This is a genomic window from Sphingomonas sp. CFBP 13706 (assembly GCF_014842355.1).
Lineage (GTDB): Bacteria > Pseudomonadota > Alphaproteobacteria > Sphingomonadales > Sphingomonadaceae > Sphingomonas > Sphingomonas aerolata.
In genome coordinates this window covers 1-54927 of record NZ_JACYVM010000003.1, presented here as the reverse complement: position 1 = coordinate 54927, position 54927 = coordinate 1, and the positions used below count along the sequence as shown (strand labels likewise).

Below are 54927 nucleotides of genomic sequence, written 5' to 3'. Positions count from 1 at the left end.
CCCGCTTGGCCGGGATCCCCTGCGCGACAGCGTCGCCGTGATCGCGGGCGGCCTTGTTCATGTCGCTGGCGAACGCACCGGGGGCGATCGAGGTGACGTTGATCGAATCGGTCACGAGCCGCGCGGCCATGCGCTTGGTCAGATAGATCAGCGCCGATTTCGACGCGTGATAGCTGTAGGTTTCCCATGGATTGAGGCGCTGGCCGTCGATCGAGGTGATGTTGATGACCTTGGCCGGCCGGTCGCGCGAGCCCGAGGCCTTGAGTGCGGCGTGAAGCGCCTGGGTCAGGAAGAAGGGCGATTTGACGTTCAGGTCCATGACCTTGTCCCAGCCAACCTCCGAAAATTCCTCGAACGGGACGCCCCAGGCCGCGCCCGCATTGTTGACGAGGATGTCGAGCCGGCTCTCATGCTCGGCGAACTGCGCCGCGAGCGCCTTGCAGCCGGCGACGGTCGAGACGTCCTGCGGCAGCGCGATGCAGTTAGGGCCAAGTTCGGCCGCCGCGGCTTCGCAGACATCGGCCTTGCGCGACGAGATATAGACCTTCGCGCCCTGTGCTATGAAGCCCGCCGCGATCATCTTGCCGATGCCGCGGCTGCCGCCGGTGATCAGCGCGACGCGGCCGTCGAGACGGAACAGGGTGGTCGTATCCATGCGGCATCCTCCAGAGATTTTTGCGACTGGTATCGCCGCGCGGCCTGCGCCGCAAACCCGTTTTTCGAATCGGCGTGGTTTGACGAGGTGGTGCGCCGTACTGTCATCGCAAAGCCGGCGATCGTGCGCTCTTTTGTTCCGTGCGGGACAAGGATCCCTGCCTGCATGCGCTTGTCCGCGGCATCGACGGCAGAGCAGCGGGCAAGGGGGCAGCGTGGCCGGGCTAAAAAGGGGCTCGTCGGCGCGGCAACACGCTTCGTCGGATATGGTTCCGCGGCGACTTTCAATTAAATCGAACCTCCCGTAGCCAGACTGTGACGAACGGGTTTTGACCGGGGGGTCTCGATGAATTTCAAGGCGTTAGCAGCGCGTTTTGCGCTGGTGGTATCGTGCGGCCTGATGACGGCCACACCGGCAGCGGCCCAGTTCTGGCAGTGCGTGACGTTTGCCCGCTCGGTGTCGGGCATCGAGATCCGCGGCAATGCCAACACCTGGTGGAGCCAGGCCGAGGGCCGCTACGAGCGTGGCCATGCACCAAAGGCCGGTGCCGTCCTCGCTTTCTCGCCCACCTCGCGGATGCGCGTCGGCCATGTCGCGATGGTCTCGAAGGTCGTCAGCGACCGCGAAGTGCTCCTGACCCATGCCAATTGGTCGCGTCGCGGTGCGATTGAAACCAATGTCCGCGCGATCGACGTGTCCGACGCGGGTGACTGGAGCATGGTCAAGGTCTGGTACGGGCCGCAGGGCGATCTCGGCACCTCGGCCTATCCGACCAAGGGCTTCATCTATTCAGGCCATGCGCCGCGTGGCGACATGCTCGACGCCCCCGCGCAGCCGTCGCTTCAGATGGTCAGCGCGCCCAGCGCGACGCAGCGTGCCAACGCCGCCCAGCTCGCCACGGTGCAGCATGGCCCGACCGACCCCCGCGGCATCTTCACGCTCGTAAACGACCCGGGCTGAACCCGTTAAGCGATTACCGGGCCGCCATTGCCCGGAACGTCAGCGCATCGCCGTTCATGCAATAGCGCTTTCCCGTCGGCTTGGGGCCGTCGTCGAACACATGGCCGAGATGCCCGCCGCAGCGTCGGCAATGCACCTCGGTCCGCGCCATCCCGAGCGTCGAATCGACCCGGGTCCGCACGGCATTTGGCAAGGGCTGCCAGAAGCTCGGCCATCCCGTCCCGCTCTCGAACTTGGTCTTCGACGAAAAGGCGGGCAGCGCGCAGCCGGCACAGGAAAAGATCCCCGCGCGATGTTCGCCGTTGAGCGGGCTTGAATAGGGTCGCTCGGTTCCTTCCTTGCGCAGCACGTTATAGGCATCCGGCGACAGCTTCTTGCGCCACTGTGCATCGCTCAGCGTGACCTCGAAGCGTTCGGCGGCCTGGGCGGACTGCGACGAACAGCCCCAGAGGGCAAAGCCAGCGGCGCCGGCGCCGGCGAGCGTGAGGAACGTGCGGCGATCGGGCGGTGTGTGTGTCATGGTCATGATATAAGTACGAACCTTGCCGCGAACAGGATGCGCGCAGAGGCGGGCGATGAAAGTCAGTAGCGGCTGATCTCGACCGGGAGCGAACGATAGCCGTGGACGAAACAGGCGGCGACACGGGTCGGCGGGCCGACCATGTTGATCCGCATGCGGCGCTTCGCCATTTCCTCGAGCAGGATCGCGAGCTGCATCTCGGCGAGCCTTGCCCCGACGCAGCGGTGGATGCCGTGACCGAAGGCGAGATGGCGGCGCGCATTGGGACGGTCGACGCGGATCGCGTCGGCATCGTCGCCAAACACGCTTTCGTCGCGATTCGCCGAGAGATACCAAAGGGCGAGCTTGTCGCCGGCCTTGATCGACTGGCCCTGCAATTCAGTATCTTGCGTTGCGGTCCGCCGCATGTGCGCGAGCGGCGTCTGCCAGCGGAGAATCTCGCTCACCGCGTTGGGAATGAGCGCCGGATCCGCTTCGAGCATGGCGCGGGCGTCGGGAAATGCGTCGAGGCCATAGGCCAGCGCCGACATCGAGTTGCGGGTCGTGTCATTGCCTCCGACGATCAGGAGGATCAGGTTTCCGATGAATTCATGATGCTCCATATGCGCCATCGCATCCGAATGGATCATCATCGAGATCAGGTCGGGGGTCGGCGGCCGGTCGATCTTGGCGTTCCAGAGCGTCTGGAAATAGGCCCCGCAATCAAACATATGCGCGAGCCGCTGCTTGCGCGTCTCCTCGTTCTTGACGAGCTCGATGTCGCCCGCCCAGTCCGACCACAGCGTCAGCTTGCGCCGATCCTCCCAGGGGAAATCGAACAGGATTGCCAGCATCTGCGTCGTCAGCTCGATCGCGACGCGGTCGACCCAGTCGAACGGCGTGTTCCAGTCGAGCCCGTCGAGGATCTCCGCGGTACGCTGGCGGATGTCGGGCGCCATGCGGGTCATCTCGCTCGGCGTGAAGGCGGGGGCGACGGTGCGGCGCTGGCTGGTGTGGATCGGGCGATCGCGCGCGATGAACATTGGCATGCGAACGTCGCGATCGCGGTCAAAATCGGCGAGCGTGATGCCGCCGGCTTCGGAGGAGTAGAGGTCGGGCAGCGACTCGACCTCGACGATCCCCCGGTAGTTCGAGACCGACCAATAGGGGCCGTAATCCGAGCGGGCGACATGGTGGACCGGGGCATGCGCGCGAAGATGGCGGAAGGGCGCGTGCCAGACATCGTCGCGGTAGAGGTCCGCGCGACTGACATCGAGCGGGTCGATCGGGGGTTTTCCGGTTGCCGCCCCGTTGGTTACGCGCTCGCTGATCGGAGCCGTCGTGATTTCGCCTGCAAGCGTCGCCACCCATCACTCTCCTGTTTTCAGGCAGGAGACCAAGTACTGACAGCGATGTCAACAACCTGTGTCAGTGCGGTTTCGCGCGGCGCCAGAAGGGCCGCGCGCTGCCCGACTGGAGCACGCCGCGGCGGAACAGTCGTGCGCCAACGACGATGAAGATCGTCACCCACAGGGCCTGCCAGGCCAGCGCCGCGACGTGCGGCCAGAGCTCGGGGGAATTGGCCGCGTGCCCGGCCATCGCGAAGGGCGAGGAGAGCGGGAAGAGCTCGGCGAGCGTCGCGATCCAGCTGCCGGGGCGCGAGACCGCGGCGGAGGAGAGACCGAACATCGCGACCTGAAGGATCGTGATCGGCAGCGACAGCATCTGGATCTCGCGCATTGTCGAGGCCTGCGCGCCGACGCCGAGAAACACTGATCCCAGAAGCAGATAGGCCATGGTGAAATAGCCCGCGAACAGCAGCGCGAACATCGGTCCGCCGACCGCGGGACGGAGATCGCCGATCGCCGCCGCCGCGCCTGCAGGGAGCAATGTCGTGACCTGTCCGACGACGGTGCCCCAGAAGGCGACGAACAGCACCGCGACGCCGAACATGCCGATCAGCTTGCCGAAGAATACCGATTCGAGCGGGACCGCGGCGGCGAGCACCTCGATCACCTTGTTGTTGCGCTCCTCGGCCATCGTGCCGACGACCTGGCCAGAGAGGAACAGCGTCAGGAAGAAGATTCCGAACACCGCGAAGAACGCGGACTGATGCTGGCCGCCGACCGAGCCGCGCGACCGCGTGATCCGGGTCTTGGTCACGTCGATCGGGGGCAGCGTGCCGCCCGCCTGCTGCGCGGCAAGCGTCGTCTGCGCGAGCGTCGCGAGATAGCCCGCGGCGCGGTCGCCGCGTGGACCATAGAGGATCTGCGGTGCCGCGAGCGGGCCGTAAAGGACTGCGGCGGCGTCGATATCGTTGCGGTCGAAGGCGTTGCGCGCCTGTGCCGCCGGATCGGCAGCGGCCGGCTGCGTGGTCAGGTCGGGTGGTCCCTCGCCTGGCCGGAAGATGCCGCGCAGCTGCGTGTCGGCCTCGGCCATCATGCGCGACTCGGCGGCGGGGAGGATCGCGATGATCTGCGCCTTGTCCTGCGCGCCGTCGGTGACGCTGGCCGCGCCGAGCCCGCCGACCGCCCCGAATGCGCCCATGATCAGCGGCGCGAACAGGAAGAGCAGGAAGATCGGGGTGAAGACGGTCGCGGTGAAATCGCGGCGGGCGATGGTGAAGGTCTGGCGCAGCGTGCGGCGGAAGCGGGTCATGGCTGCGCCTCCTGCTGGCCGACGATTCGCACGAACGCCTCGTGCAGCCCGGGGCGTTCGATCGAGAGCCCGGAAATGCCGTATCCTGCGTCGATCAGCCGGATGAGCAGCGTCTCGATCCCGCCGCCCGGCAGTTCGAACCGCCAGCCGTCGCGATCGGGCAGCGCGTCGGGGGGCAGCACGCCGCGGATCGCGGGGTCGGGGCGGTGCGGGGTGTAATGCACGCGCTGGGGCAGGACGCCGCGCGCGTCGTCGACGGTGCCCTCGAACCGGCGCTTGCCGCCGGCGATGATCGCCAGCCGGTCGCACAGCCGTTCCGCGTGGCTCATGATATGCGTCGAGAACAGGATCGTCGCGCCGCGATCGCGCTCGACAAGGATAAGCTTTTCAAGACGTTCCTGGTTGACCGGATCGAGCCCGGAAAAGGGTTCGTCGAGCACGAGCAGATCGGGCTGATGGACGACCGAGCCGAGCAGCTGGACGAGCTGCGCCATGCCCTTCGACAATTTGCGGATCTTCTCGTCGACCGCATGGCCGAGCCCCGCCCCCTCCATCAGCGTGACCGCGCGCGCACGCCCGGTCTTCCAGTCGAGACCGCGCAGCGCGCCCATGAACGCGATCGCCTCGCGTGCCTTCATCGCGGGATAAAGTCCCCGTTCCTCCGGCAGATAGCCGACATGATCCGAAGCGTCGCGCGGGCTGTCGAAGCCAAGCAGGGTGCGGTGGCCTTCATCGGGCTCGATGATCCCGAGCAGCATGCGCAGCGTCGTGGTCTTGCCCGCGCCGTTGGGGCCGAGCACGCCGTAGATCGCGCCGGTTGGCACGGCGATGTCGACGCCGTCGACCACCCGCCGGTCGCCGAAGCGCTTGACCAGCCCGCTGGCCTTGACCGCCCATTCCTCGCCCACGCGTAAACTTCCTTCAAGCCGAGCGGCTGTGGTAGCGGGCGGACGTGCCCGACGACAAGCCATCCGACCTCGAAACGCGCGTGAAGGCCAAGGCGGCCGAACTGGGCTTTGCGGCGTGCGGGATCGCGCGCGCGGATGCGGCCCCGCTGGCGGGCGAACGGCTGCAGCAGTGGCTGGCCGAAGGGCGGCATGGCGACATGATCTGGATGGAGGAGCGGCGCGCGCAGCGGGCGAGCCCCGCCGGGCTGTGGCCCGCGGTGCGCAGCGTGATCGCGCTGGGCATGAGCTATGCGCCGAAGGACGATCCGCTGCGGCTGGCCGACGCGGGCGAGGTCGGCCGGATCTCGGTCTATGCGCAGGGCGCGGATTATCACGACGTCATCAAGCGGCAGCTGAAGGCGCTCGGCCGGTGGCTGGCGAGCGACGCGGTCGGTGTCGAGTATCCGTTCGATCTCAAGGTGTTCGTCGATACTGCCCCGGTGATGGAGAAGCCGCTCGCGGAGGCGGCGGGGCTGGGGTGGCAGGGCAAGCACACCAATCTGGTCAGCCGGACAGAGGGCAGCTGGCTGTTCCTCGGTGCGATCTACACCACGCTCGAGCTCAAGGGCGATGCCGCGGGTCGGGATCTGTGCGGCAGCTGTGACGCGTGCCAGCGCGCGTGCCCGACCGATGCGTTTCCGGCGCCCTACAGGCTCGATGCGCGGCGCTGCATCTCGTATCTGACGATCGAGCATGCGGGTGTGATTCCGCATGAATTTCGGGCGGGTATCGGCAACCGCATCTATGGCTGCGACGATTGCCTGGCGGTGTGCCCGTGGAACAAGTTCGCCGCCGCCGCGAACGCCAATCTCGCCTTTGCGCCGCGCGCCGAGCTGGTCGCGCCCGAGATTGCCGACCTGATCGCGCTCGACGATGCGGGGTTCCGCCAGGTCTTTGCCGGATCGCCGATCAAGCGGATCGGGCGCGACAAGATGGTGCGCAACGCGTTGATCGCGGCGGGGAATAGTGGCGATCCGGCCTTGTCGGAAGGCGTCGCGGCGTTGCTGGGCGACCCGGCGCCGGTGGTGCGCGGGACGGCGGTGTGGGCCTTGTCACGACTCGACGCGGTGCGATTCGCGGTCGAGAAGGCGGATCGTCGTGGCGGCGAAAATGACGACGGCGTCCGCGCGGAATGGGATCGGGCGAACTTAAGCTGACGCGGGCCAAGTGACGCGCGACAGGGGAAATTATTCACGAACGCCGGTGTAGGGGCGCGCATTCGAGACTTGCCTTGCGGGGGCAATGCGGACAGCGGTGGCGGTCCAAGGGGCGATGATTGCATATGTTGGCATTTTCCACTGCTACGATGGTCGCCGCGCTGGCGGTGCAGGCCGTCGACCCGCTGCCCGTCGCGCCGGTCCCGGTCGCGCCGTCAGCGGTGGTCGCGGACGAGCAGCGCATGCCCGAATCGCCCGTCGTGCCGGTATCGCCGCCCGTGGTGCCCGTAGCGCCGGTTGCAGCGCCCCAGACTGTCCCGGTTCCAGCGCCCGTGCCCGCCGAGCCGAATGCGCAGAAGGACATCGTCGTCGTCGGGCAGTCGCGTGATGCCGGGGATCCGCTCCGTGGGGTCAATGCCCAGGCGTTCGGGGCGACGCAGGCGGTCGACAGCGCGGTCGTCGGCCCGGTGGCGCGGGTCTACAAGCGCAAGGTGCCGAGCCCGATCCGCAAGGGTATTCACAATTTTCTCTATAACTTGCGCGAGCCGATCGTGTTCGTGAACTTCCTGCTGCAGTTCAAGCCGGGCAAGGCGGCGGAGACGGTCGGGCGGTTCGTGATCAATTCGACGGTCGGCGCGGCGGGGGTCATCGACGTCGCCAAGAAGCGGCCGTTCCGGCTGCCGCGCCGGTCGAACGGCTTTGCCAACACGCTGGGCTATCACGGCATCGGCAACGGGCCGTTCCTGTTCCTGCCGCTGGTCGGGCCGACGACGGTGCGCGACCTGATCGGCGGGACGCTCGACCGGTTGCTGCTGCCCACTGCGATCGGGTCGCCGTTCACCGATGCGAGCTACACGGTGCCGGCCGGGGTGCTCGGCGCGCTCGACCACCGCGCCGATTTCGACGAAACTCTCAAGTGTTTGCATGACGATGTGGGCGATCCCTATGCATCGTCGCGCGCCTTTTACCTCCACCGGCGACAGGCGGAGATCGATCATCTCCACCGCCGGCCGCCGGCGCCGCCGCCCGAATGCCAAGCGGCGCTGCCCGCGACGCGGATCCCGGTCGGCGCGGCGGGCGCGACCGAAACGGTGCCGCCGCCCGGGCCCTGAGCGGCTTACCGGCCGCCGTCGCGGCGGGTGAGCGCGGCGACGCAGCTCGCGCGGTCGATCGTGCTGCCGTCGAGCTCGCGCGCGTCGATATAGGTGACCTTGGGCTCGCCCGATCCGGCGGGGTAGAGATAGGCGTCGAGCACGCAAATTCCGCTCTGGAACTGGAGCTTGCGCGCCGCGCCCTCGCGGACATCGGCGTCGGGATCGCCGAACAGCCGGGTCAGCCCGGCGGCGGTCTGGCCGATCACGCGTTCGAGCCCGACGCTGGTATAGGGGATGGCGGGGCGACCGACCGGCGCGGTCGCGACGGGCGCGGCGCAGCCCGCGAGCGCGAGGCCGAGGGCCATCGCCAGGCCCGCACCGGGCCGCGAGATTTCGAAGCCTTTCAACGCGTTGACACGTGATCTCGTCATCAGCTGGTCCCCCGGGCGCGCACCGCCGCGCGCGTCCCGTGATAAAAATGCGTCGCCATCGCCGCGCCCAGCACGGGGGCGGCGATGTTGAGGATCGGAACCACGAACAGCGCGGTGTTCGCAAGACCCAGCATGAACCGCGACGCCCGCGTCGTCGCACGCCAGCCCCGCATCGCCGCGGCGTCCATGTGGCGCGCGGCGACCATGTCGCCCAGATCGCGCCCGAGCAGCCAGCCATTGACCACGAAAAACGCCGCCGCGGTCCCGACACCGGTGACGAGCAGGCCGATATAGACGGGCAACATCAACAGGTTGACGAGCAGGACGCGCAGCGCCGAGCGCAATCCCATGACGAGGCTGCGCGCGAACGGCACGGGCCGCGCGGTGGCGAGGCTCGCGGGATAATGGCGCGCCTCGACCGCGGCGACGACATCGTCGGCGAAGATCCCGACGACCGCGATGGCGACCGCGCGAAACAGGATCCAGACCGCGAGGATGGTCAGGAACAGCGCGACCGCGGCGGCGATCCCGGCCTGGTCGCTGCCCAGCCAGGCCGCGAAAATCGCCTTTGCGCCCAACCACATGAGCAGGCCGAGCGCGGCGAAGACGAGCAACGTCACCGCCATCGACTTGGCAAAGACGCGCAGCACCGGCGGATCGCCGAGCTGGCCGAGCGAGAGGAAAAAGCCGCGGATCATGCGGCAGCGATGGCCCGCCGCCTCCGGGCCGTCAATGTCGGGCGGCGACTCAGAGCGTGCGGATCAGGCGGACCGCGCGGGCGATCCAGACGGGGCGCTCGATCTGCTGGGGCGCGGCATCGTCGCCGACCGGAATAAGCGTGGGGCTGCCGTCGGTTAGCGCGACCAGACGGCCAAAGGCGAAGCGGCCGGCGGGGCGGGGGACGAGCACGTCGCGGTAGAGCGCGCTCTCGAAGTCGTCGGGGCCGAGCGTGGTGCACCAGAGCACGTCGCCCGTGCGGTAGTCGCCGACGCCGGCGGCCACCGTCACTGCGACCTGACCCGGCTCGACATGCGGCGGCGTGGCGAGGTTGGGGCGGGTAGGGGCTTGAATTCCGGTCGAATCCAGGATCGCGACGACGGGCAGATCGGCGCGTTCGGGCATCGTCACGAGATCGACCGCGGCGACGTCGAGCGCGGCGGCGATCCGGTTGAGCCAGCCGACCGACACGGTCCGCGTCCCCGTCTCGAGCCGGCCGATCGTCTGCGCGGTTGTCGGGGGATCACAACGCCTTGCGACGTCGTCGAGCGTCAGTCCCTTGGCGCGGCGGACGGCACGGATAGCAGTGATCATCGACAGGCTCCGTCGCTTCTACAAACCAGATAGGTTAGTTTCTCTTGCAATTTCTGGTCGAATATGGCAAGACAATCGGGACTCGGCAAATGGAAAGGGCGGCGCATGCAGGATCTGATCGAGGTCGCGATCGACGGGCGGGGCATGCGGCGGGATGCTGACAGGGAAGGTGACAGGGTGGTTGAGCGGGACTCTGGCCGGGAGGTGCATAGGGAAGGTGTCACCCGGGGCGGGCGGAGCGTGACGGTCAACCGGGCGGAGTCGCCGCTGACCTGGCTGCGGTCGCGCGGGCTGATCGATGCGCGGCAGTTTGCGGCGGGCGAGCGTTTGCGCGCGGCGTACGAGACCGCGTCGCTCGCGCCGAGCGTGACGATGCGCTGGACGCCGCGGGTCGATGGCGGCGGGCACGACGCGCTCGACCCGACCGCCGCGCAGATCGCGGCTAAGCGGCGGTTCGACGCGGCGATCGCGGCGGCGGGGCCGGGGTTGGCGGATATCCTGTGGCGGGTGGTGTGTGCGGGTGAGGGGCTGCCCGCGGCGGAACGCGCGCTGTCCTGGCCGGCGCGCGCCGGGCGGCTGGTGCTGACGCTCGCGCTCGACCGGCTCGCGACACATTATGAGGGCGGGGACGTTCGAGGGCGCGAGGGGGGCGGCGGCTCGCCTTTGCGCGGCGACGCGGGTAAGGGCGCGGCATGCGCTTCGATCTGATCAAATGTCATGGCTCCGGCAACGATTTCCCGCTGATCGACGCGCGTGCGCTGTCGCTGGGCGATGCGGATTGGGCGCGCGTCGCGCGGGCGCTGGCGGATCGCGCGGGGCCGGTCGGGGGCGACGGGCTGCTGCTGCTGACCGCGGGTGACGAGGACGGGCGGGCGTTCGGGATGCGGATGTTCAATTCGGACGGGAGCGAATCGGAGACGTGCCTCAACGGGCTGCGCTGTGTCGCGCGTGCGGGGTTCGCCGCGACCGGGCTGACGCGCGCGACCGCTCGGCTGAAGACGAGCGATGCGCTGGTCGTGCGCGATGCGGAGATTGCGCCGGGGGTGTTCACGGTGCGCGAGACCGCGGGGCCGGCGTCGCTCGACGTGGCGGCGTGGCCGATGCATGTCGATGCGGACCAGATCGTCGAGGCGCCGCTGGCCGGACTGCCCTCGACGCGCGCGTTCACCGCGGTGGCGATGCCCAACCCGCATCTGGTGGCGTTCGTCGAGGCGGTCGACGATGCCGAGCTGGTCCGCGTCGGCGAGGCCTGCGAGGCGGCGCCCGACTGGCTGCCCAACCGCGCCAATGTGAGCTTTGTCGAGGTGCGCGGGACCGACCTGTTCGTCCGCACGCATGAGCGCGGGGTCGGGCTGACCGACAGTTGCGGCAGCGCGATGGCGGCGTCGACCTTTGCCGCGTGCCTGACGGGGCGGATCGCGTACGACACGCCGACGACGGTGTTCAACCGCGGCGGGCTGGTCCGCGCCGAGGCGGGGGCGGACGGCATGGTGACGCTGTCGGGCAATGCGACGGTCGAATGGACCGGGTCGGTGACGGTCGATCTGGATCCGGAGGAAACGGGTGCGCGCGACCTGGTGATCGCGCGGCGGCATGACGAAGAGATTGCCGCCTGGGAAACATTGCGCACCGGAATGTAAAAAAGCGTGTGCATCGTTGCGGCCGGGGTGGCCGTATCTTCGCCGCGGCAGCCGGATCATCGGCGCCGATCAGGAGAGACTGTCATGACCCCCCTGTTTCGTACCACGATCATTGCCGCCGCTGTCGCCGTCAGCGGCACCGCGCTGGTCGCCGCGCAGACCAACCCGATGGTCGGCGGCGCCGCGATGTACCCGACCAAGACGATCGTCGAGAATGCGGTCAATTCGAAGGATCACACGACGCTGGTCGCCGCGGTCAAGGCCGCCGACCTGGTCGAGACGCTGTCGGGACCGGGGCCGTTCACGGTCTTCGCGCCGACCAATGCCGCGTTCGGCAAACTGCCCGCGGGGACGGTCGACACGCTGCTCAAGCCCGAGAACAAGGCGCAGCTGGCGGGCGTGCTGACCTATCACGTCGTGCCGGGGACGATCATGGCCGCCGACATCGCGGCCAAGGCCAAGGCGGATGGCGGGACGGCCAGCTACACCACCGTGCAGGGCGAGCCGCTGATGTTCATGAAGTCGGGCAGCGGCTGGGGCATCATGGACGGCAAGGGGCACAAGGGGCGGATCACGATCGCCGATGTGCGCCAGTCGAACGGGCTGATCCATGTGATCGATACGGTGATGCTGCCGTAACGCGCGCTGCGCTGGCGGGGTGACGGGGGTGGGTAGGGTGTCCCCCCCCTCGCCGTCATCCTGGGCTTGACCCAGGATCCAGGGTTACGGCGCGTGGCGCTGCTTGGCTCTGGATCCTGACTTTCGTCAGGATGACGGGTGGTCTCGAGCCTCACGTGCCCTCACCCTCCCACGCTTTGCGTGGGCCCCTCCCTCTCCCCCTGGGGGAGAGGGGTTTTGCGTCTTCGTCATCCCGGGCTTGACCCGGGACCCAGGGTCACGGGCGTGTCGCCGCTTGGCTCTGGGTCCTGACTTTCGTCAGGATGACGGGTTTTTTAGCTGATCAGGAGGCCGGCTAGGGCGGCGGACATGAGGTTCGCCAGGCTGCCGGCGGCGAGGGCGCGGAGGCCGAGTTTGGCGATCATCGGGCGCTGGTTGGGGGCGAGGCTGCCGGTCACCGCCATCTGGATCGCGATCGACGAGAAATTGGCGAAGCCGCACAGCGAGAAGGTGATCACCGCGATCGTCCGCGGGCTGAGCCCCGGTTGCGTGCCGAGCGAGATATAGGCGACGAATTCGTTCAGCACGATCTTCTGCCCGAACAGTCCGCCGGCGATCCCCGCCTCGCTCCACGGCACGTTCAGCAGGAACATGATCGGCGCGAAGACATAGCCGAGCAGCCCCTGGAAGCTCAGCCCCGGCAGCCCGATCATGTTGCCGAGCCCGCCGAGCAGGCCGTTGGCGAGCGCGACCAGCGCGACGAAGGCGAGCACCATCGCGCCGACCGCGACCGCGAGGCGGACGCCGGTCTGTGCGCCCTGCGCCGCGGCCATGATCAAATTGGCGGGCTTTTCCTCGTCATGCGTCGCCTGCGGCATGGGTTCGCCCGCGGAGGATTCGCCGGGCAGGTCGCCGAGCGCGAGTTCGCCCTCGGGCGGCGTGACGCGGTCGGGCATGATGATCTTCGCCATCAGGATCCCGCCGGGCGCGGCCATGAAGCTGGCGGCGAGCAGATAGTCGATGCGGATACCCATCGACGCATAGGCCGCGAGGATCGTGCCCGCGACGCCCGCCATCCCGCTGGTCATCACGGTGAAGAGCTGGGCGGGGGTGAGGCCTGCGAGATAGGGGCGGATGACGAGCGGTGATTCGCTCTGGCCGACGAAGATGTTCGCCGCCGCGCAGAGCGATTCGACCTTCGACACGCCGATCACCTTCTCGATGCCGCCGCCGACCCAGCGCACCACGAACTGCATGATGCCGAGATAATAGAGGATCGAGACGAGGCTGGCGAAGAAGATGATGACGGGGAGCGCGGCGATCGCGAAGCTCTGGCCGCCGATCTCGGGGGTCGCCATCTTGCCGAACAGGAATTCGGTGCCCTTTTGCGAATAGCCGAGCAGATTGGCGACGCCGCCCGACATGCTGCCGAGCACGACCTTGCCGAAGCTCGAATAGAGCACGAGGATCGCGATGCCCGCCTGGAGCGCGAAGGCGGCGCCGACGATCCGCAGCCGGATCGCGCGGCGGTCGCTCGACAGCAGCACCGCGATGCCGAGGATGACGGCGATGCCTGCAAGGCCGATGATCAGTCTTTCCATGGACGCCCTGCGTTTTGGTACGGTGACACACGCGGCCCCCCGGCTGCGCAAGCGGCCGACATGACACGGGTACGCCGTGCTCGCCAGTCATTTGACGCCTGCACGCTTTCATGGCGCGGTTTCAGAAGGGCTAGGCATTTGACGGCGCGCGGCATTTCGCTAGCGTCCGGCGCGATGACCACAGACCTTCCCGCGTTCCCGCGTTCGCTCTTCATTTTCTCCGTCCTCTATGGCGGCATGGTGTGCATCGCCGGCGTGCTGGGGGTGAAACAGGTCGCGCTCGGGCCGCTCGCGGTCGAGGCGGGGATTTTCGCGTTCCTGCTGCTGGTGGTGATCAGCAGCGCGATTTCGGAACTGCACGGGCAGAAGACCGCGACGTTCCTGGTGCGGCTGGGGTTCATTCCGCTGCTGGTGTCGGCGGCGCTGATCCAGCTGGTGCTCGCGCTGCCGCATGATCCGGGCATGTACCCGCCCGCGGTCGACGCGTTTCCGGTCGTCGTCGGGCAGGGCGCACGGATGATGATGGCGGGGCTGATCTCCTACGGGATCTCGCAGACGCTCAACGTGCTGATCTTCGCGCGGCTGGCGGGGCCGGTCGGCGGCGAGGGCCGGCTGGTGTGGCTGCGCGGGATGATCGCGAGCATCGTGTCGCAGGTGATCGACACGGTGCTGTTCATCACCATCTCGTTCCTCGGCGCGCGGCCGATCGTCGAGCTGATGGCGGGGCAGATGCTGACCAAGGTGGTGCTGTCGGTGGTGCTGGTGCCGTTCGCGATCACGTTCTTCGTGCGGCTGGGGCGGCGGCTGGACCGGGTTTGATTGCGTCCGTCATCCTGACGGACGTCAGGACCCAGGGTCGCGGACGGTGACGCTGCTTGGCTCTGGGTCCTGACGTTCGTCAGGATGACGGAAGGGTGGCAGCGCGGCTTTCGCTAACCCCTCGCACTGGCTAAGGGGGCGGGATGACCGATCATACGCCCGATCCCGCCCTGCTCGCCAAGGCCGAGACGCTGACCGAGGCGCTGCCCTATCTGCAGCGTTATGCCGGCAAGACCTTCGTCGTGAAATATGGCGGGCACGCGATGGGCGACCCCGAGCTGCAGCGCGATTTCGCCGAGGACATGGTGCTGTTGAAGGCGGTCGGGATCAACCCGGTCGTGGTGCATGGCGGGGGGCCGCAGATCGGCTCGATGCTCAAGCGGCTGGGGGTTGAATCGCGGTTCGTCGACGGGCTGCGCGTGACCGACAAGGAGACCGCGCAGATCGCCGAAATGGTGCTGGCGGGATCGATCAACAAGGAAATCGTCGGCTGGATCGGCCAGGCGGGCGGCCGCGCGGTCGGGATTTCGGGGAAGGACGCCGGCCTCGTCCTCGCGCAGAAGGTCGGGCACGGGCGCGAGCCCGACAAGCTCCAGGGGATCGAGCGGCATGTCGACCTGGGGTTCGTCGGCGAGCCGATCGCGGTCGACCGGACGATCCTCGACACGCTGATCGCCGCGGACATCATCCCGGTGATCGCGCCGATCGGGATCGGTGCGGACGGCCATACCTACAACATCAACGCCGACACGATGGCGGGCGCGATCGCCGCGGCGATGGGCGCGGCGCGGTTTTTCCTGCTGACCGACGTGGTCGGCGTGCTCGACAAGCAGGGCGAATTGCTGACCGATCTGGATCCCGCGAAGATCGCCGAGCTGCGCGCCGACGGGACGATCACGGGGGGGATGATCCCCAAGCTCGAGACCTGCGTCGCGGCGGTCGGATCGGGCGTCGACGCGGCGGTGATCATCGACGGGCGCGTGCCGCATGCGATGCTGCTGGAGATTTTCACGCGGCAGGGGGCGGGGACGCTGGTGAGTGCGAACGGGCGGGCGCGGTAGGGGGTTCTTCTCCCGTCATCCCGGGCTTGATCCGGGATCCAGGGTTACGGGGGCCGACGCTGCTTGGCTCTGGATCCTGACTTTCGTCAGGATGACGGAAGGGGGTTGTTTGGAGGGGGCGGGGTTCTCGTTGTCGGTCCGCTGCCTTATATAAGGCATACACCAGCGGAGACCCTTGCCTTGCTCGCCCTTCTTCAGATCGTCCAGTTGCTGCTCAACCTCGTCTGGTGGGTCATCATGATCCAGGCGGTGATGTCGTGGCTCATCGCGTTCAACATCATCAACACGCAGAGCAATGTCGTCCGGTCGGTATGGGAGGCGTTGCAGCGGATCACCGAGCCGCTCTATCGGCCGATCCGGCGGATCCTGCCCGATTTCGGCACGCTCGACCTGTCGCCGCTCGTCGTGCTGCTGATCCTGTACATCCTGACCAACATCGTCGTGCCGAACATCGCGCAGAGCCTGCTCGCCCCCGGGCTGTGAGCGATGCGGCCGCCTGGCGTGCGGTGGACGGCGGTCTGGCGATCGCGGTCCGCGTGACGCCGCGCGGCGGGCGGGATGCGCTGATGGCGGGGACCCCGGAGCATCTGGCCGCAAGGCTGGCGGCGGCGCCGGTCGATGGCGCCGCGAATGCCGCGCTGATCGCGCTGGTCGCCAAGAGCTTCGGCGTGCCGAAACGCGCGGTCACTATCGTCGCGGGCGAGACCGCGCGGCTGAAACGCCTGCATGTCGCGGGCGACACGCCTGCGCTGGCGGAAATCGCCGCCGCGCTTTAGGACGGCGGGCATGAGTGCGACCATCATCGACGGCAAGGCCTTCGCCGCCGGCCTTAGGGCCCGTATCGCCACCGGCGTCACCGCCTTTGCCGCAGCGGCGGGCCGCGCGCCCGGGCTCGCGGTGGTGCTGGTCGGCGAGGACCCTGCGTCCAACGTCTATGTCCGGTCGAAGGGCAAGGCGACGCGCGAGGCGGGGATGGTGAGCGTCGAGCACCGGCTGCCCGCCGATGTCGGCGCCGAGACGCTGCTCGCGCTGGTCGCCGATCTCAATGCCGATCCGACGATCGACGGGATCCTCGTCCAGTTGCCGCTCCCCAGACATATCGACGAGCAGGCGGTGATCGCGGCGATCGATCCCGACAAGGATGTCGACGGCTTCCACCCGATCAATGCGGGGCGGCTCGCGACGGGTTCGGCGGGGTTCGTGCCGTGCACGCCGCTTGGCTGCGTGATGCTGCTCAAAAGCGTCGTGCCGAACCTGAGCGGGATGGAGGCGGTGGTCGTCGGCCGGTCGAACATCGTCGGCAAGCCGATGGCGCAATTGCTGCTGCGCGAGAGCTGCACGGTGACCGTGGTGCACAGCCGGACGCGCGACGTGCGCGCGCATGTCGGCGCCGCGGACATCGTCGTCGCCGCGGTCGGGATCCCCGAGATGATCAAGGGCGACTGGCTGAAGCCCGGGGCGACCGTGATCGACGTCGGCATCAACCGGACCGAGGCGGGGCTGGTCGGCGATGTCGATTTCGCGAGCGCGGTCACGGTCGCGGGCGCGATCACGCCGGTGCCGGGCGGCGTCGGGCCGATGACGATCGCGTGCCTGTTGCGCAATACGCTCGTCTCGGCGGGGCGTCGCGAAGGGGTGGCGATCGACGAGGCGGCGCTCGACCGGGCCGGCGCATGATCGAGCTTTATATCTCGTCGCTGATCACCTTCTTCGTGGTGATCGATCCGCCGGGCTGCGCGCCGATCTATGCCGGGCTGTCGGCGAGCGCGTCGGCGGCACAGAAGCGCGCGATGGCGTTCCGCGCGGTCGGCGTGTCGGCGGCGATCCTGTTCGTGTTCGCGCTGTTCGGCGAGGCGTTGCTCAAAGGGCTGGGGATCAGCCTGGCGAGCTTCCGCATCGCGGGCGGGATCATGCTGTTCCTGATCGCGCTCGAAATGGTGTTCGAGAAGCGCACCGAACGCCGCGAGGACCGCGCCGCCAAGGTCGCGAGCGATCCCGAAGCCGACGACGTGTCGATCTTCCCGATGGCGATGCCGATGATCGCGGGGCCGGGATCGATCGCGTCGGTGATGCTGCTGATGAGCCGCAACAGCGGGATCGAGCGCTCGGCAGTGGTGCTGGCAGCGATGGTGACGATCCTGTTGCTGACGCTGGTCGCGCTGCTCGCGGCGGGGCCGATCATGCGGATCCTGGGCGCGAAGATCGAGGCGGTGATCACGCGGCTGCTCGGCGTGCTGCTGGCGGCGCTGGCGGTGCAGTTCGTGCTGGATGGGTTGTCGGTGGTGTTGCGGTAGGCTGGGGTCGGCGTGCGCGGTGCGCCGATTGCCGGGGCGGGGGGATGGCCCTTTTTCCCGTCATCCTGGGCTTGACCCAGGATCCAGGGTTGCGGGCGGTGGTGCTGCTTGGCTCTGGATCCTGACTTTCGTCAGGATGACGGGTGTGTCAGTCGACCTTGAAGAGCCGCAGCGGGGATTTTGCCGGGAGGGGGAGCGGGGTGAGCCACGCCGGGACCTCGTTCTTCGCCATCTGCGCGTAGAAGCCGTTGGGGCTGCGGGCCTTGTAGTTGGTCGATTCGGCGGCGTTGGGGCAGAGCAGCAACAGGGTCGCGCCGTGGCGCTTGATGATCGCGTGGGCTTCGTCGGGGGTGCGGCCGAAGGCGTGCTGGACGTCGAGGATCGCGGCGCCGTTGCGGTGATAGGGGCCGGCGATCGCGTTGTGGTGCGTGATCGTGATCAGCCGCGGGCCCATGTCGACGAAGGTGAAGATCGTCTGCGCGGGGTATTTGTTCAGCGCGAGCAGCACGGTGGTGCGCAGGCAGTTGCCGGTCGCCATGTTGACGCGCTTTTCATAGCCCTTGGGCTTGCCCACGGGGACGTACTTCAGCGCGATGCCGACGAAGAAGCCCGAGACGATCACCAGCGCGCCCGCGGTGCCGAGCACGCGCACCAGCATCGAGCGGTGGCCGAGCAGCCGGGGGACGATCACCCAGGCGAGCGCGACGCCGCCGGGGACCGCGAGCATCTGGGCTGCGGGACCGGCGCGGACCTGCCACAACAGCATCAGCACCGCGAAGGTGGTGAACAGCGCGACCGCGACCCAGCCGATCGCGCTCGGGCGGCGGCGTGCGCGCCACGCGGCGAACAGCGCGCCGAGCAGGCCGATCACCGGCAGCGTCGCGATCGCGACGCCGGTGCGCCAGCTGTGCTTGTAGATCGGCTTGGCCTCGCGGACATTGTTCAGCCAGTTGCGCTGAAGCTCGGGCGAGACGCCCTCGGGCCGGGCGAGGCATTGCGGGAACATCAGCGCGAAGCCGATCACGATCGCCGCGCCCGCCGCGACCGCGAGCGCGAGACGCACCCCGCGCGATGCCGGGCCGAAGCGCGCGAGCAGGAAGAGGAGCATCCCGGCCGCGATCATGACGCTGAGCCAGACGGGCGTCAGCGCGTCGCAGCGCATCGCCTGGTTCGCGTTCGAGGCGAAGAGTGCGAAACCGAGCGTGCTGCCGCCGCCCAGGGTCAGCGCATAGACCGCGAGCCGCGGCGCCTCGGCGCGGTCCCAGACCCAGCGCAGGGCGATGATCGCGCCGGCCATCGCGGCATAGGGGAGGAGTTCGAGCCCGATCGACAGCGACACCGCGCTGGCGATCCCGACCAGCGCGCCGCCGCGTCTCGCGCGCGGGTCGCACAGGCCGGCGAGCGTGAGACTGAGCATCGCGAGCTGCCAGCCGTGATGGTCGATGCGTTCGGGCATGTACATCAGCATCGTCGCGGTCGCGCCGACGAGGAACAGGATCGCGAGCGGCCAGGCGAGCGGGTGGATCAGCCGCCGCACCGTCGCGCCGATGCCGAGCATCGCGATCGACAGCGGCAGCAAGGGCGCGATCCCGCAGGCGAGCCGTTCGGCCCAGCTGTTGCTGGTGAACAGGCGGAAGAAGAGGATGAGGCCGGCGATCGGCAGGTCGACGATCCGGCTCCAGTGGATGTCGAAGCCCGCGGGCGGGTTCATCCGGTACTGGCGCAGGTCGTACCAGCCCTGGCCGTCGAGCCATGCGCGGACCTGCATCAGGCGCATATTGTCGTCGGTGTCGCCGAGCGACAGCCAGCGGACCTGACCCCAGCGGTCGGCCAGCGACCAGGCGGCGACGCCGAGCCATGCCAGCAGCGTCAACGCGACCCAGTGGCGATCGAGCAGGTCGCGCCCCCGCTGCCATGGGGACTGGTGGGGCTGATCCAAAACGCTTTCCTCCTGACCGCGCGCGGACTAATGCGCGGGGCGTGACGTTGAGCGCCGCTGTATCGACGCGCGTGTAAAGAACAAGGCGGGCATGCAGGCGATCAGGCGACAGATGGACCAGATGCGGGCGAGCGGCGTGCTCGGCCAGCTCTTCCGCTTCGGGATTGCGGGCGGGCTGTCGAGCGTGATCTATTCGCTCGTCTATCTGCCGCTGACCAGGTTCGTGTTTCCGCCCGAGCAGGCGGTCGCGGCGGTGCCGTTCGCCTTTGCGGTGGCGGTGACCGCGGGCTATTTCCTGCACAGCCGGTGGAGCTTCAAGGGGCATGCCGCCGAGCCGGGCGGGGCGAAGCACGTCAAGTTCGTGCTGGTGCAGGGGACGGGGCTCGCGCTCAACGCGCTGATCACCTGGGTCGGGACCGCGTTCCTCCATCTGCACCCCTGGGTGCCGCTGGTCCCCGCGGTGTTCCTTGCCGCGATCGTGACGTTCGTGCTCAACCGCTTCTGGGTATTCTCTTGATTATGGCCGATTGCTGATGGACCGCATCGTTTACGACCGGATGGCCGCGCATGATTCCACGCATTGGTGGTACCGCGCGCGCCGCGACATCCTGGCGGATTATCTGACGCGCTATGGCGGCCTGCCGGCGGATGCGAAGATCCTCGAGATCGGCTGCGGGACCGGGCATAATCTGCCGATGCTGGCGGGGTTCGGCGAGATCGACGCGATCGAGATCGATCCGGCGGCGCGCGAGATCGCGAGCGCGCGGCTCGGCAAGCCGGTCGGGGCGGCGCCCTTGCCCGAGCTTCCGGGGGTGCCGCGCGGGCATTACGACCTGATCGCGGTGCTCGACGTGGTCGAGCATATCGCGGACGACGTCGCGGCGCTGAAGGCGATGGCGCAGTGCCTCGCGCCCGGCGGCAAGATCCTGATCGCGGTCCCGGCGCACCAGTGGCTGTGGAGTGCGCACGACACGGTCAACCATCACCACCGCCGCTATTCGAAGGCGACGCTGAAGACGGCGATCGCGGCGGCGGGGCTGAAGCCCGACAAGCTCGGCTATTTCAATTCGCTGCTGTTCCCGCTGGCGGCGGCGGCGCGGATCGCCGGGCGGCTGTCGGGTCGCGACGACAGCGACGATTCCCCGCCCGCCAAGCCGCTGAATGCGCTGTTCGAGCGGATCTTCCGGCTGGAGCGGCATCTGGTCGGGCGCGTGCCGATGACGCCGGGGGTTTCGATCGTGACGCTGGCGGTACCGGGCTAGGGGGTTGGGGGAGAGCGCGACACTGTGTCTGCGCTCTCCGTCACTCTTGCTGGTCGGGTGATCGCCGATATTTATCCGGGATCGGACGGACGACCGCCGCCAGGACGCATCCGACGATCAGCGCGCCAAGCTTCACCAGGTCAAAAGCGTCGCCGTTCTGCACGGTCTCGATCAGGCCGGTGAGCGCGAGCCAACCGATCGCGAACGACAGAAATGGCGTCATGGCCATACGCAGCCGCGGGGGCAGCCTGTTCGCCAACCGTGCTGTTACCGTCGCCATCCCAATCTCCTCTGCGCGAAGACATGTCACGACCGTCTTCTGTCCGCAATCGGGCCAGGCGCCGCCCCATGTCCGTTCGCCCTGAGCGCAGTCGATGGGTGGGGGTCGGGGGGCGGTGCTTCGACTTCGCTCAGCACGAACGGGGGGTGGGGGCGGTGGTGCGGTTGGGTGGGTTAGCCCGATTCCTCTGCGATCCCTCCCCGGCGGAGGCCGGGGTCCAGTTGGGGGACGGTGCTGACTGCTGTGGCGCTTCGTTACTCTGGCTTTCCCACCTGGGCCCCGGCCTTCGCCGGGGTGGGGGCTCAGGTGTAGGGTGTGTGCCGGGGGGGTGCTTCGACTTCGCTCAGCACGAACGGGGGTTTGGGGCGGTGCTGCGGTTGGGTGTGGTTCGCACGTGACGTCTCTCCAATTCCTCCCCGGCGGAGGCCGGGGTCCAGTTGGGGGACGGTGTTGACGGGCGTTGCGCTTTGTTACTTTGGCTTTCCCACTTGGGCCCCGGCCTTCGCCGGGGTGGGGTTGGGGCGGGGAGTGGCGAGGCGGGTGGCTAGGGCGCCGGCGGCGGGAATGGCGAGGATCGCGGTTGCGACCATCCAGGCGGGATGCTCGACCAGGACGAAATTCGCCGCGGTCGCAAGCAGGACGAGCAGCGTGACACTCCAGCCCGCGCCCTGCCGTCGTCCGGCGACGCGCGCCGCCACGGCCGCGCCGGAAAAGGCCGCCAGCGACCAGCCCAGGACGATCCCGCCGAGCAGGGCCGGCGGCTGACGGGCGACATAGTCGCGCATCGCGTCGGCGTTGCCAGGATCGGGCGGGGGCGTGGTCGAGACGGTGTGGAACAGCGTGTCGGTGGCGACGATGAGCAGGACCGCGATGGCCAGGCCGGCCATGATCGACACGATGAGCCTTAGCATCACGCTGCCTCCCTCTTGCGGGTGGAAGGCTGTGCCGCTTTGCAGGGCGCGTCAATATTGGTGTCGGGCGGGTGCTTGCGGGGTGGGCCCCCACCCCAACCCCTCCCCTGAAGGGGAGGGGCTTTTTGGTTACGTGAGGGGGGTTTCTGTGGGTTCGGCGCGGAAGCCGAGGGTGGCCTTGCCCTGAATGGGGCCGGCGATGTCGGCGACGATGTAGAGGGGGCGGCGTTTGGATTCCACGTACAGCCGGCCGAGATATTCGCCGATCATGCCGAGCACGAACATCTGCACCGCGCCCAGAAACACCGTCACCAGCATCGTCGAGGTCCAGCCCTGCACCGCGCTGCCCGAGAGCCAGCCGATCGCGATGTAGACGAACAGCAGCAGCGAGACGCCGGTGAGCGCGAGGCCGGCATGGCTGGCGAAGCGCAAGGGGGCGGTCGAGAAGCCGGTGACCGCGTCGAAGGCGAGCCGCATCATCTTGGCGAGCGGATAATTGGTCTCGCCCGCATGCCGCTCGGCGCGGTCATAGGCGAAGGGGACCTGGCGGAAACCGATCCAGGCGACCATGCCGCGGATGAAGCGGGCCTGTTCGGGCAAGGAGAGGAACGCATCCAATGCGCGCCGGCTCATCAGCCGGAAATCGCCGGTGTCGACCGGGATCGGCGTGTCGGTCATCTTGGTCAGCAGGCGGTAGAAGGCGGCGGCGGTGGCCTTCTTGAACACGGTCTCGCCCGCGCGCTGGCGGCGGACGGCGTAGACGACGTCGGCCTGCTGCTCGGCCATCGCGGCGCGCATCTGGGGGAGGAGCTCGGGGGGATCCTGGAGATCGGCGTCGATGATCAGGATCTGCGCGCCCGCGCACAGATCGAGCCCGGCGGTGAGCGCGAGCTGATGCCCGTGGTTGCGCGACAGGTTGATCGCGACGAGCCGGGGATCGGCGGCGGCGAGACGCTGCATCACCGACCAGCTGTCGTCGCGCGAGCCGTCGTTGATCAGGACGATCTCGTAATCCTCGCCGACCGCGCTCTGCGCCGCGCCCGATATGCGCGCGTGGAGGAGGTCGAGGCAGGCGGCCTCGTTGTAGCAGGGGACGACGATCGAGAGCGCGGGACGGTGCATCCCCGCTCTCTAGCCGCCCCCGCGCGCGGCGTCATCGTTTGTTCTTGGGGGAGGATTAAGCGTCAGGCCTTGGCCAGCGCGGTGGCGCGGGCTTCGACGAGGCGTTCGAGGATCGTGAGGGGGACGGCGCCGTCGCGCAGCACTTCGTGGAACTGCTTCACGTCGAACTTGTCGCCCAAAATCTTCTTCGCGGAGTCGCGGGCGCGGAGCCAGCTGATGTGGCCGAGCTTGTAGCTGCACGCCTGGCCGGGCATCGTGCAGTAGCGCTCGATCTCGCGCTGCGAACGGGGGCGGGCGAAGCCGACGGTGTCGACGAAATAGTCGGTCGCCTGTTCGCGCGTCCAGCGCTTGGCGTGGAGGCCGGTGTCGGCGACGAGGCGCGCGGCGCGGAAGAGGAAGGACTGGAGATAGCCTGCGCGTTCGATCGGGCCGGCATAGCCGCCGAGCTCGTCGGCGAGCTGTTCGGCGTAGAGCGCCCAGCCCTCGACATAGGCGCCGAAGAACGAGAATTTGCGCAGCAGCGGCGTGTCGAGCCCGGCGACGAGGCTGAGCTGGAGATGATGCCCCGGCACGCCCTCGTGATAGGTGAGCGAGGGGAGCGTGTATTTGGGCCAGTCGGCGACGCTTTTCAGGTTGATGAAGTAGATCGCCGGGCGCGAGCCGTCGAGCGCGGCGAGCCGGTAATAGCCGTTCGAGGCGCCGTCCTGGATATCGGTCGGGACCGCGCGGATCTGGAGCGGGGCGGACGGCGGGTTTATGAACGCCTGGGGGAGCTTGGCCTGCATCGCGGCGAGCCCGGTGTTGAGCCCGGCGATGAGGTCGGTGCGGCCGGCGGGCGTGTCGGGATAGAGCTGTGCCGGGGTGGCGTTGAAGGCGGCGAGGCGTGCGCCGATGCTGCCCTTGGTCAGGCCTTGCGCCTTGAGGATGGTGTCGAGTTCGGCGCCGATCTGCGCGACCTGGTCGAGGCCGAGCTTGTGGACTTCGTCGGGGGTGAAGTTGGTGGTGGTCGCCTGGGCGAGCGCGGCGGCGTAGATCGCGTCGCCGCCGGGGACCGCCCAGAGCCCGGCCTCGGCGCGGGCCGTGGTCCGGAGCTGCTTGACCAGCGCGATCTGGCGGTCGAGCGCGGGATAGACCTTGTCCGTCACCAGCGCGGTGGCGCGGCGGTCCCAGTCGCCGGTCAGCCCGGCGGCCCTGGTGCGCGTCGCGACCGAGGTGACGAGGCCGCTCTGCGCGGGCGCAGGCGCGCGCAGCGCCGCCATCTGGCCGAGCGCGAGGTCGAGCGAGAAGCCGGGGGCGACGAGGCCGCGTTTCGCACGCTCGGCCTGCGTCGCGGTGTCGCCGTCGAGCGCGGTCGCGAACGCGTCGAGGCGCGCGCAATAGGCGTCGGCGTCGGCGGCGGTCCTGATGACGTGCGCGCTGTCGAGGAAGTCGGGGACGTCGAAATAGGCGCCGTCCTGCTGGCTGATGACATAGGGGTTGGTGGGGGAGCCGAGCCCGAATTTTTCGGCGGCGGTGCGCTGCTGGTTTTGCGAATAGAGCACGACCTCGCGGTTGAGGCGGCCGGCGTCGGAGAGCGTGGCGGGGGGCACGGCCTCGATCTGCGCGATCGTGCGGGTGGTGCGCGCGAGGTTCGCCCTGACCGCGCCGGGGGTGTAATCGCCGAGCCGGCTTTTCAGCGCGGCGTTGGCGCCCTTGTCGAGCCCGAGCTGGGTGGCGAATTCGGGGGCGTATTTGAGGTTCGCGTCGAAGATCGAGGTGAGGAGCGCGTCGAGCTTCGCGTCGCCGGGGGTGGCGCCGGCGGCGAGCGCGGCGCGCGGGACGAGGGCGAGCGTGGCGAGCATGCTCGCGGACGAGAGGAAGGCGCGACGGTTCATGTGATGGTCCCCCGGGGTTTGGGGGGATAGTAGCCGGGGAATTGTGCGGGGCAAGCGGGGGGGCTTGTCCCCCGCGTCGTCATCCCCGCGGAGGCGGGGATCCATAGGCTATGCGGGTGCCGCCGGATCGCGGGCGTTCGCCAGTCGGGATCCCCGCCTGCGCGGGGATGACGGGGGAGGGGTGACTCTCCCCTTTCGTCATCCTGGGCTTGACCCAGGATCCAGGGTTGCGGGCGGTGGTGCTGCTGGGCTCTGGGTCCCGACTTTCGTCGGGAGGACGGCGCGGGGGACGGTGTGGAGCGGCGGTTACACGCGTTCGACGGTGTTGACGGCGTCGGCGGCGCGGAGGCCGGCCATGAGGCGCATGAGTTGCTGGATGTCGTGGACCTCGACGTCGATCTCGTTGGTGTGGAAGCTGGTGTCGCGCGTGTCGAGGCGGAGGTTGATGATGTTGGCCATGTGCGTGCCGATGATTGACGCGACCACGCCGAGCGAGCCGGGCTCGTTCTTGACCATCACCGAGATGCGCGCGACCGCGCCTTCGGTTTTTTCGCCCCAGGCGACGTCGACCCAGTCGGTCTCGTTTTCGGTCCGCTCGGCGAGTTCGGCGAGCACGCGGCAGTCGATCGCATGGACCTCGATCCCCGCATCGGGGCGGCGCAGCCCGACGATGCGGTCGCCCGGCACCGGGTGGCAGCAGGTCGCGAGGTCATAGGCGACGCCCGGCGTCAGCCCCTTGATCGAGATCGCGCTCGACTGCGGGGCGACCGCATGGCCGAGATCGGCGCCGGTGGAGCCCGGCATCAGCGCCTCCATCACCTGTTCGTCGGACACGGTGCGGCGCGCGATCGCGACCATCAGCGCGCCCTCGTCGGCGATTTTGAGCCGCTTGAGCGCGGGCTCGGTCGCGTCGGGGCCGATCGGCGCGGGGAGGCGCGAGGCGATGTCGTCGAACAGCGTGCGGCCGAGTGCCTCCTGCTCGACGCGTTCCTTGTGGCGCAGATGGCGGCGGATCGCGGCGAGCGCCTTGCCGGTGGTCGCGACGTTGAGCCAGTGCGGTTGCGGCGACTGGCCTTTCGAGCGCAGGATCTGCACCTGGTTGCCGTTCTCGATCACGGTCGAGAGCGGCACGACGCGGCCGTCGATCTTCGCGCCGACCGCTTGGTCGCCGAGATCGGTGTGGACCGCATAGGCGAAGTCGATCGGCGTCGCGCCCTTGGGCAGCTGGATCAGCTCGCCCTTGGGGGTGAAGGCGAAGATGCGGTCGGCGTACATCGCCATCCGGGTATGTTCGAGAAGCTCCTCGGGGCTTTCGGCGGTGTCGAGGATCTCGACCAGGTCGCGGATCCAGCTGACCTGATGCTCGCCGCCGCCGATCGTCTGGCCGCCGCTCTTCTGCTTGTAGGCCCAGTGCGCGGCGAGGCCGAATTCGGCCTGGGCGTGCATCGCCTCGGTCCGGATCTGGATCTCGATACGCGCATTGTCGGCATGGATCACGCTGGTGTGGAGCGAGCGATAGCCGTTGCGCTTGGGCGTCGAGATGTAATCCTTGAACCGGCCGGGCACCATCGGCCAGCGCTGGTGGATGATGCCGAGCGCGGCGTAGCAGTCCGCCTCGGTCGGGACGATCGCGCGGAACGCCATCACGTCGGACAATTGTTCGAAATTGATGTGCCGTTCGGACATCTTGCGGAAGATCGAATAGGGATGCTTCTCGCGCCCCGCGACCTCCGCCTCGATGCCGGCGCGCGACAGCACGAGTTTGAGCCCCGAGGCGATCTTGGCGATGCGGTTGCCGTCGCCGTCCTTCAGCTGCTCCAGCCGGCGGTTGATCGATTCGGAGGCTTCGGGTTCGATCTGTTCGAAGGCGAGCGTCTGCATCTCGCGCATGAACTCGTACATGCCGATCCGCTCGGCGAGCGGCGCGTAGATGTCCATCGTTTCCTTGGCGATGCGACGGCGCTTCTCGGGCTTGGCGATGTGATGCAGCGTGCGCATGTTGTGCAGCCGGTCGGCGAGCTTCACCAGCAACACGCGGATGTCGTCGGACATGGCAAGCAGGAACTTGCGCAGGTTCTCGGCGGCGCGCTCATTCTCGGTCTGCGCCTCGATCTTGCTGAGCTTGGTGACGCCGTCGACCAGCCGCGCGACCGACGGGCCGAACAGGCGCGTGATCTCCTCGGGCGTGGCGACGGTATCCTCGATCGTGTCGTGGAGGATCGCGGTGGCGATCGTCTCGTCATCGAGATGCAGGTCGGTGAGGATGCCCGCCACCTCGATCGGATGGCTGAAATAGGGATCGCCGCTCGCACGCTTCTGCGACCCGTGCGCCTGCATCGAAAACACATAGGCGCGGTTCAGCAGGGCCTCGTCGGCATCGGGATCGTAATCGAGGACTCGATCGACGAGTTCATATTGGCGCAACACGGAACATAGATGGGGCCGCAGCGTGTTGCTTTGCAACCAAAAGCGTCCGGTCACCGTGATAGACGCACTCGATGAGCGCATCGCGCGGCGGAATGCTATAGGCTAGACCGGGGTCGGGGGGAGCCGGGACGATGGGGATTTCGGGGGGAATTTCGCGGGGGATTTCGCGAGGAATTTCGCGAGGGATTTTGCGCGAGCCGCTGCGGGAATGCAGCCTGCCGGCGGCGCTCGAGGCGATGGGGGAGCGCTGGTCGTTCCTGATCCTGCGCGCGGCGTTCAACGGGCTGCATCATTTCGAGGAATTCCAGGCCGAGCTGGGCATCGCGCGCAACATCCTGGCGAACCGGCTCGCGCGGCTGGTCGAGCACGGGATCCTCGCGCGGCGGCCGCTGCCCGAGGATCGCCGCAAGATCGCCTATGGCCTGACCGAGAAGGGCTTTGCGCTGCTGCCGACGATGATCGCGCTCCGGCAATGGGGCGAGCGGTGGGAGACGCGGATCCCGGCCTTCCCGATCCTGGTCGATGCGCGCGACCGGCAGCCGATCGAACAGGTCGCGGTGCGCGCGCATGACGGCCGCGTGCTGGGCCGGGGCGATCTGATCTGGGCGCTGCCGGGGGAGATCGGCGCGACGGACTGAGCGGTCAGACGGGGGTGGCGAGCCGCGCGATATGGTCGCGGATCGCGGGCGGCAGGCTCGCGGGGCGGCCGGTCGCGAGATCGACATGGACGCTGACCATCATGATCACGGTGTGGAGCGCGCCGGTTTCGGCATGCGTCAGCTCGATCCGCTTGGTGAGGCTCGACGTGCCGACCCGCTCGATCCGGACATGCGCCGCGATCGTGTCGCCGAGGCGGAAGGGCGCGAGATAGTCGATCTCGGTACGGCGGACGTTGAATTCGGTGTCGTCCCAGCCGGGCACCGCGGCGGCGATCCCGCTCCAGTCCCAGAAGTCGGTGATCGCGACATCGGCATATTCGAGATAGCGCGAGTTGAAGACGATCTTCTGCCCGTCGATCTCGGCGTAGCGGACGCGCAGGTTGGTGGAGAAGGCGAAGCCGGGGCGGGTCATGGCTTGGGGATGGCTGGGGCGGGGGGTGGCGTCAACCTTTCGGGGGGGGCTGCTTCCTCCTTCGTCATCCTGGACTTGATCCGGGACCCAGAGCCGCGGGCGGGGTGCTACTTGGCTCTGGATCCTGACTTTCGTCAGGATGACGGGTGGGGGTGGGAGATGCCGCTTTTCCCGCCGTCATCCTGGACTTGATCCAGGATCCAGAGCCGCGGGAGTGGCGCTGCTTGGCTCTGGATCCTGACCTTCGTCAGGATGACGGTTTGGGGAGGGGTGCTGCTCTTCACGCCGTCATCCCGGGCTTGATCCGGGACCCAGAGCCGCGGGGGTGGTGCTGCGTGGCTCTGGGTCATGACGTTCGTCAGGATGACGGGGGCGGGCGGCGGGTCAGCCGGCGCCCTGGGCGGGGGTGTTGACGCCCATGCTCTGGAGATAGCGTTTCACGTTGCGCGCGGCCTGGCGGAGGCGTTGTTCGTTTTCGACCATCGCGATGCGGACATAGCCCTCGCCATTCTCGCCATAGCCGACGCCGGGCGCGACCGCGACGTGGGCGTGGGTGAGGAGCTGCTTGGTGAATTCGAGGCTGCCGAGATGCGCGAGCGCGGGCGGCAAGGGCGCCCAGGCGAACATCGAGGCGCGCGGCGAGGGGATGTCCCAGCCGGCGCGGCCGAAGCTTTCGACCAGCACGTCGCGGCGCTTGTGATAGAGCTCGCGGTTGCGCGCGACGATGTCCTGCGGGCCGTTCAGGGCGGCGCAGGCGGCGGCCTGGATCGGGGTGAAGGCGCCGTAGTCGAGATAGCTCTTCACCCGGGCCATCGCCGCGATCAGCGTCTTGTTGCCGACCGCGAAGCCGATCCGCCAGCCCGCCATCGAATAGGTCTTGCTGAGCGAGGTGAACTCGATCGCGATGTCCTTGGCGCCCTTGACCTGAAGGATCGAGGGGGTGGGATTGCCGTCGTAATAGAGCTCGGAATAGGCGAGGTCGGAGATGATCCAGACCTTGTTCTCCTTCGCCCAGGCGACGAGCCGTTCGTAGAAGGCGAGGTCGACCGCCTCCGCGGTCGGGTTGGACGGATAGTTGACGACGAGGATCGACGGGCGCGGCACGGTGAACGCCATCGCGCGCTCGAGGCTCTCGAAATAGGCGTCGTCGGGGGTGGTCGGCACCGCGCGGATCGTCGCGCCGGCGATGATGAAGCCGAAGGTGTGGATCGGATAGGACGGGTTGGGCGCGAGCACGACGTCGCCGGGCGCGGTGATCGCGGTGGCGAGGCTGGCGAGCCCTTCCTTCGAGCCCATCGTCACGACGACCTCGGTCTCGGGATCGACGTCGACGCCGAAGCGACGGCCATAGTAATTGGCCTGCGCCTTGCGGAGACCGGGAATGCCGCGCGACTGCGAATAGCCGTGCGCGCCGGGCTTGCTGGCGACCTCGACGAGCTTGGCGATGACGTGCTCGGGGGGCGGCAGGTCGGGATTGCCCATGCCGAGATCGATGATGTCCTCGCCGCCCGCCCGCGCCGCCGCCCGCATCGCGTTCACTTCGGCGATGACATAGGGTGGCAGGCGTTTGATGCGGTAGAAATCGTCGGACATGATCGGCCCCGAGCTGGAGGAAGAGGTGCTGTACCGTATGCCGCGGGGGGCGTCATCCACCGCGTTTCGGTTGTGGCGGGAAAGGTGGGGGGCGTGCCTGCCCTTCTTCGTCATCCCGGGCTCGACCCAGGACCCAGAGCGGCGGGCGTGTACGCTGCTTGGCTCTGGATCCTGACTTTCGTCAGGATGACGGAAGGGGGGGGAGGGTTGCTGGGGTGCTTTCGCCGGGTGGGGGAGTGGGTTAGGCTTGGGCAAAAGGAGAGGTTGCCCATGTCCGAGACGCCGGGGATTGCCGCACCGACGCTGGCCGAGCTGCAGCACTGGACCTGGGTGATGGGGCGGGCGCAGCAGATGATGATGGCGCAGGGGCTCGATGCGATCACCGCGCCGCTCGATGCGGCGGTGCCCGAGGCGATGGTGGTGCCGGGGTTCAACGATCCGGCGACGATTGCGCGGGTGCGCGATTTCTGGCGGGACGGCTTTGCGCTGTGGCAGCAGATGCTGGTGCCCCCGGGGGGCGGCGCGGCGCCCCAGCCCGAGCCCGGGCCCGCGACCGACAAAAGGTTCAAGGCGGCGCAGTGGCGCGAGCCGGTGTTCGACCTGATCCGGCAGAGTTACCAGACGATCGGCGACCAGATGCTGCGCAGCGTCGACGCGGTCGAGGGGCTGGAGCCGCGGCAGAAGGAGCAGCTGCGCTTTGCGACGCGCGGCTTCGTCGATGCGATGAGCCCGACCAACTTCGCGCTGACCAATCCCGAGGTGATCGAGAAGACGATCGAGACGCGCGGCGCCAACCTGTTGCAGGGCCTGCAGAACATGATGGCGGACATCGGCCGCGGGCAGCTCAGCCACACCGCGCAGGGCAGTTTCGAGCTGGGCCGCAACCTGGCGATGACGCCGGGCAAGGTCGTGCTGCGCACGCCGCTCTACGAGCTGATCCACTATGCGCCGACCACCGAGCGCGTGCAGGCGACCCCGCTGGTGATCTTTCCGCCGTGGATCAACCGCTTCTACATCCTCGACCTCAACCCCGAGAAGAGCTTCATCCGCTGGGCGGTCGAGCAGGGCCTGAGCGTGTTCATGGTGTCGTGGAAGTCCGCCGATGCGAGCATGAAGGACGTGATCTGGGACGATTATGTCGCCGCGCAGATCGAGGCGATCGAGACGGTGCGCGGCCTGCTCGAGGTGCCCGCGGTGCATACGATCGGCTATTGCGTGGCGGGGACGACGCTGGCCGCGACGCTGGCGGTGCTGAGCGCGCGGGGGCAGGCGGACCGCGTCGCGAGCGCGACCTTCTTCACGGCGCAGGTCGATTTCGCGGATGCGGGCGAGCTCGCGCATTTCATCGACGACGAGCAGATCGCGCTGCTCGGCACGCTGTCGCCCGAGGGGTTTCTCGACGGGCGCTACATGGCGGCGACGTTCAACCTGCTGCGCGGGCGCGACCTGATCTGGAATTACGTCACCAACAACTATCTGCTCGGCAAGGATTATGTGCCGTTCGACCTGCTCCACTGGAATGGCGACACGACCAATTTGCCGGCGAAATGGCACAGGGCCTATCTGACCGACCTGTACCGCGACAATCTGCTGGTCGAGCCGGGCGCGATGGTGGTGGACGGCACGCCGGTCGACCTCAGTTGCGTGACGACGCCCGCCTATGTCCAGGCGGGGCGCGAGGATCATATCGCGCCGGCGGCGAGCGTGTGGAAGCTGACGACCGCGCTGTCGGGGCCGGTCCGCTTCGTGCTGGCGGGGTCGGGGCATATCGCGGGCGTGGTCAACCCGCCCGCCGCGGGGAAATATCAATATTGGACGCTGGATCCGGCCAGCACCGACACGCCGGCGAGCCTCGATGAATTCGTCGCCGCGGCGGTCGAGACCAAGGGGAGCTGGTGGCCCGACTGGGTCGCGTGGCTGCGCGCGATAGGGGACGAAACCGTTGCGGCGACGGGGGCGCGGATCCCCGGCGAAGGGGCGCTGCCCGCGCTTGGCGAGTCGCCGGGAGACTATGTGCGGATGCGGTGAGCACAGGCCGCCTCGAGCGCCCGTTAACCAACACGTTGAATCGGGGAATATATTGCACTGCACAATGGCGATTGTCGGGGCATTGCAACTGTGATATATTGCGACGCAACACGATAAGGCGGGGGCAGATGTGATGCGGGGGTCTGGTTCGAAGTCGGGCGATCGCGGGACGGTCAAATCCGTCGCGCCGGCGCGAGCCAAGCGAGTCGCCAAGCCCGTCGCGTTGCCCCCGGCCGAGACGGTCGCGGCGGTCGAGACGGCCCCGGTTGTCGAGACGACTCCGATCATCGAGCCTGCTCCGGCAGCCGTGCAAGCCCTCGAAATCACACCGCCCGAGACCGCGCCCGTCGCGCTTCCCGAGACTGTGCCCGAGATGGCTGTCGCCGCGGTCGAGGGGGCGGCTGGGATTGCTGCGGCGGACATCGCCGCGCAGCCCGCAAGCCCCGACGAGCCGCAGACCGCCGCGTCCGACGACGCGCAGCCTGTGAGCACCGAAGACGCGCAGCCCGCCGTGACCGGCGTCGCGGTGCCGCTTGCAACACCCGTTTCGACACCAGCAGACATCGTCGTTCCCGTCGGAGCGGCGCGTACAGGAAAGGATGGCATGATGAATTTCGACACCGGCACGATCGAAAAGACCCAGGCAATGTTCGCCGACCTCTCGACCCGCGCGAAGGGCGCGATGGAGAAGAGCGCGGCTGCGTTCGAGGACGCCAATGCGTTCGCCAAGGGCAATATCGAGGCGATCGTCGAATCGTCGAAGATTGCCGCCAAAGGCGCCGAGACGCTGGGGCATGAAGTTTCGGCCTATGCCAAGGCATCGTTCGAGGGCGCGACCGAGGCGATGAAGACGCTCGCCGCGGCCAAGTCGCCGACCGAGTTCATGAAGCTGCAGGGCGATTACATGCGCACCGCGTTCGACACGCTGATCGCGGACAGCGCGCGTTCGACCGAGATGATGATGAAGATGGCGGGCGAGATCACGCAGCCTTTGTCCAACCGGGTCGCGATCGCGACCGAGAAGATGAAGATCGCCAACTGAGCCGGTGACCGGGGTCGGCACTACGCGTCGTCTCCGGCCGGACGCGAGACGGGAGGGGCAGGCAGGGGATCCCTTGCCTGCCCCTTCTGCGTGGCGCTTGTGCCTTACCCCTTTGCCGGGCCCTTTTGCCGGGCCTCATAGGTTGCCCTTTTAGCGGGCGGGGCTTGCTCTTCGACCATCAGGTGCCATATTTTCACGTCATGGCGCTGACACCGAAAATACTGGTTCCGATGACGATGACCGAGCGACGCTATAGCCGTGTTGAAGACGGGATCCGTGCCGAAGACGGAAATTCCGACGGCACCGGGGATTCCGGCGGCAACGACCGGGGCAATGTCGGCATCGCGACCAAGACGCGGTCGCGCACCAAGCAGCCGACGCCGTACCGCGTGCTGATGCTCAACGACGATTACACGCCGATGGAATTCGTCGTGCTGTGCCTGCAGCGCTTCTTCCGCATGGACATGGAGGCGGCGACGCGGGTGATGCTGCACGTCCACCAGAAGGGCGTCGGCGTGTGCGGGACGTTCAGCTACGAGGTCGCCGAGACCAAGGTCAGCCAGGTGATGGATTTCGCGCAGCAGAACCAGCACCCGCTGCAGTGCACGCTCGAAAAGGCGTGATCGGGCGGCTTTAGGGGGCGCGTCGGAGGATAGGCCCGGCGGGTCAGCGCGCGGGCGGGAGCCAGCGCAGGTCGAGACCGTCGAACCGGTTCACGTAATTGGCGGCACGCAGCAGCGCGGTCTCGTCGGTGAACGACACGCGGCCAGCACCACGCGCGATCAGCCCGTCCTCCTCGAGCTGACGGAGCATGCGGTTGACATGGACCGCGGTCAGCCCGGTCGCGTCGCCAATCTCCTCCTGCGTCAGCGGCAGAGCGAAATCGGTGGTCGCGGCCTGTCCGGTCAGCCGGATGCGGTTGCGGATCTCGAGCAGCAGCGCGGCGACGCGGACCTTGGCGGAGGTGCGGCCGAGGGCGGCGAGCCGGTCGGTCAGCGCGACCTTTTCCATCTGGTTCATCACCATGATGACCGCGGCGAGCCGCGGATGTTCGGTCAGCAGCCCCGCCATCAGCGTCCGGTCGAACGGGCAGACGGTCAGGTCGGTCATCGCGACGATCGTCTCGGGCGAGTCGCGGTAGACCAAAGCCGAGACCGCGAGCATGTCGCCGGGAAACAGGAAGCGCAGGATCTGGCGGCTGCCGTCGTCGAGCAGGACATAGCTCATCGCCATGCCGCGCTGGAGGATGAAGAGCTCGGCCATCGGGTCGTGCTCGCGCAGCAGGATCGTGCCGCGGCGCAGGTCGCGCGGGCGCTCCTCGAGGCGCGTCAGTGCCGTCGTCTCGCTCTCGGTCAAGGTGATGTAATCGCCGAGACGTTCGGCGAAGCAGCTGTGCGGCACTGTGATCGGCTCCCCGTCGTTGCTCCACAGAGCAAACCCCCCGATTTTACGCATTAAAGTCGATCAATAGGGCCGGTCTGAGCCACATTTGGTTGACCGCCAAGCGCGCCTGCGGAGGCAGGCCCGCTACGCGGCCGGGCTTGCGCGGATCGTGCGGGGCGATAGACAGCCGGGGATGGACCGTATTCTCATTCGCGGCGGCAACCGCCTGACCGGGCGCCTGCCCATTTCCGGCGCGAAGAACGCCGCGCTCACGCTGATGCCCTGCGCATTGCTGACCGAGGAGCCGCTGACGCTGCGCAACCTGCCGCGGCTGGCCGATGTCGACGGGTTCGGGCATCTGCTCAACCAGCTGGGCGCGTCGACCGCGATCCAGGGGACCCGCCCTGAGGATTTCGGGCGGGTGATGACGATCCGCGCGGGCAACCTGACCTCGACCGAGGCGCCCTACGACATCGTGCGGAAAATGCGTGCGTCGATCCTCGTGCTCGGCCCGCTGCTCGGGCGCGGCGGCGAGGCGACGGTGTCGCTGCCCGGCGGCTGCGCGATCGGCAACCGGCCGATCGACCTGCATCTGCGCGCGCTCGAGGCGATCGGCGCCGAGCTGGAGATGGCGGCGGGCTATGTGAAGGCGACCGCGCCTGGCGGACGGCTGACCGGGGGACGCTATCGCTTCCCGATCGTGTCGGTCGGCGCGACCGAGAATGTCGTGATGGCGGCCGTGCTCGCGCGCGGGACCAGCGTGATCGAGAATGCCGCGCGCGAACCCGAGATCGTCGACCTGTGCCGCTGCCTCGTCGCGATGGGCGCGTCGATCGACGGGATCGGCACCGAGACGCTGACGATCGAGGGCCGCGACCGGCTGCACGGCGCGACCTATGCGGTGATGCCCGACCGGATCGAGGCGGGCAGCTATGCCTGCGCCGCGGCGATCACCGGCGGCGACCTCGAGCTGACCGGCGTGACCGCGTCGGACATGGGCGCGACGCTCGACGCGCTGGTCGAGGCGGGGGTGAGCGTCACCCCGACCAAGGACGGCATCCGCGTCGCGTCGGACGGGCATCTCCAGCCGCTGACGCTGTCGACCGCGCCCTATCCGGGGTTCGCGACCGACATGCAGGCGCAGTTCATGGCGATGCTGTGCAAGGCGGACGGCGCGAGCGTGCTGACCGAGACGATCTTCGAGAACCGTTACATGCACGTGCCCGAGCTGGCGCGGATGGGCGCGGACATCCAGGTACGCGGCCGCACCGCGGTGGTGCGCGGCGTCGACAAGCTGGTCGGCGCGCCGGTGATGGCGACCGACCTGCGCGCGTCGATGAGCCTGATCCTGGCGGGGCTGGCGGCGGACGGCGAGACGTCGGTCGGGCGGGTGTATCATCTCGACCGGGGATATGAGCGGCTCGAGGAGAAACTGAGCGCGGTCGGTGCGGATATCGAGCGGGCGAGCGACGGGTGAGGCTTCGGGCGTCGGACGTCCCTCCTCCGTCATCCTGACGAAAGTCAGGATCCAGAGCCATTAAGCGCAGCGTCTGTAACTCTGGATCCTGACTTTCGTCAGGATGACGGGGTGGGGGGAGTGTGGCGTTTGGGGCCCTGGGTCCTGACTTTCGTCAGGATGACGGGAAGGGATGGCGGGTGCCGCGCGTCAGGCGATGCGGTCGGGGACTTCGGCGGCGTCGTGTTCGATCGTCGTGGCGGGGGCGACGGCTTCCCAGGGGAAGACGAACCAGTCCTTGGTGTCGCGGCGGTCGATCGTGCGGGCGGTGTAGTCGATGCGTTCGGCGGAGCTGAGATTGTCGATCAGCGTCGCGAAGCGGATCGCGCCGGGGGTCGCGCCCGCGGCGGCGAGCGCGGTGCGCAGATGCGTGATCGTGCGGCCGGAATCGTTGATGTCGTCGAGGAAGAGCAGACGCTCGCCCGACTGGGTGCGCGCGGCGAGCTTGACGAGCGGCTGGTCGGCGAAATCCTCGACCTGGCTCGAATAGTCGACCGAGAGCGTCGGCAGGCCGATCGCGTGGCTGAGGAAGACCGCGGGGACGAGACCGCCGCGGCCGATGCCGATGATGAAATCGGGGGTCCAGTCGGCGTCCGCGCGCAGCTGTGCGGCGAGGGTGTGGATCGCGGCGACGAAGTCGTCCTGCGGGATGGGGGTGAAGATCGGCATCCGTTGCGCTTTAACGGGTGGGGGGCGCTGGGGCCAGCCGGTGTTCGGTGGGGCGGCGCTGCTGGGCTCTGGGTCCTGACGTTCGTCAGGATGACGGGGGGGAAGGCGGGGCGCCCGGTCCGGGTGTTTCCCCGCGAAGGCGGGGACCCAGTCTGGGCTCCCGCCTTCGCGGGAGAACAAGGTTAGGCTCAGATCGCTTCGAGGGCTTGCGTGAAGTCGGCGATCAGGTCGTCGGCATCCTCGACGCCGATCGAGATGCGGACGAGGTTGTCGGTGATGCCGAGCGCCTGTTTGCGCGCGTCGGGGACCGAGAGGTGCGTCATGCCGGCGGGGTGGCTGGCGAGCGTTTCGGTGCCGCCGAGCGAGACCGCGAGTTTCGCGATCTTGAGCGCGTCGAGGAAGGCGAAGCTCTCGCGCTCGCCGCCCTTCAGGTAGAGCGAGAAGGTCGAGCCGCCGCCGGTGCAGTGGCGGCGATAGATGTCGGCCTGACGCTCGGCGCCGGGTTCGTCGGCGAGGAAGCCGAGATAGCCGACGCGTTCGACCTTGGGGTGATGCCGCAGATAGGCGCAGACCTTGGCGGCGTTCTCGCCCGCGCGGCTCATGCGGAGTTCGAGCGTCTCGAGGCTGCGCAGCAACATCCACGCGGTGTTGGGATCGGTGATCGTGCCGATCGTGTTGCGCATCGTCCGGATCGTGTTGATGTGCGCCTTGGTGCCGAGCACGCCGCCCGCGACGAGATCCGAATGGCCGCCGACATATTTGGTCAGCGAATAGACGACGATGTCCGCGCCGTGCTTGAGCGGCTGGAACCAGAGCGGCCCCAGGAAGGTGTTGTCGATCGCGATCGGCGGCTTTTCACCCGTGAAGATCGCGTCGCGGCTGGCGGCGACCGCCTCGACATCGACCAGCGCGTTGGTCGGGTTGGCGGGGCTTTCGAGATAGATGAGCGCGACGTTGCCGGTCGCGGCCTCGGTCATCACCGCGTCGATCTCCTCGCGCGTGGCACCCGCGGGGAAGTCGAGCCACTTGACCCCGAACTTGCCGAGCACGCGGCCGATCAGCGTCTCGGTCGCGGCGTAGAGCGGCCCCGAATGGACGATGGTGTCGCCGGGCTTGACCATCGCGAGGAACAAGGTGGCGATCGCGGACATGCCGGACGAGAAGGCGAGCGCGTCCTCCGCCTCTTCCCAGACGCCGAGGCGATCCTCGAGGATCTCCTGGTTGGGACCGTTGAAGCGCGAATAGACGAGGCCCTCGGCACCGCCCGGACGCTTGCCGGTGACGCCCTCGAAATGGCGCTTGCCCGCGGCGGCATTGGGGAAGACGAAGGTCGAGGTGAGAAAGATCGGGGGCTTGAGCGAGCCTTCGGACAGCGACGGGTCGTAACCATGGCCCATCATCAGCGTCGAGGGCTTCAGCTTGCGGCCGCCGATCTTCTCGACCTCGGGCTTGGGGGCGACGCGCGCGGCGACGCCGGTGAGGTCGGCTTCGGTCTCGGCGGGCATGCCGGTGGGGGTCGGGGTATCGGACATTCTAGGCTCCTGCATGGCCCGTCTGGTGCGGGCCGATGCGGCGAGCCTAGCGATGCGCAGCCGGTTTGGGGAGGCGTCAGAGGCCGATGATACTGATCTGGCGACCATAAGTGGGTTCGCCGCGATGGGTCGCGCGGCGATAGCTGAAGAAGGCATCGTCTTCGGTGTAGGTGTCGCGCCCGAGCGCCTCGACCCGGCCGACCCCCGCGGCGGCGAGCCGGTTGACGACATAGGCCTCGAGATCGAACTGGTAATGGTCGGTGCGGGCATCCGCGAAGAAGCGTTCGTTCTCGGGATCGGCCTCGCAGAAGCGGCGGAGGAAGCCGGTGTCGACCTCGTAGCTGGCGCGCGCGATGCACGGGCCGACCGCGGCGACGATCCGGTCGCGGCGCGCGCCGATCGCCTCCATCGCGAGCAGGGTGGCGTCGGTCACGCCGCCGAGCGCGCCCTGCCAGCCGGCATGCGCGGCGCCGACGATCCCCGCCTCGCTGTCGGCGAAGAGGACGGGCGCGCAGTCCGCAGTGAGGATGCCGAGCGCGAGCCCGGGGCGGTCGGTGACGAGCGCGTCGGCGCGCGGGCGGAATGTGTCGTCGACGGGGGCGGTGATCGTCCCCGCCCCCGCCGAGTGGATCTGGTAGAGGCCGACGAGCTGCGCGCCGGGGAGGACGGCGTCGGTCGCGCGGCGGCGATTCTCGGCGATCGCGGCGGGGGAATCGTCGGAGCCGGTGCCGGTGTTGAGGCTGGCATAGGCGCCGGTCGAGACGCCACCGGTGCGGGTGAGGAAGCCGTGGGGGATGGGGGCGAGCGATTTTGCGCGGATGGGGGTGGGGGCGGTGGTGTCAGTCATGCGCCTGTGTCCTGCTTAAGCTCTGGCGCCACCCCGGCGGGGGCCGGGGTCCAGTTGGGGGACGGTCGTGACGGGGGGTGGCGCTTCATTACCGGGGACGTTCCAACTGGGCCCCGGCCTTCGCCGGGGTGGGGGTCTGGGGGTGAGGCACCGGCGTGCTGCGGTTCCCCGGCGGGGGCCGGGGTCCAGGTGGGGGGCGGTTGTGACTGGGGGCATCGCGTCGTTACCGGGGCTTTCCCAACTGGGCCCCGGCCTTCGCCGGGGTGGAGGTTGGGGTGGAGGTGCCGCGTCATAGCGCCAGGCGCATGATGCGGTCGTCGTCCGCCTTCTCGCCGACCATGAAGACGTAGCGGCCGATCTCGGTGAAGCCGTAGCGCTGGTAGAAGCGGTGGGCGCGGTGGTTGTCGACATAGACGCTGAGGATCATCTCGGTCCGGGCGTCGGCGCGCGCGGTGGCGAGCGCCCAGTCCATCAGCGCGGGGCCGACGCCGGCGCCGTGCTGGTCGGCGCGGACATAGAGCTGGTAGAGTTCGACCGCGGTGGCGGGCCAGTCGCCCGGGAAGGCGACCGGGCCGGTCTTGGCGAACCCGACGATCGCACCCTCGTCGAGCGCGACATGGATGCGGAAGGCGGGGTCGCCGATCTGCGACGGCAGGCCCTGCGGCCCGAACGCCTGGTCGAGGAAGGCGGCGAGATCCTGCGGGCGGTAGAGCGTGCCGAACGTCTCGGTGAACGACGCGCGCGCCATCGCGGCGAGCGCGGGGCCGTCGGCGGGGACCGCGTCGCGGTAGGTGATCATGCGAAGGCGGCCGGGTTGGGCCAGCCGGGCGACGTGATCGCGAGCGCTTTGAAGAGCGACCCCATGTCGTCCATCAGCCGGCGGCGGTCGGCGGCGAGCGCCTCGGCGCGGTCGGGCGAGGCCTTGGCGAGCGCGGAGGTGCGCGTGTCGATGCCGAGGCCGCCGAGCAGGTCGCGCTGTGCGACGGGGCCCCAGGCGACCGCGCCATCGGCCTGCGCGGCGGCGGCGAGCGTGGTGAAATCGACATGCGCGGTCAGGTCGTGCTCGCCCGGTGCCTCGAACGGGTTGGCGAAGGCGTGCGCGCGGACCGCCTGGAGCGTGTCGCCGAGCGCGGGGCCTTCATAGCCGTAATCGATCGCGAGCAGCGCGCCGCCCTGTGCGACGAGGCGTTTGGCGAGCGTGCGGACGATGCCGACCGCGGCGGGGGCGGTCTCGAGAATCGATCCGGCGGGCGCGTCGCGGAAGGGTTCGGGAATGACGGCGTCGGGAAGCGGCTTGCCCGCGATCGGAAGGAACAGCAGGTCCTGCGCGGCGACGAGGCGTTCGTGCCAGGCGTCCTCGCGCTTCAGCAACTGGCGGATCGGCAGCGCGTCGAAGAATTCGTTCGCGACGACGATCAGCGGAAGCTCGGTCGGCAGCGTATCGATCGTGTCGTGCCAGGTCGCGGCGGGGACGCGCTCGGCCTGCGCGGTGCGGAGCGCGGGGCTGGTCTCGACGAAATGGACGGGGGGCGTCAGGCCGGCCTTGGCCATCGCGCGCAAGGCATCGGCGGCGAGCGTGCCGCGGCCGGGGCCGAGCTCGACCCAGGCAATGTCCGGGCGGCCGGCGCGGTCCCACAGATCGGCGCACCACAGGCCGAGGAGCTCGCCGAACATCTGGCTGATCTCGGGCGCGGTGGTGAAGTCGCCTGCGGTGCCGAGCGGGTCGCGGGTCGCGTAATAATGCGCGTTGGCGGCGGCCATGTACTGCGCGACGGGGACGGGGCCGGCGAGGGTGATCGCGCGGGCGAGGCGTTCGGGGAGGGCGGTGTCGGGGGTGGTGTCAGTCATCATGTATTTCTCTACCTCCCCGGCGGAGGCCGGGGCCCAGTTGGGGGACGGTGATGACGGGGGGCAGCACGCTCGTCACCTGGGCCTTCCCAACTGGGCCCCGGCCTCCGCCGGGGTGGGGATGAGGGTGAGGGGGTGTCCGTTACGCGACGCTCTGCGAGCCGGCGATGGATTCGACGCGGATGCGGCGGCGGGCGGCGGTGAGGATCAGGAAGAGGCCGCCGAGGATCATCGGCACGCAGAGCCACTGGCCCATGTGGAGCCCGGTCTTCTCGGCAAAGGCGCGCAGCTGCGAATCGGGTTCGCGGAAGAATTCGACGGTGAAGCGCGCGAGGCCGTAGCCGAGCACGAACAGCCCGACGAGCTTGCCCGGGTCATAGCGCGCCTTGGTCTTCCAGAAGGCGAACCAGAGGAGGGCGAAGAGCGCGAGGCCTTCGAGCCCGGCCTCGTAGAGCTGGCTCGGATGGCGGGCGGGCTCGATCATGCCGAAGGGGACGGTGCGCGCGAAGACGATGCCCCAGGCGACGTCGGTCGGCTTGCCCCAGAGCTCGCCGTTGACGAAATTGGCGAGCCGCCCGAAGAACAGCCCGAACGGCACGCAGCAGGCGATGTAATCGTGGACGCGCAGCCAGTTGAGCTTGTGCTTGCGCGCGAACAGGATCAGCCCGAGCGACACGCCGATCACGCCGCCGTGGAACGACATGCCGCCGTCCCAGAGCCGGAGGATGCGCAACGGTCGCAGGATCATCTCGGGCGCGTAGAACAGCACATAGCCGAGCCGCCCGCCGAGGATGATGCCGAGCGTCGCGTAGAAGACGAGGTCGTCGGCATGACGCCGCGCCATCGGTGCGCCTGGCTGGGCGAGCAGTTTGAGCAGATACCACCAGCCGAGCAGGATCCCGCCGATATAGGCAAGGCTGTACCAGCGCAGCGTGAAGAACCCGATCGAGAAGACGTCGGGGTGGAGCCCCAGGTCCTCGAACCGGATATGTTGGCCCGTAGCGGGGCTAGGCAGGCCACCGGCTACGGCGGCTAAGGTCGACAGGATCAATGGCTTTTCCCCACGCGTTCGCGCCTGCATAATGAGCGGTGACGATAAGACCAAGGCGATAAGACCGGGGCCATAAGTCCAGAGGGAGAGTGAGATGCGGACCGAGCTAGACGCGGCGATGGATTCGACGATGGCGGCGCTGACCGCGCCCGGGGGGATGCTCGGGCTCGGATCGATCGAGCGGTTCGGCGTGACGCTGCCGACGATCGCGGTCGCGCCGCCCGCGCTCAACGCCTATTTCGCGCATTATGCCGGCGAGCACCGCGACCAGGTGTTCCTTGTCGCAGGCGACGAGCGGCTGACGTTCGCCGAGGTCGAGGACGCCGCCGAGCGCGTCGCCTGCGCGCTGGTATCCGCGCACGGCATCCAGCGCGGCGACCGGATCGGCATCGCGATGCGCAATTCGCCGTCGTGGATCGTGCTGTACATGGGCATCATCATGGCCGGCGGGGTCGCGACGCTGCTGAACGGCTGGTGGCAGTCGGACGAGCTGGAGGCGGCGATCCGCGACGTCGACTGCAACATGGTGTTCGCCGATCCGCCGCGCGTGAAGCGGCTGGCGCAGATCGCCGGGCTGGCGACGCCGGTGATCGGGATCGACGATACGCTACCGCTGCGAATCGCGCTCGACGTGCTGCTGAAGGAGGATCCGGTCGGCGTCGCGCTGCCGCCGCTGGGCCCCGACGACCATGCGACGATCCTGTTCACGAGCGGGTCGACCGGCCAGTCGAAGGGCGCGCTGTGCGATCACCGCGCGATCATCCAGGCGATCTTCAACTATCTGGGCCAGGCGATGATGATGCTCGGCATCGCCACCGCGCAGGGCAATCCGCCGGTCGGCCAGCCGGTTACGCTGCTGACGATCCCGCTGTTCCACATCACCGGCGAGGTGCCGGTGTTCCTGCAGAGCTTCGCGATGGGGCGCAAACTGGTGCTGATGCCCAAATGGGATGCGCGCGAGGCGATGCGGCTGATCGAGGCGGAGGGCGTGACCTATTTCGTCGGCGTGCCGCTGATGAGCTTCGAGATCCTCAACCACCCCGATCGCGGCGATTACGACCTGTCGACGGTGACCGACTTCGCCGCAGGCGGCGCGCCGCGGCCGGTCGAGCATGTCCGGCGGCTGGGCGAGGAGATGGGGGGAAGCGCGCCGCTGATCGGTTACGGCCTCACCGAGACGAACGCGGTGGGGACGGGCAACTGGCGGAGCAATTATATCGCCAAGCCCAATTCGGCGGGGCGGGCGAGTGCGCCGCTGGTCGACCTCGCGATCCTCGACGATGACGGGCGTGCACAGCCCGTGGGCGTGCGTGGCGAGGTGGGCATCCGCAGCGTGTGCAACTTCAAGGAATATTGGAACCGGCCCGAGGCGACCGCGGCGGCGTTCACCGCGGACGGCTATTTCCGGACGGGGGATATCGGGTTTCTCGACGAGGACGGCTATCTGTTCATCGTCGACCGCAAGAAGGACATCATCATCCGCGGTGGCGAGAATATCTCGTGCCAGGAGGTCGAGGCGGCGCTGTACCAGAACCCCGCGGTCGCGGAGGCGGCGGTGTTCGGGCTGGCGGACGAGCGGTTCGGCGAGGTGCCGGGCGCGGTGGTGGTGCTGCAGGAGGGCGAGACGCTGACGCCCGACGATCTGTGCGCGTTCCTCCACCAGCATATCGCGGCGTTCAAGGTGCCGCAGCGGGTCTGGATCGCCGACGCGCCGCTGCCGCGGCTGGGGACGGAGAAGATCGACAAGGTGACGATCCGGGAGCGGTATCGGGGGATGGTTTGAGGGGGGTGCGGCTGGGATAGCTCGCTTCTCGTGTCATCCTGACGAACGTCAGGATCCAGGGCCCAGCAGCGGTGCGTTTTGGTACTCTGGATCCTGACTTTCGTCAGGATGACGGGAGTGGGTGGGCGTGCGCGTGCCTCACGTCTGCTCGTCATCCTGACGAAAGTCAGGATCCAGAGCCAAGCAGCGTTGCGTCCTGTTACTCTGGGTCCCGACTTTCGTCGGGATGACGGAAGGGGGGATGACGGAAGGGCGGATGACGGGTGGGGGTGGGGCGCGCTGCCCCGCATCCGGCGGTTTGCGGCGCCTTCACCGCGGGGGGGAGACGGGGTAGGGGCGCGGGATGATCAGTCGGCGGGGGATTTTGGCGGGGGGCGGCGTGGGGATCGGGCTGGTCGTGGCCTGGGGGCTGTGGCCGCGCGACTATGCGCCGACGCTGGTGGCGGATCCGGGGGAGAGCGCGTTCGGGGCGTGGCTGAAGATCGGCAGCGACGGGCATGTCACGGTCGCGGTGCCGCAGGCCGAACAGGGGCAGGGCGTCTATACCGCGCTGGCGCAGATCGTCGCGGACGAGCTGGGTGCGGACTGGCGGACGGTGGGCGTCGAGCCCGCGCCGCTCAACCCGCTTTATGCCAATCCGGTCGGGCTGAACGCGCTGTTCGAGGGGATGCCGGGCGTGGTTCCCGCAGCGGTCGCCGGCCCCGCGCCGATGCTGACCGCGGGATCGAGTTCGGTGCGGATGTTCGAGGCGGCGTGCCGCGATGCCGGCGCGGCGGCGCGGGTGCTGCTGTGCAAGGCGGCGGCGCGGCGCTGGGATGCGGACTGGGCGGACTGCCGGACCGAGGCGGGGTTCGTCGTGCAGGGCACGCGGCGGATCCGCTTCGCCGCGCTGGCCGAGGACGCCGCGCGCGAGACGCTGCCGGACGACCCCAATATCGGCGGGCCGGGCGCGGGCGCGCTCGCGGGGCGGTCGGTGCCGCGGATCGACACGCCCGCCAAGGTCGACGGATCCGCCAATTTCACCGGCGACGTCCGCCTGCCCGACATGGTCCATGCGGCGATCCGGCAGGGACCGGTCGGCGACAGCCGGCTGATCGGGGTCGACCGCGCCGCCGCGGACCGCGTGCGCGGCGTGCTGCAGATCGTCGAGACGCCCACTTGGGTCGCGGCGGTGGCGACGACCGGCTGGGCGGCGCAGCAGGCGCTGTCCGCGATGGCGCCGCGGTTCGCGACGCGGGGGCCTGTGGTCGACAGCGGGACGATCGCCGCCGCGCTCGACGCCGCGTTCGAGGCGCCGGGGGCGACGATGGCGCACAGCGGGGAGATCGGCACGCTGCTCGACGGGGCGGGGGTGGTCACCGCCGCCTACCGCGTCGCGCCCGCGGTGCATGCGGCGATCGAGACGCGCAGCGCGACCGCGGCATACCGCGACGGAATCCTCGAGATGTGGCTGCAGACTCAGGCGCCGGGGCCCGCGCGTGCGGCGGCGGCGCGCGCGGCGGGGATCGACGAGGCGCAGGTGGTGATCCATCCGATGCCGGTCGGCGGGTCGTTCGGCGCCGCGCTGGAGCATGACGCGGCGGCACAGGCGGCGGTGCTGGCGGTGCGGCTGAAGCGCCCGGTCAGCCTGGTCTGGTCGCGGGCCGAGGACCTGATGCACGACCGCTATCGGCCCGCGGCGGCGGCGCGGCTGGCGGCGCGACTCGATGCGCGTGGGCGGATTCTCGCCTGGCGCACGGCGATCGCGGCGCCCGCGACCGGCGCGGAGATCGCGGCGAGGGTGCTGCCGGGGATCGCCAGCCGCGCGGCGACCGCGCTGACCCGCGGCGATCCGCATGCGGTCGGCGGTGCGCTGCCCGCTTATGCGATCCCGGCGGTGGCGGTCGTGCATCATGCCGCCGAGATCGGCGTGCCGACGGGCGCGCTGCGCGGTGGCGCGCATGGCTATACCGCGTTCTTCACCGAGACGTTCGTCGACGAGCTCGCGCGGATCGCCGCGACCGAGCCGATGTCCTACCGGATCGGCATGCTGGGCGGCGGCGCGAGACTTGCGCGATGCCTGTCGACCGCGGCGTCGCTGGGCGGGTGGAATGGCGGCGTCCCCGGCAGCGGCCAGGGGATCGCGGCCCACGCCTTTCGCGGCAGTTTCATCGCGGTGCTGGCGGAGGCGCATCTGGGCGCGGACCGGCGGCCGGTGGTCGAGCGGCTGGTCGCGGCGGTCGATTGCGGGGTGCAGATCAACCCCGACCTGGTCCGCCAGCAGATCGAAGGCGGGCTGATCTTCGGGCTGGCGACCGCGCTGGGCGCGGCGACCGGCTTCACGCGCAACCTGGCCGATGCACGCGGCTTTGGCGACCTGCATCTGCCGCGGCTGGCGGACACGCCCGACATCACCGTCGAGCTGATCCGCAGCGACGAGGCGCCGGGCGGGGTCGGCGAGCTGGGCGTGCCCGCGGTCGCGCCGGCGATCGCGAATGCAATCTTCTCCGCAACGGGCTTTCGTCTGCGCGATTTGCCTTTAAGACCCTCGACATGACCCTGCCCCCCGACCATCCCGCGATTCCGAAGCCCCGGATCGGCGTCCTGCTGATGAACCTGGGGACGCCCGACGGCCCCGACGTGCGATCGGTCAAACGCTATCTCGGCGAATTCCTGTCGGATCGGCGCGTCGTCGAGATCCCGGCGATCGCGTGGCAGCCGATCCTGCGCGGTATCATCCTGAACACGCGGCCGAAGAAATCGGCGCATGCGTACAGCCAGGTATGGCGCGAGGACGGTTCGCCGCTCGCCGCGATCACGCGGTTGCAGGCGGCGGCGGTGAAGGATTCGTTCGGGCCCGAGGTGCTGGTCGACTGGGCGATGCGCTATGGCCGGCCGGCGATCGCCGAGCGGCTGAGCGCGATGCAGGCGGCGGGGTGCGAGCGGATCCTGCTCGCGCCGCTCTATCCGCAATATTGCGCGGCGACGACCGCGACCGCGAACGACAAGGCGTTCGCGCATCTGGCGGGACTGCGCTGGCAGCCCGCGCTGCGCACGCTGCCGCCTTATTATGACGATCCCTTGTATATCGACGCGCTGAAGACCGATCTCGAGACGTCGCTCGCCGCGCTCGATTTCGTCCCCGATGCGATCGTCGCGAGCTTTCACGGCATGCCCAAGCGGACGCTGGAGATGGGCGATCCCTATCATTGCCACTGCCAGAAGACCGCGCGGCTGCTGAGCGCGGCGATGGGGCGCGAGCTGACGGTGGCGTTCCAGTCGCGGTTCGGGCCGCAGACCTGGCTTGGGCCCGCGACCGACGAGACCCTCGTGGAACTGGCCAAGGCGGGGAAGACCAAGGTCGCGATCTTTGCGCCCGGTTTTTCGGCGGACTGTCTGGAAACGCTCGAGGAATTGTCGATTCGCGGGCGCGAGAGCTTCGAGGAGGCGGGCGGCAAGGACTTTGCCTATCTGCCGTGCCTGAACGACGGCCCCGCGGGGATCGCGATGCTCGAGCGGCTGCTTGCACGCGAGCTTGAAGGTTGGACGCGCCGCGGTTAGCCTCCGGTAAAACACGTATGGCGGGAGAGAAGGCATGGCACGCGTCGCGATCGTAACCGGGGGAACGCGTGGCATCGGCGAGGCGATCAGCCTTGCGCTGCAGAAGACCGGGCTGACCGTGGCGGCGACCTATGCGGGCAATGCCGAACGCGCCGAGGCCTTTGCCGCGCGGACCGGAATCGCGGTCTATCAATGGGATGTCGCGGATTACGACGCGTGCCAGGCGGGCTGTGCGAAGGTCGCTGCCGATCTGGGCGATGTCGACATCGTCGTGAACAATGCGGGCATCACGCGCGACGGCACGATCCTGAAGCTGAGCTATGACGACTGGAAGGCGGTGATCGACACCAATCTGGGCGGCTGCTTCAACATGGCCAAGGCGGTGTTCCCGGGCATGCGGACGCGCAAATGGGGGCGGATCGTCAATATCGGCTCGATCAACGGGCAGGCCGGGCAATATGGCCAGGTCAATTACGCCGCGGCGAAATCGGGCATCCACGGCTTCACCAAGGCGCTGGCGCAGGAGGGCGCGCGGGCCGGGGTGACGGTCAACGCGATCGCGCCGGGCTATATCGATACGGACATGGTCGCGGCGGTGCCGGCCGACGTGCTCGAGAAGATCGTCGCGAAGATCCCGGTCGGGCGGCTGGGCCAGGCGAGCGAGATTGCGCGCGGGGTCGTGTTCCTGTGCTCGGAAGAGGGCGGGTTCGTGACCGGCTCGACGCTGAGCATCAATGGCGGGCAGCATATGTATTGACGGTTTTGCCCCGGCTGCGCGGCAGCCGGGGCAAAACCGTCACGGCCGGCGGACGGGTGGAACCCGGTCCGGCCGACGGCTTGGGGTTTCTCCGGGTTGCTGGGGACGGTGGCCTTGGCTCTGGATCCTGACTTTCGTCAGGATGACGGGGTCGTTCCGGTCTCGGGGGCGAAACCGAAATAGTCGTGGCGGTACGCGTCGAGCGCGGTGCCGATGCAGCGGACCGTCGGGGAGGACTGCGCGTCGCCCTGATCGTTGGCGCGCAGGGTGAAATCTGCGCTTGGGAGCTGGGTCCGGCTGGGACGGAATTTGCCGCGGACCGCGCCGCAGCGGGTGGCGATCTGCGCGACCGCGTGTGCGGTGAGGACGGGCTTTTCGGCGTGCGGCCCGGCCGCACAGCCGGCGAGCAGCGGAAGAGTCGTCAGCATGGCGAGCGCGAGGGTGCGGATCACGGGGCTCTCCGGGGTCTGGATGTCGCAGCGTAGGGCGGTCGGCGTTGCGGCGGAAGCGGGGATGCGCGGCCGGGGACGGTGGGTGGTATCCTGGATCCTGACTTTCGTCGAGATGACGGGGTTTGGTGGTGGACGTCGTTCGCTCTCGTCATCCTGACGAAAGTCAGGACCCAGAGCCGCGGGCGTTGCGGATGGTACCCTGGGTCCCGACTTTCGTCGGGATGACGGAAGAGGGGTGTGATGACGGGGTGCCAACTGGCGTAGGCGGGCCTGCCGTCGGCAAAGCCGTCGGCCGGGTTGGCGCTGGCGCGACCCGCCGGCCGGTCCGGCTCCGCGCGGTGCGCGGCTCCGGACGAACACGAGGCCGGCCCCTTGTAGGGGACCGGCCTCTGCCCTCGATACGCTACGCGAGGGAACTGGGGGAACTGGGGCCTGGAGCGGACGCCGGCTAAGCCGTCGTCGGACGGGTGGCTTGGGGCCACCCGCCGGCCGTGCCGGAGGTGCTCGCCGTGCGAGCACCCGCGCTTTCGCGCTTACCTCCGGCAATAGCGCGGGTTGTCCGACTTATCGATCGCGTTGCCGGCGAGGCCGCCACCGGCGGCGCCGAGCAGCGCGCCGATCGTGCCGTTGCCGCGACCCGCGACGGTGTGGCCGAGGAGGCCGCCGGCAAGCGCGCCGACGATCGTGCCGCCGGTGTTGTCGCAGCCGCGACGGTTGTTGCGGTCGTTGCGGTAGTTGTAGCGGCGGTCGTTGCCGCGATATTCGCGGTCATAGCCCCGGCTACGATCATAGCCGCGCCCGTCGTAACCGCGGTCATAGCCGCGCTCGTAGCCGTAGCGCTGCGCCTCGGCGGCGACGGGGACCAGGGTCGCGGTGCCCATTGCGAGCGCGCTGACGGCGAGGGTGAAGGTCTTGAACATCAAACGTCTCCCATTTGGGACCTGGGGGAGTGCGCCGGTGGCGGGCCCTTCGATCCTGATGACAGCCTTATGGTCGAGTCGGATTGAGCCGAGCCTGAATGCGTTCGTTATCAACGGTTCAGGCGCGACTCCGGTCCCGCGCCCTATCGCGCGCGCCTGAGTGGAAGCGGGTGCCCCCGGGCGCGGCAGCGGCTATGGGGTGGGCGTGCGGCGTATCCCGACCCTGTTGTTCGTGCTGGCGAGCGTGCACCTGCTGGTGCCCGGATGGAGCGGCACGTCGCGGCTCCCGCTGCTGGGTGCGGCGGCGGACATGACCGCGACGCGGGTGCGGATCGATCCGGGCGATCCGTCGCGGCGGCGGCTCGGCGGGCTGACCTATCTGGGCGGGGTGGTGCCGCGCAGCCGCGATTCGGCGTTCGGGGGGTATTCCTCGATTGCGGTCCGTCGCAGGGCTTCGCGGACACAGGTGACGCTGCTGAGCGATGGCGGGAATATCGTCCGCTTTCATATCGGTGACGACTGGCGGCCCGCGGGGATCGGCTTTGCCGCGCTGCCGGGTGGTCCCGGACAGGGCTGGTCGAAGCGCGACCGCGACAGCGAATCGCTGACGATCGATGCCGCGACGGGGACCGCCTGGGTCGGGTTCGAATATTGGAACGCGGTCGGGCGCTATGCCGCGGGGGCCGACGGTACGCTGCTGGCGCGATTCGAGGGGATGGTCCGGCCGCGGGCGATGCGCGAATGGCCGGACAATGGCGGGCCCGAAAGCATGGTGCGGTTGCGCGACGGGCGATTCGTCGTGCTGTCGGAGACCGCGCGGCCGCGGGTGCGGACGAGCGCGGGCGGGGTCGGGCGCGGGACCGTGCGGCGGGGGCTGCTGTTTGCGGGTGATCCGCTTAACGCGCGCGGGGTGGGCTTTACCTATGTGCCGCCGGTCGGGTTCAGTCCGGTCGATGTTGCGGAGCTGCCCGATGGGCGGCTGATCGTGCTCAATCGCGCCTTTGCCGCGCCGTTCGCGTTTTCCAACGCTGTTACGGTGATCGAATCGGGGGCGATTCGGGCGGGGGCGGTGGTGCGGGGGCGCGAGATCGCGCGGCTGGCGGCGCCGCTGGTGCACGACAATTTCGAGGGGATCGCGGTGGTGCGCGAGGGGGACGACACGGTGGTGTGGATCGTGTCGGACGACAACGAGACTGCGTTGGAGCGGACGTTGTTGCTGAAGTTTCGGCTGGAGGGGTAGCGGGGGGCGAGCGGGGTAGCGGTGTCTCGACTTCGCTCGACACGAACGGGGAGGGGTTCGCTCGACACGAACGGCGGGGGGCGAGCGGGGCGGCGGTGTCTCGACTGCGCTCGACANCGGGCCGGGGCCGTGTCGCAGTCGCGCCGATTAGGCGGCGGCGGCGATCTTCTTGACGACGTCGCGCTTCAGGCGGCGGGCCTTGAGCGAGAGCTTGTCGTCCGAGGTCTTGACGAGCCAGTTGTCGAGGCCGCCATTATGCTCGACCGAACGCAGGCCGTGCGTCGAGACGCGGAGACGAACGCTCTGCTCGAGCGAGTCGGAGATCAGCGTGACGTTCTGCAGGTTGGGCAGGAACGTACGCTTGGTCTTGTTGTTGGCGTGGGACACGTTGTTCCCGACCATCCGGCCTTTGCCGGTCAGTTCGCAAATGCGCGACATCTGTCTACCTATCAAGTGTCGGGAGGAACCCCGGAAAGGCGCGCGGATACCCGGCAAGCGCGGCCGCGTCAACCGATTCACCCGTTTTTGCCGATCGGCGAGTGCGCAGATGCGGCGAACGGGGCGGCACGGCGCGGCGTGCAACCGCGCGGGGTTGATCGACGTTGTTACGCCATCGAACCGGTCGACGCCCGCATTGGGTCGTGGCCTTATATAAGGGGAATCCCATGCGTACGCTCTTGTCTCTGGTCGCGATCGCGCTGCTCGCCGTCGTCGCTCTGATGTATTTCGGGATCATCAACATCGACCAGACGCGTGCCGGCGCGATCCAGACGCCGAAATTCGAGGCGGACGTCGCCAAGGTGCGGCTGGGGACCGAGACCAAGACGGTCGCAGTGCCGACGATCTCGGTCGACAAGCCGGGGACCGCGGCGGACAATGGCCAGGTACCCGCCAACTGATCCGCACCCGCCCTGTCCGGCGGCTTTACCTGATGGGGAAGGCAGGGCAGGGCGGGGCATGTTTCCGATCCCCGACCCGATGCGGCGCGCGCTCGACGCCGCGCGCGATGCCGCGGCGGCGGGCGAGGTGCCGGTCGGCGCGGTCGTGGTGCGTGCCGGGCAAGTGATCGCGACCGCGGCCAATGCGCCGCGCGCGCTGTGCGATCCGACCGCGCATGCCGAGATGCTCGCGATTCGCGCGGCGGCCAGGGTGCTGGGGCGGGACCGGCTGGAGGACTGCGATCTGTGGGTGACGCTCGAGCCGTGCGCGATGTGCGCGGGGGCGATCGCGCATGCGCGGATCGCGCGGCTCTATTACGGGGCGGCGGATGCGAAGGGCGGCGCGGTCGAACATGGCGCGCGGTTCTTCGGGCAGCCGACGTGCCATCATCGGCCTGAGGTCTATGCGGGGATCGGGGAGCGGGAGGCTGGCGCGTTGCTGACGGGGTTTTTCCGGGAGCGGCGTCCGTAGAAGAAGAATGGGTTCGCGCGGAGGCGCGGAGATGATGCATCCGGCCCTTCGGTCGGGAGACCCTGACCTTTTGCGCTGCCGGACTTTATTGGCTGGTCGCTTCGCGACGTCCACACTCTCTCTGCGCCTCCGCGTCTCCGCGCGAACCCCCCTTCTTCTGCTGCCCGTCCGCCCGCACCCTGGGTCCCGGCTTTCGCCGGGATGACGGAGGGGGCGGGCGGACGGTGGAGTTAGCGGAGGTCGTTCTGGGTGATGGGGACGATCTTCACCTCGACGCGGCGGTTGGCGGCGCGGCCGGCGTCGGTGTCGTTCGAGGCGATCGGCTGGCTTTCGCCGTAGCCGCGGGTGCCGATGCGGGCGGACTGGACGCCGTGGCTCGACAGGTAATCCGCGACCGAGGTCGCCCGGCGCTGCGACAGGGTCTGGTTATAGGAGTCGCTGCCGGTCGAATCGGTGTGGCCGTACACGTCGATATAGGTCTGGTTATACTGGCGCAGCGTGTCCGCGACCTGATCGAGCGTGCGCTGGAACTGCGGCTGCACGGTCGCGCTGTCATAGGCGAAGGTGATGCCCGACGGGATGTTGAGGACGAGGTCGTCGCCCTGGCGGATCACCTGGACGTCGGTCCCTGCGGTGCGCGCGCGCAGATCGCGCTCCTGCTTGTCCATGTACGCGCCGACGCCCGCACCCGCGAGACCGCCGATCCCTGCGCCGAGCAGCTTCTCGGTGCGGTCGTTACGCCCGCCGACGATGTCGCCGAGCAGATAGCCGCCGAGCGCGCCGCCGATGCCGCCGAGCGCGGTCTTCGAGATCGTGCGCTGGCCCGTCTCCGGATCCGTCGTGCAGGCCGACGTCGTGACGAGTGCGGCGAGCGCTGCGCCGATGAATATACCCTTGGCCTTCATGTCTCTGTCCCTTTTGATCATGCCGCAGATAACCCGGCATATTCGGCGATTGTTCCACCTGCGCACTGAACGCCCGATGACGATAAGTGTCGAGACCGGTTGTGAAGCGCGCGATTGTGCGCCAAGAGACGATCGAGCCAATGGCACCGCTTCCCCCCTTCCCCTGGATCGACGTCGCGATCATCCTCGCGCTCGTCGCGTTGAACGGCGTGTTCGCGATGAGCGAGCTCGCGATCGTGTCGTCCAGGCGTGCGCGGCTCGACGCGCTGGCGCGGACCGGGCGGAAAGGCGCGAGCGCCGCGCTGCTGCTCGCCGCCGACCCCGGCAAGTTCCTGTCGACCGTGCAGATCGGCATCACGCTGATCGGGATCCTCGCGGGCGCCTATTCGGGCGCGAGTCTCGGCACGCCGACCGCGGCGCGGCTGCAGGCGCTGGGGCTGAGCGCGAGCACGGCGGAGACGGTCGGCTTTGCGATCGTCATCGGCCTGACCACCTATGCGTCGCTGATCATCGGCGAGCTGGTGCCCAAGCAATTCGCGCTGCGATCGCCCGAGACGATCGCCGCGTTCATGGCGCGGCCGATGCGCTGGCTGGCGATCATCACCGCGCCGATCGTGTGGGTGCTCGATTCGACGAGTGCGCTGATCTTCAAGGCGCTGCGCCTCAACCGCGAATCGGAGGAGCACGTCACCGCCGAGGAACTGCACCTGATCGTCGCCGAGGCGTCCAAGTCGGGCGTGATCGAGGAGCATGAGCGTTCGATCATCTCGGGCGTGGTGCGGCTCGCCGACCGGCCGGTGCGCGAGGTGATGACGCCGCGGACCGACATCGACTGGCTCGACTGCAACTGGGATGCCGACGAGATCCGCGACACGCTGCTCGCGTCGCAGCATACGCGGCTGCCGGTCGGCGACGGGTCGATCGACCGGGTGCGCGGCGTGGTGCAGGCGCGCGACATCGCCGCCGCGCTGTTCCGCGGCGAGCCGCTCGACCTCAACGTGCTGATGCGCAAGGCGCCGGTGGTGATCGACCAGATCGACGCGATGGACGCGCTGATCGCGCTGCGCCAGGCCGAGGTGCCGATGGCGCTGATCCATGACGAATACGGGCATTTCGAGGGGATCGTGACGCCCGCCGACCTACTCGCGGCGATCGCGGGCGAGTTCAAGTCGGATGCCGACCCCGATGATTCGCCGTCGGTGGTGGTGCGCGACGACGGCTCGCTGCTGGTCGCGGGCACGATGGCGGCGGATGCGCTGGCCGACCGGCTGGGCATCGACCTGCCCGAGGACCGCGACTATGCGACCGTCGCCGGGCTCGCGCTCGCGGTGTTCCGCCATCTGCCGGGCGAGGGCGAGAGCTTCGTCGAACAGGGGTGGAAGTTCGAGATCGTCGATCTGGACGGACGACGGATCGACAAGCTGCTCGTCAGCGAGGTTTGAGGCTGGGGGGTGCGGGGCTTGGTGGTTTTGCATTGACCTCAAGCCGCAAAGCGGCCGGTCCGTTGACGCCCACGAGCGGTCATTGACCGGCCCTCCAAAGATCGACAGCGTGACGGCATGAAACATCGCATCTTCTTCGCTGTTGTCGTCGCTCTGCTGATTGGCATTTCTGCCGGTTGGGCAACACGCGGCTTCGTCGCAAGTGACCGTTGTTTTGATCGCGGTGGGGCTTGGGACAGCGACTTAGACGCTTGCAGGTTCCAGACCGGAAAGGTCAGCTAACGCCCGATTGTGTTGAAGAAGTCGGCCTCGGCGCCGGCTGGCACCGGCTTAAAATC

Annotated in this window: 57 protein-coding genes (1 of these 57 only partly in view); 28 read left to right on the top strand and 29 right to left on the bottom strand. The window is 68.6% G+C overall.

What is annotated here, in order from left to right; translation table 11 throughout:
- A protein-coding gene (locus IFS44_RS06780) for an SDR family oxidoreductase (protein ID WP_159512323.1) crosses the window boundary here: on the bottom strand, positions 1 to 655 show its 5' portion. It extends 134 nt beyond the left edge of the window; only the first 655 of its 789 coding nucleotides appear in the window; its start codon is at positions 653 to 655; its stop codon lies beyond the left edge, outside the window.
- Positions 610 to 822 carry a hypothetical protein gene (locus IFS44_RS21895; protein ID WP_206757819.1) on the bottom strand — a complete coding sequence of 71 codons (213 nt, stop codon included), beginning with the start codon at positions 820 to 822 and terminating at the stop codon, positions 610 to 612. The genes IFS44_RS06780 and IFS44_RS21895 overlap by 46 nt, the downstream gene beginning before the upstream one ends.
- Before the next feature lie 178 nt (positions 823 to 1000).
- On the opposite strand from IFS44_RS21895, the gene IFS44_RS06775 reads away from it, so the two are divergent.
- Positions 1001 to 1615 (top strand): CHAP domain-containing protein, encoded by a 615-nt coding sequence (locus tag IFS44_RS06775; RefSeq protein ID WP_192097972.1) that lies wholly within the window; start codon positions 1001 to 1003, stop codon positions 1613 to 1615.
- 13 nt (positions 1616 to 1628) lie between these two features.
- On the opposite strand, the gene msrB is transcribed toward IFS44_RS06775, so the two are convergent.
- The 4 genes from msrB to IFS44_RS06755 all read right to left on the bottom strand — a co-directional run bounded on the left by msrB (position 1629) and on the right by IFS44_RS06755 (position 5680).
- Entirely contained in the window at positions 1629 to 2135 is a 507-nt protein-coding gene (gene msrB, locus IFS44_RS06770; RefSeq protein ID WP_192098192.1) for a peptide-methionine (R)-S-oxide reductase MsrB, read from the bottom strand.
- A 62-nt stretch (positions 2136 to 2197) separates the two neighbouring features.
- A complete protein-coding gene (locus IFS44_RS06765; protein WP_192098191.1) occupies positions 2198 to 3445 on the bottom strand; it encodes a cytochrome P450 in 1248 nt (415 codons plus the stop codon).
- 97 nt (positions 3446 to 3542) lie between these two features.
- Positions 3543 to 4772, bottom strand: a complete 1230-nt coding sequence (locus tag IFS44_RS06760) for an ABC transporter permease (protein WP_056406900.1) — start codon at positions 4770 to 4772, stop codon at positions 3543 to 3545.
- On the bottom strand, positions 4769 to 5680 hold the full coding sequence (locus tag IFS44_RS06755; RefSeq protein ID WP_342366363.1) for an ABC transporter ATP-binding protein: 912 nt from the start codon (positions 5678 to 5680) through the stop codon (positions 4769 to 4771). The genes IFS44_RS06760 and IFS44_RS06755 overlap by 4 nt, the downstream gene beginning before the upstream one ends.
- 44 nt (positions 5681 to 5724) lie before the next feature.
- Between IFS44_RS06755 and queG the strand changes: the two genes are divergently transcribed.
- The gene (gene queG, locus IFS44_RS06750; RefSeq protein WP_192097970.1) at positions 5725 to 6876 is read left to right on the top strand and encodes a tRNA epoxyqueuosine(34) reductase QueG; all 1152 of its coding nucleotides are present in this window, start codon (positions 5725 to 5727) and stop codon (positions 6874 to 6876) included.
- Between the two features lie 125 nt (positions 6877 to 7001).
- Positions 7002 to 7988 carry an MlaA family lipoprotein gene (locus IFS44_RS06745; RefSeq protein ID WP_244650020.1) on the top strand — a complete coding sequence of 329 codons (987 nt, stop codon included), beginning with the start codon at positions 7002 to 7004 and terminating at the stop codon, positions 7986 to 7988.
- Between the two features lie 5 nt (positions 7989 to 7993).
- Here the strand turns inward: IFS44_RS06745 and IFS44_RS06740 are convergent, their stop codons facing one another.
- The 3 genes from IFS44_RS06740 to IFS44_RS06730 form a co-directional block, all read right to left on the bottom strand.
- Positions 7994 to 8335: a hypothetical protein gene (locus IFS44_RS06740; RefSeq protein WP_192008188.1), complete on the bottom strand. Its 342-nt coding sequence runs from the start codon at positions 8333 to 8335 to the stop codon at positions 7994 to 7996.
- 65 nt (positions 8336 to 8400) lie between these two features.
- Positions 8401 to 9099, bottom strand: a complete 699-nt coding sequence (locus IFS44_RS06735; RefSeq protein WP_192097969.1) for an EI24 domain-containing protein — start codon at positions 9097 to 9099, stop codon at positions 8401 to 8403.
- A gap of 49 nt (positions 9100 to 9148) precedes the next feature.
- Positions 9149 to 9712, bottom strand: a complete 564-nt coding sequence (locus IFS44_RS06730) for a helix-turn-helix domain-containing protein (RefSeq protein ID WP_031394722.1) — start codon at positions 9710 to 9712, stop codon at positions 9149 to 9151.
- Between the two features lie 105 nt (positions 9713 to 9817).
- On the opposite strand from IFS44_RS06730, the gene IFS44_RS06725 reads away from it, so the two are divergent.
- The 3 genes from IFS44_RS06725 to IFS44_RS06715 all read left to right on the top strand — a co-directional run bounded on the left by IFS44_RS06725 (position 9818) and on the right by IFS44_RS06715 (position 11991).
- Complete coding sequence (locus tag IFS44_RS06725; protein ID WP_446740840.1) at positions 9818 to 10420, top strand: DUF6456 domain-containing protein; 603 nt, start codon at positions 9818 to 9820, stop codon at positions 10418 to 10420.
- On the top strand, positions 10405 to 11352 hold the full coding sequence (gene dapF, locus IFS44_RS06720) for a diaminopimelate epimerase (RefSeq protein WP_192097968.1): 948 nt from the start codon (positions 10405 to 10407) through the stop codon (positions 11350 to 11352). Before IFS44_RS06725 ends, dapF begins: the two co-directional genes overlap by 16 nt.
- 84 nt (positions 11353 to 11436) lie before the next feature.
- Complete coding sequence (locus IFS44_RS06715; RefSeq protein ID WP_056406915.1) at positions 11437 to 11991, top strand: fasciclin domain-containing protein; 555 nt, start codon at positions 11437 to 11439, stop codon at positions 11989 to 11991.
- 314 nt (positions 11992 to 12305) lie between these two features.
- Here the strand turns inward: IFS44_RS06715 and IFS44_RS06710 are convergent, their stop codons facing one another.
- Positions 12306 to 13571, bottom strand: coding sequence for a NupC/NupG family nucleoside CNT transporter (locus IFS44_RS06710; RefSeq protein ID WP_031440507.1), 1266 nt, complete (start codon positions 13569 to 13571; stop codon positions 12306 to 12308).
- Between the two features lie 174 nt (positions 13572 to 13745).
- Between IFS44_RS06710 and IFS44_RS06705 the strand changes: the two genes are divergently transcribed.
- From IFS44_RS06705 to IFS44_RS06680, 6 genes are all read left to right on the top strand, one after another.
- Positions 13746 to 14390 carry a queuosine precursor transporter gene (locus IFS44_RS06705; RefSeq protein ID WP_031440508.1) on the top strand — a complete coding sequence of 215 codons (645 nt, stop codon included), beginning with the start codon at positions 13746 to 13748 and terminating at the stop codon, positions 14388 to 14390.
- A gap of 143 nt (positions 14391 to 14533) precedes the next feature.
- A complete protein-coding gene (gene argB, locus IFS44_RS06700) occupies positions 14534 to 15451 on the top strand; it encodes an acetylglutamate kinase (protein ID WP_056406920.1) in 918 nt (305 codons plus the stop codon).
- 180 nt (positions 15452 to 15631) lie between these two features.
- Positions 15632 to 15934, top strand: coding sequence for a YggT family protein (locus tag IFS44_RS06695; protein WP_031395935.1), 303 nt, complete (start codon positions 15632 to 15634; stop codon positions 15932 to 15934).
- Positions 15931 to 16227, top strand: a complete 297-nt coding sequence (locus IFS44_RS06690; protein WP_192097967.1) for a DUF167 family protein — start codon at positions 15931 to 15933, stop codon at positions 16225 to 16227. Before IFS44_RS06695 ends, IFS44_RS06690 begins: the two co-directional genes overlap by 4 nt.
- Positions 16228 to 16237: 10 nt before the next feature.
- Positions 16238 to 17128: a bifunctional methylenetetrahydrofolate dehydrogenase/methenyltetrahydrofolate cyclohydrolase FolD gene (gene folD / locus IFS44_RS06685; protein ID WP_192097966.1), complete on the top strand. Its 891-nt coding sequence runs from the start codon at positions 16238 to 16240 to the stop codon at positions 17126 to 17128.
- Entirely contained in the window at positions 17125 to 17745 is a 621-nt protein-coding gene (locus IFS44_RS06680) for a MarC family protein (RefSeq protein ID WP_031440980.1), read from the top strand. The genes folD and IFS44_RS06680 overlap by 4 nt, the downstream gene beginning before the upstream one ends.
- A gap of 148 nt (positions 17746 to 17893) precedes the next feature.
- Here the strand turns inward: IFS44_RS06680 and IFS44_RS06675 are convergent, their stop codons facing one another.
- Complete coding sequence (locus tag IFS44_RS06675; RefSeq protein WP_192097965.1) at positions 17894 to 19684, bottom strand: AcrB/AcrD/AcrF family protein; 1791 nt, start codon at positions 19682 to 19684, stop codon at positions 17894 to 17896.
- Positions 19685 to 19796: 112 nt separating this feature from the next.
- Here IFS44_RS06675 and IFS44_RS06670 point away from each other — a divergent pair, with 112 nt between their 5' ends.
- Together IFS44_RS06670 and IFS44_RS06665 are read left to right on the top strand one after the other, a co-directional pair.
- Positions 19797 to 20201, top strand: coding sequence for a GtrA family protein (locus IFS44_RS06670; protein WP_244650016.1), 405 nt, complete (start codon positions 19797 to 19799; stop codon positions 20199 to 20201).
- A 16-nt stretch (positions 20202 to 20217) separates the two neighbouring features.
- Entirely contained in the window at positions 20218 to 20946 is a 729-nt protein-coding gene (locus IFS44_RS06665; RefSeq protein WP_056406929.1) for a class I SAM-dependent methyltransferase, read from the top strand.
- 40 nt (positions 20947 to 20986) lie between these two features.
- On the opposite strand, the gene IFS44_RS06660 is transcribed toward IFS44_RS06665, so the two are convergent.
- The 5 genes from IFS44_RS06660 to IFS44_RS06640 form a co-directional block, all read right to left on the bottom strand.
- On the bottom strand, positions 20987 to 21169 hold the full coding sequence (locus tag IFS44_RS06660; protein ID WP_206757818.1) for a hypothetical protein: 183 nt from the start codon (positions 21167 to 21169) through the stop codon (positions 20987 to 20989).
- A gap of 527 nt (positions 21170 to 21696) precedes the next feature.
- Positions 21697 to 22137 carry a hypothetical protein gene (locus tag IFS44_RS06655; protein ID WP_192097958.1) on the bottom strand — a complete coding sequence of 147 codons (441 nt, stop codon included), beginning with the start codon at positions 22135 to 22137 and terminating at the stop codon, positions 21697 to 21699.
- Positions 22138 to 22266: 129 nt separating this feature from the next.
- Positions 22267 to 23259 (bottom strand): glycosyltransferase family 2 protein, encoded by a 993-nt coding sequence (locus IFS44_RS06650; RefSeq protein WP_192097956.1) that lies wholly within the window; start codon positions 23257 to 23259, stop codon positions 22267 to 22269.
- Between the two features lie 62 nt (positions 23260 to 23321).
- A complete protein-coding gene (locus tag IFS44_RS06645; protein ID WP_192097954.1) occupies positions 23322 to 25133 on the bottom strand; it encodes a DUF885 domain-containing protein in 1812 nt (603 codons plus the stop codon).
- 306 nt (positions 25134 to 25439) lie between these two features.
- Positions 25440 to 27560, bottom strand: coding sequence for a RelA/SpoT family protein (locus tag IFS44_RS06640; RefSeq protein ID WP_192097952.1), 2121 nt, complete (start codon positions 27558 to 27560; stop codon positions 25440 to 25442).
- 236 nt (positions 27561 to 27796) lie between these two features.
- Between IFS44_RS06640 and IFS44_RS06635 the strand changes: the two genes are divergently transcribed.
- Positions 27797 to 28198, top strand: a complete 402-nt coding sequence (locus tag IFS44_RS06635) for a winged helix-turn-helix transcriptional regulator (RefSeq protein ID WP_244650079.1) — start codon at positions 27797 to 27799, stop codon at positions 28196 to 28198.
- A 4-nt stretch (positions 28199 to 28202) separates the two neighbouring features.
- Here IFS44_RS06635 and IFS44_RS06630 read toward each other — a convergent pair whose 3' ends face one another.
- Positions 28203 to 28631, bottom strand: a complete 429-nt coding sequence (locus tag IFS44_RS06630; protein WP_192097948.1) for an acyl-CoA thioesterase — start codon at positions 28629 to 28631, stop codon at positions 28203 to 28205.
- A 384-nt stretch (positions 28632 to 29015) separates the two neighbouring features.
- Positions 29016 to 30224 (bottom strand): LL-diaminopimelate aminotransferase, encoded by a 1209-nt coding sequence (locus IFS44_RS06625; protein ID WP_166746410.1) that lies wholly within the window; start codon positions 30222 to 30224, stop codon positions 29016 to 29018.
- Positions 30225 to 30494: 270 nt separating this feature from the next.
- On the opposite strand from IFS44_RS06625, the gene IFS44_RS06620 reads away from it, so the two are divergent.
- The 3 genes from IFS44_RS06620 to clpS all read left to right on the top strand — a co-directional run bounded on the left by IFS44_RS06620 (position 30495) and on the right by clpS (position 33917).
- Positions 30495 to 32252, top strand: a complete 1758-nt coding sequence (locus IFS44_RS06620) for a PHA/PHB synthase family protein (protein WP_192097946.1) — start codon at positions 30495 to 30497, stop codon at positions 32250 to 32252.
- A gap of 133 nt (positions 32253 to 32385) precedes the next feature.
- Positions 32386 to 33294 (top strand): phasin family protein, encoded by a 909-nt coding sequence (gene phaP, locus IFS44_RS06615; RefSeq protein WP_244650077.1) that lies wholly within the window; start codon positions 32386 to 32388, stop codon positions 33292 to 33294.
- A gap of 236 nt (positions 33295 to 33530) precedes the next feature.
- Positions 33531 to 33917 (top strand): ATP-dependent Clp protease adapter ClpS, encoded by a 387-nt coding sequence (gene clpS, locus IFS44_RS06610; RefSeq protein ID WP_056407432.1) that lies wholly within the window; start codon positions 33531 to 33533, stop codon positions 33915 to 33917.
- A gap of 43 nt (positions 33918 to 33960) precedes the next feature.
- On the opposite strand, the gene IFS44_RS06605 is transcribed toward clpS, so the two are convergent.
- Positions 33961 to 34749, bottom strand: coding sequence for a Crp/Fnr family transcriptional regulator (locus IFS44_RS06605; RefSeq protein ID WP_081874263.1), 789 nt, complete (start codon positions 34747 to 34749; stop codon positions 33961 to 33963).
- Positions 34750 to 34870: 121 nt separating this feature from the next.
- Here IFS44_RS06605 and murA point away from each other — a divergent pair, with 121 nt between their 5' ends.
- Positions 34871 to 36154 carry a UDP-N-acetylglucosamine 1-carboxyvinyltransferase gene (murA, locus tag IFS44_RS06600; RefSeq protein ID WP_031440515.1) on the top strand — a complete coding sequence of 428 codons (1284 nt, stop codon included), beginning with the start codon at positions 34871 to 34873 and terminating at the stop codon, positions 36152 to 36154.
- 189 nt (positions 36155 to 36343) lie between these two features.
- Here murA and IFS44_RS06595 read toward each other — a convergent pair whose 3' ends face one another.
- The 6 genes from IFS44_RS06595 to lgt form a co-directional block, all read right to left on the bottom strand.
- A complete protein-coding gene (locus IFS44_RS06595) occupies positions 36344 to 36862 on the bottom strand; it encodes a phosphoribosyltransferase (RefSeq protein ID WP_031440516.1) in 519 nt (172 codons plus the stop codon).
- 188 nt (positions 36863 to 37050) lie between these two features.
- Positions 37051 to 38367, bottom strand: coding sequence for a cystathionine gamma-synthase family protein (locus IFS44_RS06590; protein ID WP_031440517.1), 1317 nt, complete (start codon positions 38365 to 38367; stop codon positions 37051 to 37053).
- 103 nt (positions 38368 to 38470) lie between these two features.
- Positions 38471 to 39241, bottom strand: a complete 771-nt coding sequence (gene pgeF, locus IFS44_RS06585; RefSeq protein WP_192097943.1) for a peptidoglycan editing factor PgeF — start codon at positions 39239 to 39241, stop codon at positions 38471 to 38473.
- Positions 39242 to 39530: 289 nt separating this feature from the next.
- On the bottom strand, positions 39531 to 40040 hold the full coding sequence (locus IFS44_RS06580; RefSeq protein ID WP_192097942.1) for a GNAT family N-acetyltransferase: 510 nt from the start codon (positions 40038 to 40040) through the stop codon (positions 39531 to 39533).
- The gene (locus IFS44_RS06575; protein WP_192097941.1) at positions 40037 to 41089 is read right to left on the bottom strand and encodes a class I SAM-dependent methyltransferase; all 1053 of its coding nucleotides are present in this window, start codon (positions 41087 to 41089) and stop codon (positions 40037 to 40039) included. The genes IFS44_RS06580 and IFS44_RS06575 overlap by 4 nt, the downstream gene beginning before the upstream one ends.
- A gap of 142 nt (positions 41090 to 41231) precedes the next feature.
- On the bottom strand, positions 41232 to 42140 hold the full coding sequence (lgt, locus tag IFS44_RS06570; RefSeq protein WP_426290286.1) for a prolipoprotein diacylglyceryl transferase: 909 nt from the start codon (positions 42138 to 42140) through the stop codon (positions 41232 to 41234).
- Between the two features lie 94 nt (positions 42141 to 42234).
- Here lgt and IFS44_RS06565 point away from each other — a divergent pair, with 94 nt between their 5' ends.
- The 4 genes from IFS44_RS06565 to phbB all read left to right on the top strand — a co-directional run bounded on the left by IFS44_RS06565 (position 42235) and on the right by phbB (position 48220).
- Entirely contained in the window at positions 42235 to 43923 is a 1689-nt protein-coding gene (locus IFS44_RS06565) for a class I adenylate-forming enzyme family protein (protein WP_192097939.1), read from the top strand.
- Between the two features lie 343 nt (positions 43924 to 44266).
- A complete protein-coding gene (locus IFS44_RS06560; RefSeq protein WP_192097937.1) occupies positions 44267 to 46459 on the top strand; it encodes a xanthine dehydrogenase family protein molybdopterin-binding subunit in 2193 nt (730 codons plus the stop codon).
- Positions 46456 to 47463 carry a ferrochelatase gene (hemH, locus tag IFS44_RS06555; RefSeq protein ID WP_192097935.1) on the top strand — a complete coding sequence of 336 codons (1008 nt, stop codon included), beginning with the start codon at positions 46456 to 46458 and terminating at the stop codon, positions 47461 to 47463. The genes IFS44_RS06560 and hemH overlap by 4 nt, the downstream gene beginning before the upstream one ends.
- 34 nt (positions 47464 to 47497) lie before the next feature.
- A complete protein-coding gene (gene phbB, locus IFS44_RS06550) occupies positions 47498 to 48220 on the top strand; it encodes an acetoacetyl-CoA reductase (RefSeq protein ID WP_031439092.1) in 723 nt (240 codons plus the stop codon).
- Positions 48221 to 48357: 137 nt separating this feature from the next.
- On the opposite strand, the gene IFS44_RS06545 is transcribed toward phbB, so the two are convergent.
- Both IFS44_RS06545 and IFS44_RS06540 read right to left on the bottom strand, forming a co-directional pair.
- On the bottom strand, positions 48358 to 48672 hold the full coding sequence (locus tag IFS44_RS06545; RefSeq protein WP_192097933.1) for a hypothetical protein: 315 nt from the start codon (positions 48670 to 48672) through the stop codon (positions 48358 to 48360).
- A gap of 533 nt (positions 48673 to 49205) precedes the next feature.
- Complete coding sequence (locus tag IFS44_RS06540) at positions 49206 to 49592, bottom strand: glycine zipper 2TM domain-containing protein (RefSeq protein ID WP_192097931.1); 387 nt, start codon at positions 49590 to 49592, stop codon at positions 49206 to 49208.
- 160 nt (positions 49593 to 49752) lie between these two features.
- On the opposite strand from IFS44_RS06540, the gene IFS44_RS06535 reads away from it, so the two are divergent.
- The gene (locus IFS44_RS06535) at positions 49753 to 50832 is read left to right on the top strand and encodes an esterase-like activity of phytase family protein (RefSeq protein ID WP_342366360.1); all 1080 of its coding nucleotides are present in this window, start codon (positions 49753 to 49755) and stop codon (positions 50830 to 50832) included.
- A 147-nt stretch (positions 50833 to 50979) separates the two neighbouring features.
- Here IFS44_RS06535 and rpmB read toward each other — a convergent pair whose 3' ends face one another.
- Entirely contained in the window at positions 50980 to 51270 is a 291-nt protein-coding gene (rpmB, locus tag IFS44_RS06530) for a 50S ribosomal protein L28 (RefSeq protein ID WP_031395040.1), read from the bottom strand.
- 227 nt (positions 51271 to 51497) lie between these two features.
- Between rpmB and IFS44_RS06525 the strand changes: the two genes are divergently transcribed.
- Both IFS44_RS06525 and IFS44_RS06520 read left to right on the top strand, forming a co-directional pair.
- Positions 51498 to 51731: a hypothetical protein gene (locus IFS44_RS06525; RefSeq protein ID WP_031395039.1), complete on the top strand. Its 234-nt coding sequence runs from the start codon at positions 51498 to 51500 to the stop codon at positions 51729 to 51731.
- 79 nt (positions 51732 to 51810) lie between these two features.
- The gene (locus tag IFS44_RS06520) at positions 51811 to 52242 is read left to right on the top strand and encodes a nucleoside deaminase (RefSeq protein WP_192098188.1); all 432 of its coding nucleotides are present in this window, start codon (positions 51811 to 51813) and stop codon (positions 52240 to 52242) included.
- Between the two features lie 230 nt (positions 52243 to 52472).
- Here the strand turns inward: IFS44_RS06520 and IFS44_RS06515 are convergent, their stop codons facing one another.
- Positions 52473 to 53147, bottom strand: coding sequence for an OmpA family protein (locus tag IFS44_RS06515; protein ID WP_031394229.1), 675 nt, complete (start codon positions 53145 to 53147; stop codon positions 52473 to 52475).
- Between the two features lie 140 nt (positions 53148 to 53287).
- Between IFS44_RS06515 and IFS44_RS06510 the strand changes: the two genes are divergently transcribed.
- Positions 53288 to 54589: a hemolysin family protein gene (locus IFS44_RS06510; protein ID WP_107045480.1), complete on the top strand. Its 1302-nt coding sequence runs from the start codon at positions 53288 to 53290 to the stop codon at positions 54587 to 54589.
- Positions 54590 to 54706: 117 nt separating this feature from the next.
- Positions 54707 to 54871, top strand: coding sequence for a hypothetical protein (locus tag IFS44_RS21890; protein ID WP_206757817.1), 165 nt, complete (start codon positions 54707 to 54709; stop codon positions 54869 to 54871).
- The last annotated feature ends 56 nt before the right edge of the window (positions 54872 to 54927 follow it).

Excerpts from the sequence above, each read along its gene's own strand:
- IFS44_RS21895 (WP_206757819.1), bottom strand. The coding sequence starts at position 822 with ATGCAGGCAGGGATCCTTGTCCCGCACGGAACAAAAGAGCGCACGATC.
- IFS44_RS06775 (WP_192097972.1), top strand. The coding sequence starts at position 1,001 with ATGAATTTCAAGGCGTTAGCAGCGCGTTTTGCGCTGGTGGTATCGTGC.
- msrB (WP_192098192.1), bottom strand. The coding sequence starts at position 2,135 with ATGACACACACACCGCCCGATCGCCGCACGTTCCTCACGCTCGCCGGC.
- IFS44_RS06760 (WP_056406900.1), bottom strand. The coding sequence starts at position 4,772 with ATGACCCGCTTCCGCCGCACGCTGCGCCAGACCTTCACCATCGCCCGC.
- IFS44_RS06745 (WP_244650020.1), top strand. The coding sequence starts at position 7,002 with ATGTTGGCATTTTCCACTGCTACGATGGTCGCCGCGCTGGCGGTGCAG.
- IFS44_RS06740 (WP_192008188.1), bottom strand. The coding sequence starts at position 8,335 with ATGGCCCTCGGCCTCGCGCTCGCGGGCTGCGCCGCGCCCGTCGCGACC.
- IFS44_RS06735 (WP_192097969.1), bottom strand. The coding sequence starts at position 9,099 with ATGATCCGCGGCTTTTTCCTCTCGCTCGGCCAGCTCGGCGATCCGCCG.
- IFS44_RS06730 (WP_031394722.1), bottom strand. The coding sequence starts at position 9,712 with ATGATCACTGCTATCCGTGCCGTCCGCCGCGCCAAGGGACTGACGCTC.
- IFS44_RS06725 (WP_446740840.1), top strand. The coding sequence starts at position 9,818 with ATGCAGGATCTGATCGAGGTCGCGATCGACGGGCGGGGCATGCGGCGG.
- dapF (WP_192097968.1), top strand. The coding sequence starts at position 10,405 with ATGCGCTTCGATCTGATCAAATGTCATGGCTCCGGCAACGATTTCCCG.
- IFS44_RS06715 (WP_056406915.1), top strand. The coding sequence starts at position 11,437 with ATGACCCCCCTGTTTCGTACCACGATCATTGCCGCCGCTGTCGCCGTC.
- IFS44_RS06710 (WP_031440507.1), bottom strand. The coding sequence starts at position 13,571 with ATGGAAAGACTGATCATCGGCCTTGCAGGCATCGCCGTCATCCTCGGC.
- IFS44_RS06705 (WP_031440508.1), top strand. The coding sequence starts at position 13,746 with ATGACCACAGACCTTCCCGCGTTCCCGCGTTCGCTCTTCATTTTCTCC.
- argB (WP_056406920.1), top strand. The coding sequence starts at position 14,534 with ATGACCGATCATACGCCCGATCCCGCCCTGCTCGCCAAGGCCGAGACG.
- folD (WP_192097966.1), top strand. The coding sequence starts at position 16,238 with ATGAGTGCGACCATCATCGACGGCAAGGCCTTCGCCGCCGGCCTTAGG.
- IFS44_RS06680 (WP_031440980.1), top strand. The coding sequence starts at position 17,125 with ATGATCGAGCTTTATATCTCGTCGCTGATCACCTTCTTCGTGGTGATC.
- IFS44_RS06670 (WP_244650016.1), top strand. The coding sequence starts at position 19,797 with ATGGACCAGATGCGGGCGAGCGGCGTGCTCGGCCAGCTCTTCCGCTTC.
- IFS44_RS06665 (WP_056406929.1), top strand. The coding sequence starts at position 20,218 with ATGGACCGCATCGTTTACGACCGGATGGCCGCGCATGATTCCACGCAT.
- IFS44_RS06660 (WP_206757818.1), bottom strand. The coding sequence starts at position 21,169 with ATGACGCCATTTCTGTCGTTCGCGATCGGTTGGCTCGCGCTCACCGGC.
- IFS44_RS06655 (WP_192097958.1), bottom strand. The coding sequence starts at position 22,137 with ATGCTAAGGCTCATCGTGTCGATCATGGCCGGCCTGGCCATCGCGGTC.
- IFS44_RS06650 (WP_192097956.1), bottom strand. The coding sequence starts at position 23,259 with ATGCACCGTCCCGCGCTCTCGATCGTCGTCCCCTGCTACAACGAGGCC.
- IFS44_RS06645 (WP_192097954.1), bottom strand. The coding sequence starts at position 25,133 with ATGAACCGTCGCGCCTTCCTCTCGTCCGCGAGCATGCTCGCCACGCTC.
- IFS44_RS06635 (WP_244650079.1), top strand. The coding sequence starts at position 27,797 with ATGGGGGAGCGCTGGTCGTTCCTGATCCTGCGCGCGGCGTTCAACGGG.
- IFS44_RS06630 (WP_192097948.1), bottom strand. The coding sequence starts at position 28,631 with ATGACCCGCCCCGGCTTCGCCTTCTCCACCAACCTGCGCGTCCGCTAC.
- IFS44_RS06625 (WP_166746410.1), bottom strand. The coding sequence starts at position 30,224 with ATGTCCGACGATTTCTACCGCATCAAACGCCTGCCACCCTATGTCATC.
- IFS44_RS06620 (WP_192097946.1), top strand. The coding sequence starts at position 30,495 with ATGTCCGAGACGCCGGGGATTGCCGCACCGACGCTGGCCGAGCTGCAG.
- phaP (WP_244650077.1), top strand. The coding sequence starts at position 32,386 with ATGCGGGGGTCTGGTTCGAAGTCGGGCGATCGCGGGACGGTCAAATCC.
- clpS (WP_056407432.1), top strand. The coding sequence starts at position 33,531 with ATGACCGAGCGACGCTATAGCCGTGTTGAAGACGGGATCCGTGCCGAA.
- IFS44_RS06605 (WP_081874263.1), bottom strand. The coding sequence starts at position 34,749 with ATGCGTAAAATCGGGGGGTTTGCTCTGTGGAGCAACGACGGGGAGCCG.
- murA (WP_031440515.1), top strand. The coding sequence starts at position 34,871 with ATGGACCGTATTCTCATTCGCGGCGGCAACCGCCTGACCGGGCGCCTG.
- IFS44_RS06595 (WP_031440516.1), bottom strand. The coding sequence starts at position 36,862 with ATGCCGATCTTCACCCCCATCCCGCAGGACGACTTCGTCGCCGCGATC.
- IFS44_RS06590 (WP_031440517.1), bottom strand. The coding sequence starts at position 38,367 with ATGCCCGCCGAGACCGAAGCCGACCTCACCGGCGTCGCCGCGCGCGTC.
- pgeF (WP_192097943.1), bottom strand. The coding sequence starts at position 39,241 with ATGACTGACACCACCGCCCCCACCCCCATCCGCGCAAAATCGCTCGCC.
- IFS44_RS06580 (WP_192097942.1), bottom strand. The coding sequence starts at position 40,040 with ATGATCACCTACCGCGACGCGGTCCCCGCCGACGGCCCCGCGCTCGCC.
- IFS44_RS06575 (WP_192097941.1), bottom strand. The coding sequence starts at position 41,089 with ATGACTGACACCACCCCCGACACCGCCCTCCCCGAACGCCTCGCCCGC.
- IFS44_RS06565 (WP_192097939.1), top strand. The coding sequence starts at position 42,235 with ATGCGGACCGAGCTAGACGCGGCGATGGATTCGACGATGGCGGCGCTG.
- IFS44_RS06560 (WP_192097937.1), top strand. The coding sequence starts at position 44,267 with ATGATCAGTCGGCGGGGGATTTTGGCGGGGGGCGGCGTGGGGATCGGG.
- hemH (WP_192097935.1), top strand. The coding sequence starts at position 46,456 with ATGACCCTGCCCCCCGACCATCCCGCGATTCCGAAGCCCCGGATCGGC.
- phbB (WP_031439092.1), top strand. The coding sequence starts at position 47,498 with ATGGCACGCGTCGCGATCGTAACCGGGGGAACGCGTGGCATCGGCGAG.
- IFS44_RS06540 (WP_192097931.1), bottom strand. The coding sequence starts at position 49,592 with ATGTTCAAGACCTTCACCCTCGCCGTCAGCGCGCTCGCAATGGGCACC.
- rpmB (WP_031395040.1), bottom strand. The coding sequence starts at position 51,270 with ATGTCGCGCATTTGCGAACTGACCGGCAAAGGCCGGATGGTCGGGAAC.
- IFS44_RS06525 (WP_031395039.1), top strand. The coding sequence starts at position 51,498 with ATGCGTACGCTCTTGTCTCTGGTCGCGATCGCGCTGCTCGCCGTCGTC.
- IFS44_RS06520 (WP_192098188.1), top strand. The coding sequence starts at position 51,811 with ATGCGGCGCGCGCTCGACGCCGCGCGCGATGCCGCGGCGGCGGGCGAG.
- IFS44_RS06515 (WP_031394229.1), bottom strand. The coding sequence starts at position 53,147 with ATGAAGGCCAAGGGTATATTCATCGGCGCAGCGCTCGCCGCACTCGTC.
- IFS44_RS06510 (WP_107045480.1), top strand. The coding sequence starts at position 53,288 with ATGGCACCGCTTCCCCCCTTCCCCTGGATCGACGTCGCGATCATCCTC.
- IFS44_RS21890 (WP_206757817.1), top strand. The coding sequence starts at position 54,707 with ATGAAACATCGCATCTTCTTCGCTGTTGTCGTCGCTCTGCTGATTGGC.